This window comes from Millisia brevis NBRC 105863 (genome assembly GCF_001552615.1).
GTDB lineage: Bacteria > Actinomycetota > Actinomycetes > Mycobacteriales > Mycobacteriaceae > Millisia > Millisia brevis.
The window spans coordinates 288357-344917 of the sequence record NZ_BCRN01000004.1; the positions used below are offsets into that span (position 1 = coordinate 288357).

Below are 56561 nucleotides of genomic sequence, written 5' to 3' on the forward strand. Positions count from 1 at the left end.
CACGATGTCGCGGGGCGCGAGGTCCTTGATCGTCGGGGCGTAGCGCTCCATGAACCGCTCGCCCTCGGCGTTGCGCAGGATGCCGCCCTCGCCGCGCACCGCCTCGGAGATCAGGATGCCGAGGCCGGCCAGACCCGTCGGATGGAACTGGTGGAATTCCATGTCCTCGAGCGGCAGGCCCTTGCGGAAGACGATGCCCATGCCGTCACCGGTCAGGGTGTGCGCATTGGACGTCGTCTTGTACATGCGGCCCGAGCCGCCGGTGGCGAAGACGATCGACTTGGCATGGAAGATGTGGATCTCGCCGGTCGCCAGCTCGTAGGCGATCACCGCGTTGGCGTACGGGCCGTCCTCGGTCTCGACGATCGAGATGTCGAGGGCGTAGAACTCGTTGAAGAACTCGACATCGTGCTTGACGCAGTTCTGGTACAGCGTCTGCAAGATCATGTGACCGGTGCGGTCGGCCGCGTAGCAGGCTCGCCGGACCGGTGCCTTGCCGTGATCGCGAGTATGTCCGCCGAAGCGGCGCTGGTCGATCTTGCCCTCGGGCGTCCGGTTGAACGGCAGCCCCATCTTCTCGAGGTCGAGAACGGCGTCGATGGCCTCCTTGGCCATGATCTCGACCGCGTCCTGGTCGGCGAGGTAGTCGCCGCCCTTGACGGTGTCGAAGGTGTGCCACTCCCAGTTGTCTTCCTCGACGTTCGCGAGCGCCGCGCACATACCGCCCTGGGCCGCACCGGTGTGGCTGCGGGTGGGGTACACCTTGGTCAACACGGCCGTGCGGGCGCGAGGAGCTGCCTCGATCGCGGCGCGCATGCCGGCGCCACCGGCGCCGACGATCACGACGTCGTAACGATGTTCTTCCATGGAGGTCCTCGTTCCCGTCAGGAGGCCGTGATGTTCGGATCGAACGTGAAGATCACGTACGTGCCGGTGACGACGATCAGAATTATCGAGATCGCCAACAGAGTGTTGAGCCAGAACCGCGTCGAGTCCTTGCGGGCGTAGTCCGCGATGACCGTGCGCAGGCCGTTGCCGCCGTGCACCATCGCCAGCCAGAGCATCGCAAGATCCCAGATCTGCCAGAAGGGGCTCGCCCAGCGGCCCGCGACGAAGGCGAAGTTGATCCGGTGCACACCCGAGTCGAGCATCAGCATGATGAACAGGTGGCCGAGGACCAGAACGATCAGCGCCAGCCCGGACAGTCGCATGAACAGCCACGAGTAGAGCTCGAAGTTGCCGCCGCCGGCGCGCCGGGGCGCGCGCGGGTTGTCGAGGCCGGCCGGACGGTCGTAGGAGGTCGCCAGGACCTTCGCTTCGGAACTCATGTCAGTGCCCCACAAGCATGTTGTAGAAGATGCGGCCGGCGCCGGCGATGAACAGCACCAACCAGATGACCAGGACCGTCCACAGCATCTGACGCTGATAGCGCGGGCCCTGCGACCAGAAGTCGACCAGCATGATCCGTACGCCGTTGAGGGCGTGGAAGAGGACCGCGCCGACCAGGCCGATCTCGAAGAGGCCGATCAGCGGCGTCTTGTACGTGTCGATCACCTGGTCGTAGACGTTCGGATCGACACGTACCAGTGCGGTGTCGAGAACGTGTACGAAAAGGAAGAAGAAGATCATGACACCGGTCACGCGGTGCGCGACCCACGACCACATGCCGGGGTCGCCGCGATACAGCGACCGTGTCACCCCCCGTCCGGAGCTGGTGAGGGTACTGCTCATCGTGACTGCCTCCAGCATCGTTGATGGACGTGACGAGTGAACGGGCATCTGGAGTGCACATCGTTCAGCTCGAGCGCGTAACGCGAACCGGTCACGCAACTGTAATCCCTTGCCCCGGTCCGGAACCAATCAACTCCGTCGTACGTTTCGCACCAATTTGTGACAATTAGGTTTGCCTACCCGAATGAGAGGGAAAGGCTTCGGGCCGACGACATCGCTTGTCGGACGCGCCGGCCCGTCCGATGTCAGGATGGTGGCTATGACGGACATCGATTGGAACACCTTGCGGCAGACGGCATCCGAGGTGATGACACGGGCCTACGCGCCATATTCGGGATATCCGGTCGGTGCGGCCGCCCTAGTGGATTCGGGGCGGATTGTCTCCGGATGCAATGTGGAGAATGTCTCATACGGTTTGGCGCTTTGTGCCGAGTGCACGCTGGTCGGAAACCTGATCGCCACCGGGGGCGGCCGATTGCTGGCGCTGCTGTGCTGCGATGCGCGCGGCGAGACGATTCTCCCGTGCGGTCGCTGTCGGCAGGTGCTCTACGAACACGGCGGCGGCGAGATGCTGATCGACACCCCCGCCGGACCGATGACATTGGCCGCGCTGCTGCCGCTGGCCTTCGGCCCCGACGATCTCGACGCGGTCGTCCGGCCGGGCGCGCCGACCGGGGAGTAGGCGGGGTTGCGGTAGGTCGGTTTGTAGTGGGTGGAGGAGTTGGGCGGAGACTGATCGCGGGGCGGGTCGGGGAGCGGCCCGTGGGACGGGACGGGGGACGGGCGCGATGGTCGACGCCGTAATCGACGCGATAGCGGTCATCACCACCAAACGCGACGGCGGGACGCTGTCGGATCGACAGATCGACTGGATGGTCGACGGCTTCACCCGCGGAACGGTGTCCGACGAGCAGATGTCGGCCCTGGCGATGGCGATCCTGCTGCGGGGGATGGGGGCCGGGGAGATCGCGGCCTGGACCGAGGCGATGGTGCACTCGGGCCGCCGGGCGAGCTATCCGGGGTTGACGCGGCCGACGGTCGACAAGCATTCGACCGGGGGTGTCGGCGACAAGATCACGTTGGTCCTGACCCCGCTGGTCGCCGCCTGCGGTGCGGCGGTCCCACAACTGTCCGGACGGGGTCTGGGACATACCGGCGGCACGCTCGACAAGTTGGAAGCGATCCCCGGCTGGCGAGCCGATCTGACCGGCAACCGGATTCGGGAGAACCTGCTCGATCCGCGGGTGAGCGCGGTCATCTGTGCCGCGGGCGCCGACCTCGCCCCCGCCGACCGCAAGCTCTACGCCCTGCGGGATGTCACCGGAACGGTCGAATCGATCCCGATGATCGCCGCCTCGATCATGAGCAAGAAGATCGCCGAGGGCACCGCGGCGCTGGTGCTCGACGTCAAGGTCGGGTCCGGCGCCTTCCTGCCCGGCCTGGACTCGGCGCGCGAACTGGCCGCCACGATGATCGACCTCGGCCGAGCGGCGGGGGTGCGCACCAGCGCGCTGCTGACCGATATGGACCAGCCCCTCGGTCGCGCGGTCGGCAATGCCCTCGAGGTCGCCGAGGCGGTCGAGGTCCTCGCGGGCGGCGGCCCCACCGATGTGGTCGAACTGACGCTGGCGCTGGCCGACGAGATGCTGCTCGCGGCCGGCCTCGACCACGTCGACCCGCGCGACGTCCTGCGCGACGGGCGGGCGATGGACCGCTGGCGCGCGGTGATCGCCTCCGCCGACGGCGACCCGGATGCGCCGCTGCCGACGGCGCGTCACACGGAGGAGGTGCTCGCGCCCGAGGACGGCGTGCTGACCGCACTCGACGCCAAGCTGGTCGGCCTCGCCGCGGGGCGACTCGGCGCGGGTCGGGCGGCGCAGGGCGACCCGGTCTCGGCGGGTGCGGGGGTGGTCTGTCATATCGCACCGGGAGCCGCCGTGCGGCGCGGCCAACCGGTGGCGACGCTGTACGCCGACGACGCCGATCGGCTCCCGGCCGGACGGGTCACCTTCGCCGAGGCGATGCGCATCGGACCGCCCGGGCACGCGGCTCGCGTCGCCGGGCCGTTGATCATCGAGCGGATGGCCGCGGACGGCCCCTCGGCGTGAGCTCCGTCTCGGCCGCGGCGGGTCGCGTCGACGAATCCCGATGCCACTCATCGTCGCTGCGCGCGGATCGCTAGGGTCGCGTCATGAGTGCACATGTCTCGACGTCGACCGCGCCGACCTCGGGTGCCGGGTCGTCGATGAGTATCGACCGGTTGCGGGCCGCGCCGAAGGCGCTGCTGCACGATCACCTCGACGGCGGCCTGCGACCGACCACCATCATCGAACTGGCCGACGCCGCCGGTTACGACGCGCTGCCGTCGGACGATCCCACCGAGTTGGGCACCTGGTTTCGCACCGCGGCGGACAGCGGATCGCTGGAGCGCTACCTCGAGACCTTCGCCCACACGGTCGCGGTGATGCAGACCCCGGAGGCGCTCGAGCGGGTCGCCCGCGAATGCGTCCTCGACCTCGCCGAGGACGGTGTGGTCTACGCGGAGGTGCGCTATGCCCCCGAACTGCACATCGAGTCGGGCCTGTCGCTCGACCGGGTGGTCGAACACGTGCTCGCCGGGTTCCGGGCCGGGGTGGAGGAGGCCCGCGACCGGGGCCGCACGATCCGGGTCGGCTGCCTGCTGACCGCGATGCGCCATGCCGCCCGCTCCCGCGAGATCGCCGAACTTGCCGTCCGGCACCGCGATCTCGGAGTGGTCGGTTTCGACATCGCCGGCGCCGAGTCCGGTAACCCGCCCACCCGCCATCTCGACGCCTTCGAGCTGATGCGGTCGGAGCATGCGCGCTTCACGATCCACGCGGGCGAGGCCTTCGGCCTGCCGTCGATCCATGAGGCGCTCGCGTACTGCGGTGCCGATCGTCTCGGCCACGGTGTGCGCATCGTCGACGACATCACCCTCCGCGAGGACGGCGGCGCGGTGCTCGGACGGATCGCGACCAATGTGCGCGATCGCCGCATTCCGCTCGAACTGTGTCCGAGCTCGAACGTGCAGACCGGCGCGGTGGCCCGACTCTCCGAGCACCCCTTCGATCTGCTTGCGCGCCTGCGCTTCCGGGTGACGGTCAATACCGACAACCGGCTGATGAGCGATACCGACATGACCCGCGAGATGAGCCGTTTGGTCGAGACCTTCGGCTACGGCTGGGCGGATCTGCAGCGCTTCACCATCAATGCGCTCAAGTCGGCGTTCATCCCGTTCGACGAACGGCTCGATCTGATCGAGACGATGGTCAAGCCGCACTACGACCCGCTGATCGCCGAACAGGCCGTCGCGAGCGGCCACTGAGGACCGCGGCGTTCGGCGGGGGCCCAACCCCCGCCGAACGCTTCGATCTCCGGAAGTCCTAGCGGCTCACCGAGACACAGCGTCCGGAGGGCAGGTCGGCGCGATTCGCCGATAGCCAGGCCGCCATCGCGGTCAACATCGCCGTAGCGTCCTCGAATTCGCCGGAGGCCGGTAGCGCGGCCATCGTCACCGCGGCCCGTCCGGTGGGGGTGGTGACGATGCCGAGCTGGCGAACGAGATAGTTGCCGTACGCATCCGGGCCCCAGCCGCCCTTGGCGGCCGCGCCGTCGGCTGCCAGGCCCCAGCGGTGTTCCTCGGTGAGTTGGCGCATCTCGGCGATCACCCGGGCGCCCCCGGCCAGGCAGGGGAACCGGGCGGTGAACTCGACCTGGTCGACCAGCGACCACGTCAGGCCGCCGAACGAGTCGTCCCCCTGCTGGGCGTACTGCTCCGCCATCGGGGTGGTGTCGCCGGTCTCGGTCAGTAGGGCTTGAATCGTGGCGACCGAGGACATCGTGCCGGCGAGACCGTCCCACAGTCGGCGGGCGGCGTCGTTGTCCGACACGGTGATCGCCGCGGTGATGTCCGCATCGATCCCACCGTCGGTCGCCCGGACGGCGGCCACGGCGATCGGCACCTTCATCGTCGACCAGGCGTCGCCGGTCGACCAATCGCCGTAGGAGAGCACCCGACCGCCGCCGACCGGCGCGATCGCGATACCGACCGAGCCGTCGAAGGTCTCCTCCAGGCGGGCGAAACTCTCCCCGAGAACGGCGCTGTTGGTGAACGCGTTGATCCCGGACGTCGCGCTGTGCGCCGAAGCCACCGCGCCGTGCGCCGAAGCCACCGCGCTCTGCGCGGGAACCGCTTCACTCTGCGCGTCGGGAACCGCCAGACCCGCCGGCGCGATCGGGTTCGCGGCCCCCGCCCGTCCCGCCGAATCCCCGGCCGCGGAGACCGCCTCGATCGACATCGCCGCGGGTGCGGCCTCGTCGACCGGCAGGTCCAACCGTCCCGCAGCGATCAGGAGAAGAATCGAAACAATGGTCGCAGCCAATAGTCGGAGTGGTCGGATCGGCATGCGCCATCCCCGGAATACACCCATCGACGAGGCTCCTCGAGTCCGTAAATGTGACACGGATCGCCCATGAGGGTTGACTCGGTGACCGAATTCCAACCGATCGCCGGGATCCGAAGCGGATATGCATACCGTGCCATATCAATGGCACGGCGGCGACTCGGGGAATGCGTGTTGTCCGGTTCGAGACCGACCCTTTACCTAATCAACTCCGAAGGTCTCGCAGCGGCTGAGTGTGGTGATCAGCCCCGCCGCAAACGTCCCTCGAACTGGTGCTCGAGATCACGCCAGGCCTCCGCCTCCATGACGAACGGCGGGCGGTGTGGTGCTGCCGCGGCCGCGTCGCCGTCGAGCAGGTAGTTGATGTACCGCCCGAGGGGAACATTGGGGGCGAGCGCTTCCTCGACCGACTCGTCGCCGGCGTATTCGGCTGCATCGCTGAACAACTCGACGTTCAGGTCGAGCTGATCGAGGTCGACATCGTCCGGTCCGGCGCGCAGATCGTCCGCCGTGCCCGGCAGGACGTAGACATTGTCGTCGGCGACCTCGACCTCGAGCGAACCGTCGGTGGCCGCGGTCTGTACCGCGAGATAGGTGCTCAGGCCGGTGAGGTCGTGGTCGTGGTCGTCGGCCAGATAGCGGGCGAGGCCCCGCTCGTTTCCGAAGACCAGGATCGTGCCCTGTCGGCCGAGGAAGATCGGCGATTCGTCGACGTAGCAGCGCAGGGTGACGAAGGTGTTGTCGCCGGTGATGATCCTGATGGGATCGATTCCGACGGCCTCCCAGAAGGATTCGGTCTCATCGTCGAGATCGGTGTCGGTCTCGATCTCGTCGTCGTCCTCGGGCTCGTCGTCCTCGACAACGTCGGGGGCGTCCAATTCGGCCTGCGCCACCACCACGAGCTTGGCGTCGACATCCGGGGTGGAGACGACCGAATCGATCGCGTCGAGCACCGCGTCCCATCCGCTGCCGACGGCGGCGCCGATCTTCCGCCACAGGGTCGCGCCCTCGCGGCCGTAGAACGGGTCGAGCCCGTCGAATACCGCTGTGACACTGGGGTTGGAGGTGAAGAACTCCTCCACCGGCTCGAGGTCGCAGACCTCGCCGATCGTGCGGGCCATCTCCATCGCCTCGCGCAACCGGTCGATGCTCGCTTCGGTGGCGTCGGCCGCCACCAGCTCGAGTACGCCGACCAGGTCGTAGCGGTTCTCATCGGCGGGTTCCAGCTCGGACGCCGACAGCTCGCGCACGGTCGACCACTGCGGATGGTCGGACAGATCGTTATCGGCCCCGCCACGCACGAAGGCGGTCAGGTCGGCGACCGATTCGAAGCCGAACAGAGCGTCGTCCGCGCCGAGGAAGGCCTGCCACTCGTCGTCGTCCTCACGCCACAGAGGTGCCCACAGGGTCACCAGATTGCCGTCGGTCAATCCCAGCTCGATCGGCACGATATCCGCTGTCACGCGGGTGAGCCTATCCCGGGAAGCCGGCAGTCCGTCACGACCGCCGCAGGTCGTGGTCGAGGCCGTCGAGCACCGTCTCGCGGGAGGCCCGGGCGCGCTGTTCCGCGTCCGCCGCGGCGGCGACGATCGCGGCGCCGAGCCGGTCCGCGGACAGCCCGAGCAGCGACGGTGGCAGGCGTAGATCGACGATTCGGCCGCTGCCGTCGACCGTCGCGGCCGCCAGACCATCGGCCGACCGACCGGTATGGGAGGTGGTCGACAATTCGCGGGCCGCACGTTCGAGCGCTTCGAGTCGTTCCTTCGCTCGCACCACGGGGTCCTTTCGGTTCGGATCGGTCACAGGTCGCGCATCCAGGAACGATCCGACGGCGGTGTCGGGCGATCGGGGCGGTCCACGGGCGGGTGAATCCGGTCGACCACATCGGGCGTCATGCCGTAGTCGAGCAACTCCGACCGGCGGCGATCGACGGCATCGGCGTGTGCGGATTCGTAGAGGGAAAGGATCGCCGCCGCCAGTGATGCTCCGCCGTAGCGCAATTCGTCGCGATCGATGTGGACGGCGAGCAGGGTACCGGCGTCGTCGACCCGCACCCGCAAACTGCCGGAGCGGTTGCCGGCCACCGCGGAACTCATGTTGTCGGCCTGTAGAAGCCGTGGAAGGCCATGCCGCTGTTGGTGGTCCGGATGTCGCTGACCGACACCGGGTCACCCGCCTCGATCATCTGGCCGTTGCCGATCACCATCGCGACGTGTCCGTCCCAGACGGCGAGGTCGCCGGGTTGCAGGCCGTCCGCGGATACCGCGGTGCCGACGCTCTGCTCCTGGGCGAGGCGGGGGATGTCGATACCGGCTTCGCCGTAGGCCCACTGCGTCAGGCCGCTGCAGTCCAGGCCGCTGCCGGGCGTGGTTCCGCCCCATTGATAGGGGACGCCCTGTTGGGTCAGGGCGCTGCGCACCGCTTGGGCGGCCGCCTCGTTCGGTGCGGTGGCGGTGCTGCCGTCGGGCAGGGTGACGGTGACGGACCCGGGCCCCATCTCGGCCGAACCGGATGTCGATCCCGCCGAACCGGTGTCGACCGGCGACCCGGCGCCCGCTGTATCGACCCCCGGCAGCACCCCCGCGCCGGCGCCCCCGGCCGGCGACCCGACGCCGCCGCCGAGGGCCTCGGTGATCCCGGAGAACATTCGGGTACCGGTCGAGACGAGTTGTTCGGCCGCCTGCATCCCACCGGCCAACTGGGCGACCGGGTCCCCGCCGCCACCGGGTCGAGGTGGGGTCGGCGGCGGCTCGGTCAGCTGCACGACCTGCGCGGTCAACGTCGACAGCTCGGCCCGCAACTCGCCGACGATGGTGGTCGCCCGGCCGAGATGCTCGATCGCGAGGGTGATCAGGGCCGCCGGGCCCGCCGGAGTGGCCAGGGCGGGGGCCATCGCGGCCGCCGCCGACACGAACGAGGTGATCACCTCCGCGATTCGGGCGGCCGCCCGCCGCATCGCCTCGAGTCCCTGCCGGAGCACGGCGTCGAGTTGTTCGCCGTGTTCGGCCAGCATCGCCGCGGATCGCACCGCATCGGCGGCGGCGCTCGCCGCGGCATCGGCGGCTCCGCCGATCCACCCGGATCCGGAGCCGCCCCCGGCGGTGCCCGCGGCGGCCAGGACCTGACCGCCCGCCGACATCACCGCGGAGACCGCCGGGCCGAGCGTCGCGGGTGCCTCGGTCAGCGCGCGATCGACCATCGAGGCCGCCGTGCGCAACCCGTCACATCCGGCGGTCAGCAGGCGATCGTTCTGCTCGCCCTCCGGCAGCAGGCCGGTCCCACATTCCTCGAGCAGGTCGATCATCGGCCGGGTCAACGCGTCGATCACGGCAGCCCCGCCCCACGGATCGCGGAGTCGGCCGCGGTATCGGCGGCGGCGTATCCGGCGGCGGACGCGTCGACCTGCTCCGCGAAGGCCGTGTGCACCGCCCCCAACTCGGCGATCGCGGCGGAGAAGCGGGCTGCGGCGGCGGTGAAGCCGGCCGCGAAGTCCGCGCCGATCGGCCCGAATGCCGCCGCGACCACGGCCGCGTCGACCGTCGCCGCCCCGGCGCTCGCCACCAACTGCGCCGCCGCCGAGCGGTGCGCGCCGGCGACGGCCGCCAGCTCCGCCCCCGCTGCGGTGATCCCGGTGGTCATATCGATCGCCCCCTCCGCGTCCGGAACGCGGTCGCCGCGTCCGGACCTCCGCGATCGGTCGCCGCCGGCGGCGACCGATCTCTACCCGTCGTCGTTATAGGACGGGCGGTACGCACGCGCGGTTCCGTGCCGCGCCGATAATCCGCGAGCGGGTTAGTGTTTCCGACCATGCAGGTCGATGTGCTCGATCATCCGCTCGCCGCCGTGGCGTTGACCACACTGCGCGACGCGGACACCTCCAATGCGTCGTTCCGGCGGGTGCTGTCGCGATTGACCACCTATCTGCTCTACGAGGCATTGCGTACCGCGCCGATCGACGAGATCGTCGTGCACACCCCGGTCGGCGTCGCTCGCGGTGCGCGGTTGACGCGGCCGCCGCTGTTGGTGCCGGTGCTGCGGGCCGGCCTGGGCATGGTCGAGCAGGCCTCGGTGGTGCTGCCGGAGTCGCGGGTCGGGTTCATCGGCGTCGCGCGCGACGAGCAGACCCATCAGCCGGTTCCCTACCTGGCGTCGTTGCCCGACGAGTTGGCGGATCAGCCGGTCTTCCTGCTCGACCCGATGCTCGCCACCGGCGGATCGCTGTTGCACGCGCTGGAACTGTTGGTCAGTCGCGGCGCGGACAATATGACCGCCGTCTGCGTGGTCGCCGCCCCCGAGGGGGTGGCGGCGCTGGAGGAATCCGGCTATCCGGTGCGATTGGTGACCGCCGCGATCGACGAGCGGCTCAACGAGGACGCCTTCATCGTGCCCGGCCTCGGGGACGCGGGCGATCGGCAGTTCGGACCGCGCTGATACCGGCTGTCGGGTCGCTGCCGTCGAACCCGGCAGTCGAACCGGGCAGTTGAACCGGCGGTCGAACTCAGCCGTCGACCGGCAGAACGAATCCGGCGGTGGGCGGATCGATACGGGTCTTCTCGTCCGGAGCGCCGCGCAGGACCGAGTCGACGTAGGAGCGGACCACCTCCGGCATCGGCACGTCCCGGCCCGCCCGTTCGCTGAGGTACCACCGGTGTTCGAGGATCTGGTGGAAGATCTCCGCGGCCTGCAGTTTTCCGACCAGCTCGGGCGGGATCGCGGCCACGATCGGCTCGAAACGCTGGTCGAGCCACCGCACCGCTGCGATGTTCTCCGGTAGCTGCTTTCCGGTGCGCGAACGCATCTCCACCGCGAAGCGGTGGATGTCGTCGAGCATCCGACGCGCCTGGTTCTGCCCGGCGTGCAGCGCGGTCAACGCGAACAGGCGATCCTCGTGATAGCCGCTCTCGACCACCTTGGGGGACAGTCGCAGTCGCCGGGCGGAATCGTCGGCGGTCTGTACCTCGACCTCGTCGACGTCGAATCCGAGCTCGTGCAGGCGCTGGATGCGCTGTTCGACCCGCCACATGTCGTTGCTGTCGAACTCCTCGGAGCCGGTGACCTCGTTCCACAGCGTCCGATACCGGTCGGCGAGACCGCCGGCGATCTTCCACGGGTCGATCCCGGGGACCAGCTTGCCGCCCGCCTGCAGATCGAGCAGGCCGCCGGCCAGGTTCTCGAGGGCGATCTGCAGATCGGTCTCGCGTTGCCCCTTCGTCAGCGTCGGGTGCACCTCGCTGGTCTCGGTGTCGATCACGTACGCCTCCAGGGCGCCGGCGTCGCGGCGGAAGAGGGTATTCGACAGCGAACAGTCACCCCAGTAGAAGCCGGCCAGATGCAGCCGGACCAGCAATCCCACGAGCGCGTCGAGGACGCGGTCGCCGATATACGGGATGGTCAGGCCGTGCCCGGACAGCAGGCTGCGGTAGGGCAGCGAGTAGTCGAGATGGCGGGTGATGATCAGCCCTTCGCGGCTCTCCGACCGCTCGGTGACCGCCGCGACCACCTCGACCGTCGGCAGCGACTGCTCCACCAGCCACCGCAGCAATCGGTACTCGCGCTCGGCGAGTTTGTCCGGAAGTTCCTTCACCACATAGGAGGTGCGCCGGCCGCGGCCGCCGTTGTCGAGTTCGACGATCTTGACCACGTGTCGGTGCAGACCGAGGACGCGGCGTTGGTGCGGCAGTTCCCACTGTTCGAGCGGGATCGCGAACGGCAGCGTGGTGATGCACGGATGATCCGCGGGATTCGAGATCTGCAGCTTCACCGCGACGGTCCGATCCGTCGCACCTCTTCCGGAATAACGGCAGTGGTGATCACATCGGCGATGGTAGGCCCGCGACGGCGCGATGTGGTGGGAATCCGCCCGGACGTGCCCGCCACCTGCGGCGCAGTTCCGGCGAGGTCCTGCCTACCGCGCCGCCCCGGTGGAAACCCGCGGTATTCAACGGACCCGGCGGTACGAACGTATGCGGCGACGTCGGAGCCCCGACGGCCTATCCTGTGCGCATGGCCGACCTTCCGGAACCGGCGCAGCCGGACCACCTGCGGTTGCGGGTCAGCGACAGCGAGCGTCAGCGGGTCGCCGATCTGCTGAGCGTCGCGGTCGGCGACGGCCGGCTCAGCGTGCTCGAGTACGACGATCGGCTCAAGGACGTGTGGGCGGCCACCACCCGTTCGGATCTGGTGCCGCTGGTCCAGGATCTGGTGCCGACGCACGTCTGGCAGCAGAATCCCACGCCGGGCGCCGACCGGCCGGTCGCGGCGGCCACCGCGCTCGGGGCCAAGCGCAGCATCGCGATCATGAGCGGCTTCCGCCTGCACGGTAGCTGGAGCGTACCGGCGACCGTGCACGCCCTGGCGATCATGGGCGGCGGCGAAATCGACCTGCGCGAAGCGGTTTTCACCACGACAGAGGTGACGATCTCCGCCGTCGCGATCATGGGTGGCGTCCAGGTGATCGTGCCCCCGGAGGTCTCGGTCACCACGACCGGTATGGGCGTGATGGGCGGCTTCTCCCGCACCGATCACATCGCCGCCGACCCCGGCGCCCCGCACATCCGGGTCAGCGGCTTCGCGCTGATGGGCGGCGTCGAGGTCAAGGTCGCCGAGCTGGGCGCCGACCCCGACGACGACTGACCGCCGGACCGTTCCGCACCGGCCGGTCCGCCCTACAGCGTGGTGGCGACCTGCCGCCAGATCGCCAGGCGACGGGCGGCCTCGGCGCGCGCGGGCCCCGGGTCGTCGCCGACCACGGGAACGACCGCTTCGAGGTACGCCTTGAGGATCGGTTCGGTCCCCGACGGGCGCACCACCATCCGGATGCCGTCGCCGATCAGCTCGATCGCGTTGGTGCGCAAGGGTGGTGACGTCTCGGCCAGTGCCGGGTCGGCGTAGTCGCGCACCCGCACCGGTTCGTTCGCGATCGTGGTGGGCGGGTCGGCTCGCAACCGGTCGAGTACCGCGGCCGCCTGCGCCGGATCGTCGACCGGCCGGGTGACCCGGTCGACGGCGTGCACACCGTACCGGCGGGTGAGGTCGTCCAACAGATCGTCGACAGTCCTTCCGGTGGAACGCAAATCGGCGACCAGGTCGGCCACCATCACCGCGGCGGAGATGCCGTCCTTGTCGCGGACGGCCTCCGGATCCACGCAGTAGCCGATCGCCTCCTCGTAGGCGTAGAGCAGATTGTCGGCGGCGCGGGTGAGCCACTTGAACCCGGTCAGCGTGCGCACGCAGCGCACGTCCTTGGCGTCGGCGATGCGCCCCAACATCGTCGACGAGACGATCGTCGTGGCGACCACGGCGTCGACGGGAGCGTCGGCGAGCAGACGCGCCCCCAACAGAACCCCGACGTCGTCGCCGGACAGCATCCGCCAACCGTCGCGCCCGAGAATGCCCACCGCACACCGGTCGGCGTCGGGATCGAGTGCGATCGCCACGTCGGCGTCGACACGTTCGGCGAGGGCGAGCAGGCGGGCGGTGGTCGCCGGGTTCTCCGGATTGGGCGAGTCGACGGTGCGGAAGTCCGGGTCGGGGTCGAATTGTTCGGCGACCACGGCGATGTCGTCGAATCCGGCCGCCCGCAGGGCACGCAGGGCGATATCGCCGCCCACGCCGTGGGTCGGGGTCAGCGCGATGCGCAGCACCCGAGCGTCACCGCGCGGCAGCGACGCGACCCGGCGTATATAGGCGTCGATCACGCCGCGGTCGCCGCCGATCACCTGCCGACGCGGCAGGTCGCGCACCGAGGCAACCGCGGCGATGCGCCGCTCGATGTCGGCGTCGACCGGCGCGACGATCTGCGATCCGGAGTCGAGGTAGACCTTGTAGCCGTTGTCCCCGGCCGGATTGTGCGATGCGGTGATCACCACCCCGGCGATCGCTCCCAGACGGCGAACCGCGAAGGCCACCAGCGGAGTTGGCAGCGGTCCGGGCAGGGCCACCACGTCGAACCCCGCGCCCGCCAGGATCTCGGCGCAGGCGCGGGCGAAACGGCGGGAGCCGTGCCGGGCGTCGTGCCCGACCACGACGATCCCACCCGAATGGTGTTCGCGCAGATAGTCGGCCAGCCCGGCGGTCGCCGCGCAGACCACCGCCTCGTTCATGCCGTTGGGCCCGGCCCGCAGCGGCCCGCGCAGCCCGGCGGTGCCGAAGGTCAACCGGCCGCGGAAGCGCTCGGCCAATTCCTCGGGGTCCTGCTTGCGCAGATCGGTCAACTCCGCGCGGGTGGCCGGATCCGGATCGTCGGCGATCCAGGCGTCGACGACGGCCGGGTCGACGAGTTCGGATTCGGGGCCGGTCACAATCGGGAGATCAGCGTGGCGAGCAGCGAGCCCACCCGATCGGCCGCGGCGGCGCCGGCGGCCACCACGGCGCTGTGATCGATCGGGCCGTCGGTGACCCCGGCGGCGGCGTTGGTCACCATCGACACCGCGAACACCTCGAGCCCGAGGGCGCGGGCGGCGATCGTCTCGTGCACCGTCGACATCCCGACCAGATCGGCACCCAGGGTGCGCAGCATGCGGATCTCGGCGGGGGTCTCGAAGTGCGGCCCGGGCAGGCCCGCGTAGACCCCCTCGGTGAGGGTCGGATCGATCTGCCGGGCCAACTCCCGCAGCCGGGGGGAGTAGGCATCGACCAGGTCGACGAACTGCGGTCCGATCAACGGCGAGCGGGCGGTCAGATTGAGGTGGTCGCTGATCGCGACCGCCTGGCCGACCGTCATCTCGGGCAGCAGCCCACCGGCGGCGTTGGTCAACAGGACGTGGCGCACGCCTGCCGCGGCGACGGTCCGGATCGGATGTACGACGGTCGAGAGGTGGTGCCCCTCGTAGGGGTGGCTGCGGCCCATCAACACCAGGACGCGGTAGTCGCCGAGGCGGGTCGAGCGGATCTGTCCGGCGTGGCCGGAGACGCTCGGTCCGGCGAAGCCGGGCAGATCGGAGGTGGCCAGGGTGGCGATCGGGGTGCCGAACGCATCGGCGGCGTCTCCCCACCCGGTGCCCAGGACGACCGCCACATCATGGGCCTCGACCCCGGTGATGTCGGCGAGAACCGCGGCGGCTCGCTGCGCCGCCGCGGTCGGATCCTGCTCCGGCGTCGATTCGTCGACGGTGCCGGGCGTCGAAGCTGTCATGGCATCGCAGCATAGTGCCGTCGGGGTGGGCGGGGGACCGACGTCGCGGCACCTGTCGGCACCCCCGCTACGATCCGGCCATGCCCTCCCTCGAACGCAACGATCAGGTCTTCGTCCTGCATCTCGACGACAGCAATCCCGAGAATCGCTTCTCGCCGACCTGGCTCGACGAGGTCGGCGTCCTGCTCGACGAGGTGGAAGCCTCGACCGGTCCGGCCGGACTGGTCACCGTGGGGGGACCGAAGTTCTACTCGAACGGTCTCGATGTCGAACATCTGATGGCGCCGGGCACCGATATCGGCGCCTACCTCGACCGGGTGCACGCGCTCTATGCGCGCATCCTGGTGCTGCCGATGCCGACGGTCGCCGCGATCACCGGACACGCTTTCGGCGCCGGAGCGATGCTTGCGGTCATCCACGACGGTCGACTGATGCGCGCCGACCGCGGCTACTTCTGTCTGCCGGAGGTCGCCCTGGGGATGGCGTTCACCACCGGCATGAATGCCCTGCTGCTGGAACGGTTGCCGCGCACGGTGGCGATCGAGGCGATGACCACCGCCCGCCGCTTCGGTGGCAACGAGGCGGCCGAGCGGGGCATCGTCGAGGCCGCCGCACCGCTGGACGACCTGCTGCCCGCCGCGATCGAGCGGGCGGCGGGCAATGCCGGCAACCGGGGAGAGGTCCTCGGCCGGATCAAGCGCGACATCCACCGCCCGGTACTCGACGCGTTGGCCGTGGCGGCGCCCGCCACACTCTCCGGAACCTGACCGCGATGGCCGCCGGTGCGGATGCGAATCGGGTGATCGAGCGGGCGGTCGAGCGGGTGCTGCCCGAGGCGATTTCGCTCTCGCATACCTTGCACGCGAACCCGGAGACCGCGTTCGAGGAGTACGCCTCCGCCGCGCTGGTCGCGGACCTGCTCGCCGGACACGGTTTCGAGGTGACCCGCGGGATCGTCGGCGTCCCGACCGCTTTCGACGCCCGGATCGGCGACGGTGGCCCGACGATCGCGTTCTGCGCCGAGTACGACGCCCTGCCCGGTATCGGTCACGCCTGCGGGCACAACGTGATCGCCGCGACCTCGGCGGCGGCCGGTATCGCGCTGGCGGCCGTCGCGGCCGACCTGGACGTCACCGTTCGGGTGATCGGTACCCCGGCCGAGGAGAGCGGCGGCGGCAAGGTCGTTCTGCTCGAGCGGGGGGTCTTCGACGGTGTCGGGATGGCCGCGATGGTGCACCCGGCGCCGCGCGATGTCGTCGACGCCCGCTCGCTGGCCCTCGACGACATCGTGATCCGGCTCGGCGGCCTCGAGGCGCACGCCTCGGCCGCGCCCTATCTGGGCCGCAACGCGGCGGATGCGGCCACCCTGGGGCAGGTGGCGGTCGGTCTGCTGCGCCAACATCTGCTCCCGGACCAGCAGGTACACGGCATCGTCACCAACGGGGGCGTGGCCCCGAACATCATCCCCGCGTCCAGCGAACTGGCCTACTACCTGCGGGCCGGCGACCGGGAGAGCCTCGCGCAGCTGTGGTCCCGGATCGACGACTGCTATGCGGGCGCCGCCCGGGCCACCGGATGTACCCACGAGATCCACCGGGTCTGCCCGACGTATCACGAACTGACCGCCGACCCCTGGCTGGTCGAGAGCTACCGGACCGCGATCCTGGCGCGGGGCCGCTCGCCGCTGCCGCCGGACCGCGAACGGGTCGACACCTTCGGCAGCACCGATATGGGGAATATCACCAATGTGCTGCCGGGCATCCACCCGCTGATCGGGATCGACGCCGGCGGCGCCGTGCTGCACCAGCCGGCCTTCGCGGATGCCGTGGTGGGACCGTCGGCAAACGCCGCGATCGAGGACGGTGCGATCGCTCTGGCCGTCGTCGCGGCCGCGGCGGCGGCCGATCCCCGGCAGCGCGAGAAGCTGTTGCGCCCGGCGAGTCCCCGACCGGGTGACGGGTCGCGATAGCGGGGCGAGGATAATGGTCCGAATGCCCGGTGGCGCGTGTGCATGCCGCCGGTGCGCAGGGATCCCTCGGAAACTGGCAAGCAGGAGGCTCGATGAGTGCCGCCGACCGGTGGTTGGCCGACCACGGTGACGAACTGGTGCAGTGGCGTCGACACCTGCACATGCATCCGGAGTTGGCGCGCAACGAGGTCGCGACCGCGGCATTTGTCGTCGAGACGTTGAAGGCGGCCGGGCTCGATCCGCAGCCGTTGCCCGACAGCACCGGGGTGATCTGCGATCTCGGGCCGGACACTCCGCGCATCGCGCTGCGCGCCGATATGGACGCGCTGCCCCTGCAGGAGTTCACCGGGGCGTCGTACTCCTCGACCGTCGACGGGGTCGCCCACGCCTGCGGCCACGACGCGCATACCGCGATCCTGCTGGGAGCCGGCCACGCCCTCGCGCAGATGGACACCCTGCCGCACGGGGTGCGGCTGATCTTCCAACCGGCCGAGGAGGCGATGCCGGGCGGTTCGCTCGACGTGATCGCCCGCGGCGCCCTCGACGGGGTGCACAGCATCTTCGCGATGCACTGCGATCCGCATCTCGAGGTCGGCCACGTCGGGCTGCGCACCGGTGCGATCACCTCGGCCGCCGACTGGATCGAGGTGCGACTGCGCTCCTCCGGTGGCCACACCTCGCGGCCGCATCTGACCGCCGACCTGGTCTACGCGCTCGGCGTGGTCATCACCGGCCTGCCGGGACTGCTCAGCCGCCGGGTCGATCCGCGAACCGGCACCGTGATGGTGTGGGGCGCCGTGCACGCCGGCCAGGCGTCGAACGCGATTCCGCGCACCGGTGTGCTTACCGGAACGGTCCGCACCGGTGATCGGCAGACCTGGGTGGAACTCGAACCCCTGGTCCGCGAGCTGATCGCGCAGTTGCTGGCCCCGACCGGTGTCGAGGCCGATATCGACTACCGTCGCGGGGTGCCGCCGGTGATCAACGATGCCGCGGCGACCCGCCGATTCGAGAACGCCGTGATCGCGCAGGGCCCGACCGTGCTGGCCGATACCCCACAGTCGGGTGGCGGCGAGGACTTCTCCTGGTACCTCGAACACGTGCCCGGTGCGATGGGCCGGCTCGGGGTGTGGACGGGCAGCGGGCCCCAGTTGGACCTGCACCAGTCGAGTTTCGATATCGACGAGCGGGCACTCGCGGTCGGTGTGCGATCGCTGGTCAATCTGGCCGTGGGCGGCCCGCTCGAGGACTGAGCGGGCCGGCGGACCGCCGGGTCAGGGTTGGGTACCGGGCCCGACGTTGCGGCTGTTGCGGCCGAGCAGGTCCTGGACGTATTCGTGCGGGGCGCCGGCGATCTCGGCCGCCTCCGCCATCACGCCGAGATAGCGAGCCGAGGGCAGGCCGCCCTCGTAGGCGTCGAGGACGTACAGCCAGGCGAGTTCGGAGCCGCCCGCCTCCTTCGCCACCCGCAGCCGAATCTTGCGATGGATGCCGAGTTCCGAGCCCTCCCAGCTGTCGAGGCTGCGCTCGTCGTCCTCGGAGACGTCGTAGAGCACGACGAAGACGCGGCTGCCGGGCTCCTCGACGACGGTCGCGAGAGCACCCTCCCAGCCGATGTCGCCGCCCCCGAACGTCAGTCGCCAGCCCTCGAGCCAGCCGGTCCCGGCCAGCGGCGAGTGCGGGCAACGCTCCATCATCTGCTCCGGATGCATGTTCGATCCGTAGGCGGCGTAGATCGGCACGGCGGACAGCCTAGCCGCTCGCACGGGGTCGGCGCCGGGCCGAAGCCAATTTCGGTCATCGCCGGGGGCATCGGCCGGCTAGGCTTGGTGCGCGCACCGCACCCGGGCGACACCATCGAGGCCCGGGCGGCGATGCCGACATACCGGGTACGCGCCACAGCCCCGGCGCCGCGGGCGACACCCTTCGCCCCCGCCGGCGGGTACCCGGTCGGCTCACGAAGCGATCGAAGGAACGGGAGAACATGACGCGGATTGCAATCGTCGGCGGCGGGCCTGCGGGCTACGAGGCGGCCCATGTCGCCGCGCAGAACGGCGCCGAGGTCACCCTGATCGACTCCGACGGTCTCGGTGGTGCCTGCGTGCTGTGGGACTGCGTGCCGTCGAAGACGTTCATCGCCTCCACCGGTGTGCGCACCGATCTGCGCCGCGCCTACGACCTCGGTATCGACCTCGACCCCAGCAAGGCGTCGGTCTCGCTGCCACAGGTGCACCAGCGCGTGCGCGACCTCGCCGCCGCCCAGTCCGCCGATATCCGCGGCCGCCTCGAGGACGCCGGGGTCTCCGTGCTGGCCGGTCGCGCCGAACTGACCGGGGCGCGCACCACCACCGGCGGGCACACCCTGAAGGCGACGCTCAACGCCGGCCAGGTCCGCGAGATCGAGGCCGATGTCGTGCTGATCGCGTCCGGTGCGAGCCCGCGCGTGCTGCCGACCGCGCAGCCGGACGGCGAGCGCATCCTGACCTGGCGCCAGCTCTACGACCTCGACGAATTGCCCGAGCACCTCGTCGTTGTCGGTTCCGGTGTCACCGGTGCGGAGTTCGTCTCCGCCTATACCGAGCTCGGCGTCAAGGTGACCGTGGTGTCCAGCCGTGACCGGGTGCTGCCCGGCGAGGATGCCGACGCTGCCCTCGTCCTCGAGGACGCGCTCGCCGAGCGCGGCGTCACCCTGGTCAAGCACGCCCGCGCCGAGTCGGTCACCCGCACCGACAGCGGCGTCGAGGTCATCCTGGCCGACGGCCGCGTCGTCGAGGGCAGCCACGCGTTGATGACGGTCGGTTCGGTGCCCAATACCAGCGGTCTCGGCTTGGAGAACGTCGGTATCGAGACCGATCCGGGTGGCTATCTGCGCGTCGACCGGGTCTCGCGCACGCCGGTGCCGGGAATCTACGCGGCGGGCGACTGCACCGGCCTGCTGCCGCTGGCTTCCGTCGCCGCCATGCAGGGTCGTATCGCGATGTATCACGCTCTCGGGCAGGCGGTCTCGCCGATCAAGCTCAAGACCGTGTCCTCGGCGATCTTCACCCGCCCCGAGATCGCGACCGTCGGCATCAGCCAGGCGGCGATCGACGCGGGCCACGTGCCCGCGCGTACAGTGACGCTGCCGCTCAACACCAACGCCCGTTCGAAGATGATGGGCCTGCGCCGCGGTTTCGTGAAGATCTTCTGCCGCCCGCAGACCGGTGTGGTGATCGGCGGGGTCATCGTCGCCCCGAACGCGTCCGAGTTGATCCTGCCGATCGGCATGGCGGTGACCAAGTACCTGACCGTCGACGACCTGGCCGGCACCTTTTCGGTCTACCCCTCGCTGTCCGGGTCGATCACCGAGGCCGCCCGCATGCTGATGCAGCACGACGACCTGGACTGACCCGTCGATCAGGCCCAGTCGAAGGTGCGCTCGACCGCCTTGCCCCACTCGGCGTACATCGCGTCGCGGGTCTGTGCGTCCAGCTCCGGTTCCCAGGTCCTGTCCCGTGACCAGTTGCGGCGCACATCCTCCTGGGTCCACAGCCCGACCGCGATGCCCGCGGCATAGGCGGCGCCGAGCGCGGTGGTCTCCGGAACGGTCGGCCGGATGACCGGTACGCCGAGGATGTCGGCCTGGAACTGCATCAACAGGCTGTTGGCGACCATCCCGCCGTCGACCTTGAGGGTGTGCAATTCGACGCCGGAGTCGGCCTCCATCGCCTCGACGATCTCGCGGGTCTGAAAGGCGGTGGCCTCCAGGGCTGCCCGCGCGAGGTGACGCTTGTCGGCGAAGCGGGTCAGTCCGGCGATCACTCCACGCGCATCCGGCCGCCAGTGCGGGGCGAACAGACCGGAGAACGCGGGCACGATGTAGACCCCGCCGTTGTCGGGGACCGATGCGGCCAATTCCTCGATTTGGGAAGCGGATTCGATGATCCCGAGGTTGTCGCGCAACCACTGCACCAACGACCCGGTCACCGCGACCGAGCCCTCCAACGCGTAGACCGGGGCCTCGTCGCCGATGCGATAGCAGACCGTCGACAACAGCCCGTGGGTACTGCGCATCACCGAGGTGCCGGTATTGAGGAGCAGGAAATTGCCGGTGCCGTAGGTGTTCTTCGCCTCGCCCACCTCCAGGCACGCCTGCCCGAAGGTGGCGGCCTGCTGATCGCCCAGGATGCCGGCGATCCGCACCCCGGCGAGCGGCCCGCCGGCCGCGCCCACCCCGTGCACCTCGGCGCTGGAGGCGATCTCGGGCAGCAGCGCCTCCGGCACCCCGAAGTCCGCGCAGACGTCCGCGCGCCAGGCCAGGGTGTCGAGATCCATCAGCATGGTGCGCGACGCATTGGTGACGTCGGTGCGGTGCACGCCGCCCTCGACGCCGCCGGTGAGATTCCACAGCACCCAGCTGTCGATCGTGCCGAAGGCCAGCTCGCCGGCCTCGGCGCGGGCGCGGGCGCCGTCGACGTTCTCGAGCAGCCAGGCGATCTTGGGTCCGGCGAAGTACGTCGACAACGGCAGGCCGGTGATCTCGCGGTAGCGATCCGGGCCGATCTCGCCGCCGAGACGGACGCACAGGTCGGCGGTGCGGGTGTCCTGCCAGACGATCGCGTTGTGAATCGGTTCACCGGTCAGGACATCCCAGATCACCGTGGTCTCGCGCTGATTGGTGATGCCGATCGCGGCGAGGTCGGCGCCGGTCAGGTCGGCCTCCGCGAGCGCTTCTTCCACCACGATCAGGACGTTGTCCCTGATCTCGATCGGATCGTGCTCGACCCAGCCCGCGCGGGGGAAGATCTGCCGGTGCTCGCGCCGGCCGGTGGCGATCGGCCGGCCCGCCGTGTCGAAGATGATGCATCGGGTCGACGTCGTGCCCTGGTCGATCGCGGCCACGTACCGTCCGGCCGTATCCTCGCCGGCTGCCGTCATACCGTGTCCACCTCTCGGGAAACGTGTCGCCGGTCACGCCCGACGAATCTGCAGACCGATGGAACCACATCGGGCCGCCCACGGCGGTAGCCTCACCCGTATCCGTGCCTGTCGCACAAGGTTGGAGCCGATGAGTTCTGTGAGAACGGACGTGAGCGGGGAATCCGGCGTGAGCGGACCGACGGCAATACTGTCGGGGGCCGCGATCCTCGGCCCCGAGTACCGCCGCGAGGCCTGGGAACGGTTGGGCTCCGAATACTACGACCTGGTCGTCATCGGCGGCGGCGTCGTCGGGGCGGGGGCGGCGCTCGACGCGGCCACCCGTGGCCTCAAGGTCGCCCTCGTCGAGGCACGCGACCTGGCTTCCGGCACCTCGAGCCGGTCGTCGAAGATGTTCCACGGCGGGCTGCGTTACCTCGAGCAGCTCGAATTCGGCCTGGTCCGCGAGGCGTTGCACGAACGCGAACTGTCGATGTCGACGCTGGCCCCGCACCTGGTCAAGCCATTGCGGTTCCTGTTCCCACTGACCCACCGCGTCTGGGAGCGGCCCTACATCGCGGCCGGGATCTTCCTCTACGACCGTCTCGGTGGGGCCAAGTCGGTGCCCGCCCAGAAGCAGAAGACCAAGTCGGCGGCGCTGCGCATGGCGCCCGGCCTGCGCCGCGACTCGCTGATCGGCGGCATCCAGTACTACGACACCGTCGTCGACGACGCCCGTCACACGATGACCGTCGCGCGCACCGCCGCCCACTACGGCGCCGTCGTGCGCACCTCGACGCAGGTCGTCGGGTTCATCCGCGAGGCCGACCGGGTGTCCGGAGTACGGGTGCGCGACAGTGAATCCGCCGAGGTCACCGAGATCCGGGCCCACGCGGTCATCAACGCGACCGGGGTGTGGACCGACGAGATCCAGGCGTTGTCCCGCCAGCGTGGACGCTTCCGGGTGCGGGCGTCCAAGGGTGTACACATCGTGGTGCCGCGCGACCGCATCGTCAGCGAGGCCGCGATCATCCTGCGTACCGAGAAGTCGGTGCTGTTCATCATCCCGTGGGGTACCCACTGGATCATCGGCACCACCGATACCGACTGGAACCTCGACCTCGCCCATCCGGCGGCGACCCGCGCCGATATCGACTACATCCTCGAGCACGTCAACACCGTGCTGGCCACGCCGCTCGAGCACGAGGACATCGACGGCGTCTACGCCGGCCTGCGTCCGCTGCTGGCGGGGGAGAGCGATCAGACCTCGAAGCTCTCGCGCGAGCACGCCGTGGCGCGGGTGGCTCCCGGCCTGATCGCGATCGCGGGCGGCAAGTACACCACCTACCGGGTGATGGCCAAGGACGCCGTCGACGCCGCCGCCGAGCAGGACATCCCCGGGCGGGTGGCCGATTCGGTGACCGAGCGCGTCCCGCTGATGGGTGCCGACGGCTACTTCGCCCTGGTCAACCAGACCACCGCCTACGGCGAGCAGCACGGGCTGCACCCCTACCGGGTGACCCACCTGCTCGACCGGTACGGCTCGCTGATCGACGAGGTCCTCGCGCTGGCCGAGGGACGGCCCGAGCTGCTCGAACCGATCACCGATGCGCCGTCGTATCTGCAGGTGGAGGCGGTGTATGCCGCCGCGGCGGAGGGAGCGTTGCACCTCGAGGACATCCTCGCCCGGCGCACCCGCATCTCGATCGAGTACCCGCACCGCGGCGTGGCCTGCGCCGAGCAGGTCGCCCGCCTGGTCGCCCCGATCCTCGGGTGGGACGAGGAAGCGATCGACCGCGAGGTATCGACCTATACCGCTCGGGTCGAAGCGGAGATCCTGTCCCAGGCGCGACCGGACGATGCCTCGGCCGACGCGCTGCGCGCCGCCGCCCCCGAGGCGCGGCAGGAGATCCTGGAACCGGTACCCAACTCCCGCTGACCCCGCACCACTGGTTGGTCATTCGCCGCCCACCGGGCCGCCACCGCAGCGCCCGATCATCGGCAAGGGTGCCGAACGGGACCGGCATCGGGGTGGGGGTGGATCCGGAGGCACTTCGCCGTTGGTCTGCGTGGCTCGATGACCCGGGCATCCACATCGGGGCGCTGCGGTCGATCGCGGTTCCGCCCGACGGCAGCAGCGGTTTTCCCGGCACCGACCCGGGCGCTGCGCTCGACGGTGCCCTTGATGCCACGCGCGGAGCCCTTCACATATTCTCCGAGCGACCGGCGGAAATGTCGACTGCCGCAAAGGGCACAGCCGAGGACTATGTCGTCACCGACGACGAATTCGCTCGCCGCCTGGCTGGGATGGACGGTCTGCGGTGAGCGGCGCCGTTCACTACGCAGAGTCCATAATCGGCCGGGCCATGAGCGATGTAAGTCTCGAGACCGGAACCTATACGGCCGGCAGGGCCGCCGGCTACTCCCTGGAAGCAGGTGCTCAGGCGGTCGACAAGTGGAATGCAGCCGATGCTCCGAGGAATGGATCCAAGGGGTCTCGGGTGGCCGGTGGCAATTGGGTCAACAGCTACATCAACTGTCTGCCTCGGTGTCGGTGGATCGAATTCGACGCGCCGATCTTCTCCGATGACCATGCGAGGGCGTCGAATTCCGCCGCTCCGCAGACGCCGGGGCATGTCGCTGCCCTCGGGCGGACGATCAGTCCTGAACCGCCTTCGCTACGGTGACGAACCGGGTCAAGGCGAGGCTGTCCGCGGGTTCCCCGTCCTGTAGCAGGCGAAGCGCCCGCATGACCGCCCGGACGAGAGTCCATGCCCGGGAACGGTCCTCGTCCAAACCGGCGGAATCGGTCAGAACGAAGAGCCGGTGCCGAATCACCTCGCGGGCGTGGTGGCCCATTCGATCCCACCGACTCCACAACATGGGAGCGACGTCGTAGTGCGGATCACCCCGCAGCGGGGACGGCCCGATGGCGAGCCACGGTGACCGTTGAGCGGTCAAGACCTTGCCGTAGTGCAGATTGCCGTGCAGGGTCACCTCGCCGTCCGGCGCGTCGACCAGGGTGGGAAGTTGAGCGATCGCCTGTTCCACCAGTCGCCGGGGGATCGGGGCGTTGCGCGGCAGCGCTTGCAGGTCCGCCGTCCACCGCGGTGCCAGATGAGACAGCGCGTCCAACTGCGGCAACGCCGGACGATGCAGCCGCGAATACAAGCCGGCGATCACCGCGCAGGCCTGATCGTCGGGAACCGTCGTCAGGTCGCCGCCGGTCAGTCGCTCCACCACCAGCGCCCGCCGACGGGGATCGGCTCGCAACAACCGAACGGCGCCGTCACCGTTCCACTGCCGCAACACCAGGTGCTCGCCGGCATTGTGTTGTTCGGGCGGCGCGATCTTCAGGACAGCGGGCCGTCCATCGGCTCGAACGGGCACCACCAGCGAGCGGTGGCCGTCGATCGGGTCCCCGTCGACCCGAAGGTGCCATTCGGAGATCAGGTCGTCGGCGGTGGCGGTGTTCACGAGCGTCGCACGCGCAGTGCGGCTTCGATCTCCGCATGCGGCAACGCGTACGAGGTGTGCCCATCGCGTCCGACCATGTCGTCCGCCGCGACAAGGACATTGGCCACCGCTTCCTCCGCCGCCTGCACCACCGCCCGGTAGATCGGGTCGATGTCCCCCCAGGGCAGGAAGTCGAGTCGGTCCAGGGGCGATTCTCGCCGTCCGCCCATATCGGAGCGCAGCGCCCCGGCATTGGCCGTCGAGAACCCCAGGAAGATGTCGCCGGAGAAGTGGCTGCCGGACGTCCCGGTACGGGCCAGGCCCAGCGGGATTCGTCGAGCCAGGGCGGCGCACTGCTGTGGCAGCAAGGGAGCGTCGGTCGCGGCGACGCCGATCACCGAACCCGCGCCGGGGGCCACAGCGGTGCGGCCGTCGTCCGCCTCGAGCCACGGCTCGGTCGCGATCGGACAGGGCACGGCGGTCCGTCGACCGAAGGGGAACCCGCCGAGCACCAATTCCTCGCGGGCGCCGAAGTTCGCCTGGAGGTAGACCCCGACGGTGTATCGGGCCCCGCGAATCTCGACCGTCCGCGACGAGGTGCCCACCCCGCCCTTGAACTCGTAGCAGTTCATTCCGGTGCCGCCGCCGACACTGCCTTCGGCGACCGGGCCGGGGGCGGCGGCGTCGAGTGCCTGCTCCGCGACATCCGGGGTGACGTGTCCGCCGTTGATGTCGTTGAGGTAGCCGTCCCAGGTTTCGCCGACAACCGGCAGCATCCAGCGGTTGGCCGCCGGCGGGACGGTGCGCTGCATCCAGCGATCGGCGCCGGTATGGCAGGCGCCGACCGCATGCGAATTGGTCAGCAGAATCGGCGTCTGGAATTGTCCCGATTCGTCGATCCAGGTGCGCCCGGTCAGCTCGCCGTTGCCGTTGAGCGAGAACGTACCCGCCGCGCACGGCACCGAAACGGCTTCCCGGCCGCGCGGCAGGATCGCGGTCACGCCGGTGCGGACCGGTCCGCTACCCACGGTCAGCGGGCCGTCGCCGGAGATCAGGGTGACGTGTCCGACCTCGACGCCGGGGACGTCGGTGATCGCATTGAGGGCGCCGGTCGTGCCCTCGAACTCCAGGCCGAGACCTCTGGCGCGAACCGGACGGGCCGGAGGGTTCACTCGTCGGGATCGATGATCGTGGCCGTCGAGTTCTCCCGGTCCAGTCGGGCCTGCCGAACGGCGTCGCGCAATTCGAACCCGTCGGTGACCAACTCGCCGATCTCCTTGGCCACGCCCGCGACCGCGCCGGTGATGATGGTGGCGATGGTGCCGACCCGCTTGGCCGTCGACTCGACCATTTCCTGGGCGACGTCCTTGTAGCTCTCGATGCGATCGACCATGAAAACCAGGATAGCCCGATCACCCGGGTGGGGAAGCGGGACGGATGTGCCCGACGTCAGGACGCCGCCGACAGTCGTTCCGGCCGGTGGTCGGTCCACCGCTCGGCCACCACGGAGCGCAGCGCGCGCAGCACCACCCGGATATTCGGATCGCGCTGCCGACCCTCGCGGATCGTCGCACTGAGAGTGCGGGTACCGAACGTCAGATCGGGCACCACGAACTGCCGGTGGTGCGCAGCGACCGTACCGAGCGGCACGATCGCCGCGGCGACCTGCGTGGCGGCGACGTCGCACAGATGCTGGGCGCCGAAGACCCGGTAGCCGATATCGGGGGTGAATCCGGCTCGCTCGGCCACCAACATCAGCGCGCGCGCCAGACCGGAGTCCTCGGGTCCGGTGACCCACGGGTGATCGCCGAGGGCGGCCGGTCCGCGGGCCTGAATCATCGCGTGCAGCCTCGGCGGTGCCATCAGGACAAGCGACTCGACCAACAACTCCTCGGCGACCAATCCGGGGCGCGATTCCTCGGCGTCGAAGTGATAGCTGCAGGTGACGGCCAGATCGACGTCACCCTGCCGCAGCAGGCGCAGCGCCGTCTCCACCCCTCCGGGCAGGACGGTCGACTGGTGCACCTTGACCGTCAGGTCGGGCTCGGTGCGATTGAGCAGTTCGATCATCGGGGCGACCAACATCGGAATGCCCATGTTGAAGGAGGTGATCGTGACCGTTCCGGTTGTGCTGTCCCGGGTTTCGGCGACAGCGGTCAACGCGTCGTCGAGGGCGCCGAGGACCTTCTTGGAATGCTCGACCAGGACCTTGCCGCTGGCGGTCAGTCCCAGCGTGCGGCCGGTGCGGCGGAACAGGACGGCGCCGACCTCCGTTTCGAGGACACGAAGCTGTTGGGATACAGCGGAACTGGTGATTCCCCGCCGGTTGGCCACCGCTGCCACCGTGCCGAGTTCGGCGAGGTCGCCCAGTAGCAGCATGCGTCGCAGGTCGACCATCACGCACCCGGCCGATGGCGTGCAATCGGTTGCGGCGCAACCGTGATGACGGACGTGGACATGATGGTGACCTCGATCGGGTAGCGACGGTGATCCGGTGCGGTCGACGCCCGAATGTCGGACGTCGGTGGACTACTGGGAATTCGGGAGTGTTGGAATGCGCGGAACGCGGGTGGGACGGATCAGCAACACCGGCGGGCGCCGGCGTCATGCCTGCGCGCTGTGTGGATCGAGGGGCCCATGGCCGATGAATCTACCCGCCGTCGTCGACGGGCGCCGTCCCGACGGGGAGCGGTTGTGCCTGGTCACCGGCGAATCGGCAGGTGCCCCGGGGGGCGAGCGACACCAACCGTCGGGACACCGATCCATTCATCTCGGCGACGAACTCCCTTGATGACCAGCGCAAGCCGACGTCGGGCGCCCGGTCGCCGCACCCGGGCCGGAGGCGACCCGAATCGTCCGGATCGACCGGAACGATTCGGTGACGGTAAAGGAATCACCCTGACTGCAACAAGGGGTCTTTACTCACCCCAATCGGTGGAGACCAGGGACGCCGACGACCGGCACGTCACGACTCGCGGGAGTCCTGACGTGCCGGTCGGGGAAGAGGGATACTCGGTGTTCGCGAGACGCCGCGTTTGCGACGCGGCGGCTCGGGATGCCGGGTTCAGGAGGCTGCAGCCACCGGCACCACCTCGACCACCAGATCGACGTCGTCCTTCGTCCAGGAATTGGGCAGGGACAGCTTGGCGATCTTGGTCCACGTCGAGAGCAGCTGCTTGTGCAGCGGACCGGTGTTGTACGGCAGGCCGTATCGCTCGCAGATCTCGCGGACCTCCGGCGCCATCTCCGGGTAGCGGCTCGCCGGCAGGTCGGGGAACAGGTGGTGCTCGATCTGGTGCGAGAGGTTGCCGCTCATGATGTGGAACAACGGGCTGCCGTCGATGTTCGCCGAGCCGAGCATCTGTCGCAGGTACCAGCGTCCCCGAGTCTCGTTCTCGCACTCCTCCTTGGTGAAGGTCTGGGTGCCGCTGGGGAAGTGGCCGCAGAAGATGATCGAGTACGTCCAGAGGTTGCGCACCAGATTGGCCGCCGCGTTGCCGGCCAGCGTCGACAGGAACAGCGGTCCGGTCAGCGCCGGGAAGATGATGTAGTCCTTGAGGACCTGCTTGCGGGCCTTGCGCCACATCCCGCCCACCAGTCCGCGCACATCGTGCCAGCGCCGCTTGCCGGCCACCACGTTCTCGATCTCCAGATCGTGGAGCATCACGCCCCACTCGAAGAGCACCATCAGAGCGGTCGCGTAGGCGACATTGCCCAGATAGTAGGGGTGCCAGTTCTGGTCGCGATCCATCCGCAGGATGCCGTAGCCGATGTCGCGATCCTCGCCGAGGATATTGGTGAACGTGTGGTGCAGGTAGTTGTGGCTGTGCCGCCACTGGTCGGCCGGGCACACGGTGTCCCATTCGAAATCGCGAGAGTTGTACCCGGCCTCCCGCATCCAGTCGTACTGACCGTGCATCACGTTGTGGCCGATTTCCATGTTGTCCAGGATCTTCGAGGCCGACAGCGCCCCGACGGCGGCGATCCAGACCGGTGGCAGGAAGCCCAGGTACATCAAGGCTCGACCGGAGATCTCCAGGCCGCGCTGAATCCGCACGATCCGGTACAGGTATTCGCGGTCCTTGTCGCCCAGATCGGCCACGATGCGGGCGCGCAGCGCGTCGAGGTCGCGGCCCAGCGCCTCGACCTGCTCCTCCGTGAGTATCAGTCGTGGGATGTCCGTGTCGTCGGTGGCGGCAGGCTTTTCCAGGGTGTTGATGCTCATGTCATACCTCGATGTCGGTAGTGGAGGGCCGGCTCAGACGTCGATGTCGACGTCGCCGACCGGCGCGTTGATGCAGAGCTGAATAGTGGTGTCGGACTCGGTGTCGACCGCGCCGGTCCGCAGATTGCGAACGGCTCCCGACCGTTTGATGCTGTTGCAGGAGAAGCAGATCCCCATCCGGCAGCCGGATTCCGGTGTCAGGCCGGATGCTTCGGCCTGTTCGAGCAGGCTGCGGCCGTCGTTGTCGACGGATGTGCCCGAGCGCAGGAAGGTGACAGTGCCGCCGGTCGCATCGCCCGGATCGGCGGCGAAGGTCGGCGCGAGGAAGGCCTCGCGGTGCAGCGGCTGCGTCCACCCGGCCGCTCGGTGATGGTCCTCGACCGCGTCCATCAGTGCCGCCGGTCCGCAGACGAAGAACTGCGCGTCGTCGATCCCGTCGATGGCGTCGAGATGTGCGGCGGCGAAGTGTCCGCCGCCGGGGGTGCGGGTGTAGATCAGGCGCAGGTCGAGCTGCGGATGCCGGCTCGCCAACGCCCGAAGCTCGTCGTACCCGCTGACATCCCGGGAGCTGCGCGCATAGTGCAGGAAGGTGATCGGGCCGGTATGACCGGACGCCAGTGCGGTGCGCAACATTGAGAGAACAGGTGTAATCCCACTGCCACCGCTGATCAGGACCAGCGACGTCGGGAGCCGGTCCGGCAGGACAAATTCGCCGCTCGCCGCGGAGAGCGATACGACCGTACCGACGCGGGCATGTGCGTGCAGGTGCTCGGAGACCAGTCCGCCGGGCTGGGCGGTGACGATAAGCTCGATCGGCTCGCGGGGGCTGCCCGCGGCGTTCGCCGGGGAGAAGCAGCGGGTCTGACGGACGCCGTCGATGACCACTCCCAACTGGATAAACTGGCCGGCCACATGGCCCTTCCAGGTGCCGGACGGGACGAGAACCAGGCGTACCCGCCGCGGGATCGAGCGGTCGACCTCGACGACCCGGGCCCGCGACTCGCCGCGTACCAACATCGGGTCGAGCAGTTCGAGGTAGCGATCGAGCGGGTGCGGCGTCAGTGCCGCCGTGAGCAGGGGGCGGGCGAGTGTCGTGACTCGGAAGCCCATGGTGACTCCATCCCGTTGTAGTGAACGAGTGTGCACTGAAAGTGTGCCACAGGAGTCGAAGTATCCGTCAAGGGCGAGTTACAGTGATTCGGGCCACGATCGTCCCGACGGGTGAGCCATTCCCGTCGGAAGGCGTCCTACACTCGGTCTGTGACCAGAACGCGGACGCCCTCGGCAGCGCGCGGTGGCGGCGCTGAACAGGGCGAATCCCGCCAGGACCGCAAACTGCGCACCCGGCAGGCGTTGGTGGATACGACGATGGCCCTCGCCGCGGAGCGGGGATTTGCCGCGGTCAGTCTGCGGGAGGTCGCGAGAGGTGCGGGCATCGTGCCCACCGCCTTCTATCGGCACTTCGAGTCGATGGAAGACCTCGGCGCGACCGTTGTCGGTGATGTGATCGCCGTGCTGCGCGCCGCCCTGCGGAGCGAGGGGAATCGTGCGGTGGACGCCCGGTCGGTGGTTGAGGTGGTGCCGGATCTGCTCGTTCGGGTCCGCAGCGACGAGGCGCCGTTCCGCTTCCTCGTTCGTGAGATACACGGCGGGGTTCCGGAGATCCGCGATGCCATCGATCGCGAATTGCGGGTGATGGAAAAGGAACTGGCGATCGACCTGTCACGCCTGCCGCAGTCGGCGAACTGGAGCGCCCGGGAGCTCGAGACCGCTGCGGAGTTGGTGGTCGCGATCGTCATGGCCGCGTTGGGGCAACTGCTCGACGGCGATCGCGACGACTCCGAGGTGGTCCAGCGGGCCGAGCGGCAATTGAGCATGCTGTTGGTCGCGGAACGCTGACGGCGGCTCCTCAGCGGACCGGGGTACCCGCCCGGCCGACCGGTGCGCGCAGGCGCATGCCACGTGGACTTGCCACGAACCCGGCCGCGGTCAGGATCTCGGCGGGCGGGGACCCGAAAACCGATTCGCCGTCCGCTCGTTCGATCAGCAGGCCGGGTGCCCTCCCACCGTGGACCGCCGCGACCAACGCCTCGGCGGCAGCGGCCATGCGGGCGGGGTCGGTCGTGAAGGTCAGCATCGACTTTCCGCCCCGCTCCACGAACAGGACCGGTTCGCCGCCGACCAGTACCACCAGTGCGCCCGCCTTGCGCCCGGGGCGGTGGCCTTCCCGTTCCGGCCACGGCAGCGCCGCACCGTACGGGTTGGCCGGGTCGGTCGCCGCCAGGACCAGGGCGGTGCCCTCGGTCTCCGCCTCGGCGCGCAGCCGATCGACGGTATCGGCGGTGGCGAATTGTGCGCCGCCGAGACCGTCGACGAAGTAGCCCCGCCGGGCGCGGCCGTTGTCCTCGAAACCGGTCAACACGGTGTACATCGCCGAGAACCCGCCCGGCACCGCTTCGGCGGCCACGGCGCCGCGGGTCACCACACCGTGCCGGTCGAGCAGCGTGTCGGCGAGCGTATGGGCGCGCACCGTCGGATCGGTATCCGGCACCGGGGTCAACGTCCACCGGCCCGCTACTCGCGGATCGGCCGACCGGCCGGCCGCGAGCAGGGGGCGGCGCATCGCCGACCGGGTGGGCCGGCGCACCCGGGCCGAGGGAGCGGCCCGTCGACTCGAACCACCCAAGCCGGCGCGCAGGGGTGCGAGCGTGTCATTGGTGACCAAGCCCGCCCACACCAGATCCCACAGCGCGCGCGTCGTTTCGGTTGTATCGGCCGGACGCCCGGTACGCGTGGAGAGCTCCTCGATCAGCTGACCGAAGAAGTAGGCGCCGCCCGAGGCGAGGACCTCCAGGATGGTCCGCTGGATCTCATCCGGGGCGACGTCCGGTCGCAGGGGAACGGTGACGTCGGCCAGGTCGGCTGGATGCAGGCTGACCCACCCGTCGCCGCCACTGATCGCGCCGCTGCCCACCCAGACGACCTCCCCGCCGGCGGTCAACTCGTCGAGCATCGTCGGGCGGTAGTCGCGCACCCGGGCGGGCAGCACCATCGTCTCCCACGCCGACGCCGGGATCGGCGCGCCCGCAAGCTGTTCGATGACGGTCAACACCCCGTCCACCCCGGTCAGCTCGCCGATACCGTCGGCGCCGATGTGCTGGCGCCGCGGGAGGAAACGCCCGAGGGCGGCGGGGGAGACCGGCTCGACATCCTTGCGGGCGGCCGCCAGCGACCGGCGCCGCAGCATGCGCAGCACCTCGACGTCACACCATTCCGATCCCGCGCCGCCGGGAGTGAATTCCCCTTCGACCACACGGTTGTCGGCTGCCAACCGACCGAGCACCTCGCGCACCACCGCCGGACCGACGGCGAACCGATCGGCGACCTCGGCGGTGGTGAACGGGCCGCGGGTGCGCGCGAACCGGGACAGCAGATCGCCGACCGGATCGGCGACCTCCTCGGTGAACGCGGTGGGAATGCCGGGCGGCAACGGGATGCCGAGCCCGTCGCGCAGACGCGCGGCATCCTCGATCGCCGCGAACCAGGTGGTCTCGCCGTGTCGGACCGGGATGACCCGGCGGGCGGCGATCAGTTGGTCGATCAGGGCGGTCGCGTCGACATCCGCGGTGCGCGCGGCGATCTCGGCCTCGTCGAGCGGGCCGAGGATGCGCAGCAGGTCGGCGACCGCCTCGACCGTGCTCACCCGCCGATCCGGTGCGAGACGCTGCAATTGGGCGGTGGTGGTCGCGATGACGTCCGCGTCGAGCAACTCCCGCAGTTCGACCCGGCCGAGCAGCTGGGCGAGCAAGGTCGAGTCCAGGGACAGGGCTGCCGCGCGGCGCTCGGCGAGCGGGCTGTCGCCCTCGTAGAGGAATTCGCCGACGTAGGCGAACAGCAGCGATGCCGCGAACGGGGACGGCGTCGCGGTCTCGACCTCGACCACCCGGATGCGGCGATCGGACAGCTGCCGGTGCAGGTCGGTCAGACCGGGCAGGTCGTAGACGTCCTGGAGACATTCGCGGGCCGTCTCGAGCAGGATCGGGAACTCCGGGTAGCGCCGGGCGACGTCGAGCAGCTGGGCGGAACGCCGGCGCTGCTGCCAGAGCGGGGCGCGCCGCCCGGGGTCGCGGCGCGGCAGCAGCAAGGCGCGGGCCGCGCATTCCCGGAACCGGGACGCGAACAGCGCCGATCCACCGATCCGCTCGGTGACCACATCGGCGATCTCCTCCGGATCGAAGACGAACAGGTCGACGCCGGGCGGTTCGTCGGAGGTGTCCGGCAACCGCACGATGATGCCGTCGTCGGAGGCGGTCGGCTGGGCGTCCACCCCGTAGAGCGCTTCGAGCCGCGCGCCGATCGCGAGGGCCCACGGCGCGTGGACGGCGCGGCCGTAGGGTGAGAGCAGCACCAGCCGCCAGTCGCCGAGCTCGTCGCGGAACCGTTCCAGGACCAGGGTGCGGTCGGTCGGCACCTTGCCGGTGGCGGCGCGCTGCTCCTCGAGCAGGGCGACCAGATTGTCGACCGCCCAGGCGTCGAGCCCGTCGCGCCGCGCGCGTTCCCGCAGGACTTCCGAATCGGTACCGGCGCGCACGTACTCGCCGATCGCCCGACCCAACTCGGCGGGCCGGCCGGGGCCGTCGCCGTGCCAGAACGGCAGCCGGCCCGGGAGGCCGTAGGCCGGGGAGACCAGCACCCTGTCGTGGGTGATCTCCTCGATCCGCCAGCTGGTCGCCCCCAGGGCGAAGACGTCGCCGGTGCGCGACTCGTAGACCATCTCCTCGTCGAGTTCGCCGATGCGCGAGGGCTTGTCGCCCACCATCCACACGGTGAACAGCCCGCGGTCGGGGATCGCGCCGCCGGAGGTGACCGCCAACCGCTGGGCGCCGGGGCGGCCGGTCAGCGTGCCGGCGTCCCGATCCCACACCACCCGGGGGCGCAGCTCGGCGAAGTCGCTCGACGGGTAGCGGCCGGAGAGCAGGTCGAGCGTCGCCAGATAGGCGGACTCGGGCAGGTCGGAATAGCTGCCCGTGGAGCGGACCGTCTCGAACCACTCTCCGACATCGATCGGTTCGAGCGCGCAGGCGGCCACGGTGTGCTGCGCCAACACATCGAGCGGGTTCGCCGGGATGCGCAACTGCTCGATCGCGCCGCTCGCCATCCGCTCGACGGTGACCGCGCAGTGCAGCACGTCGGTGCGGTGTTTGGGGAACAGCACCCCCTCGGACACCTCGCCGACGCTGTGCCCGGCCCGGCCGATCCGTTGCAGCCCACCGGCGACCGACGGCGGCGCCTCGACCTGGATCACCAGATCGACCGCCCCCATGTCGATACCGAGCTCGAGGCTGCTGGTCGCGACCACACACCGCAGCCGACCGGCTTTGAGGTCATCCTCGATGCCGGCGCGCTGCTCCTTGCTGACGCTGCCGTGATGGGCGCGCGCCAACAATGGCGGTGCCCCGTGGGACGCCGCCGAGGGCAGCCCGATCAGCGACGGCGGGCCGTGGTCGACCAGAACCGGCTCGCCCACCCGCGCGGCGTGGATCTCGTTGAGCCGGGCGGTCAACCGCTCCGCCAGACCGCGCGAATTCGCGAATACGATCGTCGAGGAATGCGCCTCGATCAAGTCGACGACCTGCTCCTCGACGTGCGGCCAGATCGAACCGGGCCGCGGCGCCGAGGGACCGTCCGGGTCGTCGGTATCCGAATCGCCGAGCGCGGTCATATCGGCGACCGGCACGCGCACGCTCAGATCGAAGCGCTTCTCGGACGGCGGTTTGACGATCCGCACCGGCGCCGATCCGGCCAGGAAGCGGGCGACCTCCTCGGGTGGACGGACCGTCGCCGACAGCCCGATCCGTTGGACCGGCTTGTCGACCAACCGATCGAGCCGAGCGAGGCTGAGCGCGAGATGCGATCCGCGCTTGCTCCCGGCGATCGCGTGGATCTCGTCGACGATCACCGTGTCGACCGAACGCAGCGTCTCGCGGGCCGAGGAGGTCAGCATCAGGAAGAGCGACTCGGGCGTGGTGATCAGGATCGACGGCGGCCGGCGGATCAGGGCACGGCGGTCGGCGGACGGGGTGTCGCCGGAGCGCACCCCCACCGATACCTCGGCCGGGGTGAGCCCCTCGGCGGCCGAGGTGCGGGCGATGCCGGCCAGCGGCGCCCGCAGGTTGCGCTCGACGTCCACCGCCAGCGCCTTGAGCGGCGAGATGTAGAGCACCCGGGTGCCCGGCTGCGCCTCCGGTGGGTCGGTGGGTGCGGGACGCCCGGAGGCCCGCTCGGCGGCGGGGAAGAGCAGCCGGTCGATCGCCCAGAGGAACGCCGAGAGGGTCTTGCCGGAGCCGGTCGGAGCCACCACCAGCGTGTGATGCCCCGAGGAGATCGCGTCCCAGGAGCCCACCTGGGCGGCGGTGGGCCCGGCGAACGACCCCGTGAACCAGCGGCGCGTCGGACCGGAGAACCGGCCGAGTACCGCCGCCGCGTCGTTCGCGGGAGTCGTGTCGCTCATCCGATCATTCTGCCCGCGACCACCGACAGGTTCCGGTCCGGACGTCGGACGCATACATATCGGACCGAGCGGACTGCCCGGCCCGTCGGTACGGTACCGACATATGTCGCTCGCTCGAGCTCGACGTCCCGCCGCGGTCATCCGCGTCCTCGCCCTCGCGGGCATCGTTGTCGCAGGCGGGGTCGCGGGTGCGCCCGGGATCGCCGCCGCCCAGCCGGATATCGCCCAGCCCGGTATCGCCCGGCCCGGTTCGGGCGCCGTGGTTGTCGGGCCCGGTACCGGCTACGTCACCCTCGGTCCGCCGGGGGTGGGGACGACCTGTTCGTTCGGTGCGGTGGGCATGGACGATGCCGGTCGGCTGATCGGAGTGACCGCCGGACACTGCATCGCCCGCCCCGGCCTGGCCGTCGTGCCGGCCGCCGCCCCGTGGGTGGCGCCGATCGGGGTGACCGGCCCCCGCAGCGGAGCGGACTTCGGGGTCATCGAACTCGATCCGACCCGGGTGGCCCCGACCGCATCCCTCGGCGGGGTGACCGTCACCGCACTCGGAACCGCGGCGCCCGGCGACCCGGTCTGCAAGATCGGGCAGGGCACCGCGACCACCTGCGGCATCGTTCGGGAGGTGCGCTCCAACGGCGATCCGGTCTCCGATGCGCTGGCACTCTGGGGTGATTCCGGTGGCCCGTTGGTGCGCGGGACCGACCTGCTGGGCATCGTCAGCAGACCGGCCAGCGCACCGGGCGGCCCCACGATCTACACGGCGGTCCTGCCGAACCTCGCCGACCTCGCTCCCGGCGACCCCGGCCACGGCTTCGTGCCGGTGTCCTGAGCCTCGATTCGGCTGCCGGCTCCTCGCCGCCCGACAGCCTGTGGGCGGAGGTACACGTCCGCCGGGGACCTACACGTCGCCGCCGTCGAGCTTCGCCTGACCGCGGCCCCGCAGGAACTTGAAGCCGGGGATACCGACCACCGCTCGGCGCAGGTCCTCGGTGACCAGCAGCAATTCGTGCAGTTCGGGGGCGACCGTCTCCATCGTCGCCAGGATCGGCAGGAGGGCCTCGGCGCTGCGCTCGAGATCGGGCAACCGATCGAGCATGCCCATCAGGGCCCGCACCTCCTCGTCGGAGAGGGAGTCGGCGACCGTCTCGGCGTGGGGGAGCAGCTTCTGGGCGATCGGCTCGATCTCGGCGATCAGGGCGGCGGCCGAGTCGACGACACTGTTGGTCCGCTCGACGATCACGTCGGCCCGGCTCGCGATCACGTCGACCCGGGCGGTGACCCGGGCGGCCGCCTCCATGATCTCCGTCGTGGCCAGGAGGATCTGCTGGACACCGCCGACGAGTTGCTCGACCGTCGACAACAGGGCTGCGAGCCGATTCGGTGCGGCCACCAGAAATGTTGCGGTGCGGACCGACCAGTCCAGAGTTCCGCGTACGGCGGATACCACCGACCCGCCGGGAATGGGAACGTGCACGATCGCTGTGCTCACCTTCACATCTCTACCAGGACAATCGATATCATTCCGGTCGATCGTCCAAGAATATGTCGACGTTGCCGAATAGACACCATTGTGCAAGTTCGCTCCCCGGCGAAGCGGTGCGAGTAATTGCTAGCCTTCGCAGGTGGACGGTCTCGACGATATCGATCGCCTGTTGGTCGACGAACTGATTCGGGACGGCCGCGCGACGCTCGCGGTACTCGCGGAGAAGGCCGGTCTGTCCGTTTCCGCGGTTCAGGCCAGGGTGCGCCGCCTCGAGTCGAGGGGTGTGATCAGGGGGTATACCGCTCGGGTCGACTACGAAGCCCTCGGCCGGATGATGTCTGCATTTGTGGCGATAACGCCCTTCGATCCCGCAGCCGACGACGACGCCCCCGCGCGGCTGGCGCATATTCCGGAGATTTACTCCTGCCATTCCGTCGCGGGGGAGGACAGCTATCTGCTGCTGGTGCGAGTCGCGTCGCCGCGCGATCTCGAGCGGCTCCTCCAGGAAATCCGGGTCACCGCGAATGTCGCCACCCGCAGCACGATCATCCTGCAGACGTTCTACGACCGGGACCGCTAACCGGAAACGACGAAACGGGGGCGCCGCGATCGCGGCGCCCCCGTTCGTGCGTGAAATCGATCAGAGGATCTCGGTGAGCACCGCGCCCTGGGTGACCGCCGAACCGGGCTCCACCGACAGGCCGGTGACCGTACCCGACTTGTGCGCGTTGACCGGGTTCTCCATCTTCATCGCCTCGAGCACCGCGATCAGATCGCCCTCGGCGACCTCCTGGCCCTCGGTCACCGCGACCTTGACCACGGTGCCCTGCATCGGGGCGGTCACCGCATCGCCGGAAGCGGCCTTGGAGCCCGCGCCACCGCGGGTACGCGGCTTCGGCTTGCGACGGATCGCTCCGGACGCGGCCGGGGCGGCGGCGAGATCACCGGGCACCGACACCTCGACCCGGCGGCCGCCGACCTCGACGACGACGGTGCGCCGCGGCTGCTGCTCGTCCTCGTCGTCGACGACACCGGGAGCGGTGAACGGCTCGACGGTGTTGTCCCACTCGGTCTCGATCCAGCGGGTGTGCACGTCGAAGCCGGTGCCGTCACCGATGAATGCCGGATCGTCGAGCACCCTGCGGTGGAACGGGATCACCGTCGCGAGGCCCTCGACCACCATCTCGTCGAGTGCGCGACGCGACCGCGCCAGCGCCTCCTCGCGGGTGGCGCCGGTGACGATCAGCTTGGCGAGCATCGAGTCGAACTGTCCGCCGATGACCGAGCCGCTCTCGACGCCGGAGTCGACGCGGACGCCGGGGCCTTCCGGGGCCTTGAACACGGTGACCGGGCCGGGGGCCGGCAGGAAGCCGCGGCCGGCGTCCTCACCGTTGATGCGGAACTCGAAGGAGTGGCCGCGCGGGGCCGGATCCTCGGAGATCTCGAGCTTGTCGCCGTTGGCGATGCGGAACTGCTGGAGCACCAGGTCGATACCCGAGGTCTCCTCGGTGACCGGATGCTCCACCTGCAGGCGGGTGTTGACCTCGAGGAACGAGACCAGGCCGTCCTGGCCCACCAGGTACTCGACGGTCCCGGCGCCGTAGTAGCCGGCCTCCTGACAGATCGCCTTGGCGCTCGAGTGGATGCGCTCGCGCTGCTCGTCGGTCAGGAACGGGGCCGGAGCCTCCTCGACCAGCTTCTGGAAGCGGCGCTGCAGCGAGCAGTCGCGGGTGCCGGCGACGATGACGTTGCCGTGCTGATCGGCGATCACCTGGGCCTCGACGTGGCGCGGCTTGTCCAGGTAACGCTCGACGAAGCACTCACCACGACCGAAGGCGGCGACCGCCTCGCGGGTGGCGGACTCGAACAGCTCCGGGATCTCCTCGCGGGTGCGGGCGACCTTCATACCGCGACCGCCGCCGCCGAAGGCCGCCTTGATGGCGATCGGCAGGCCGTGCTCGTCGACGAAGTCCAGGATCTCCCGGGCGTCCTTGACCGGGTCGGCCGTGCCGGGCACCGAGGGAGCCTTGGCGCGGGCGGCGATGTGGCGGGCGGTCACCTTGTCGCCGAGGTCGCGAATCGACTGCGGCGACGGGCCGATCCAGATCAGGCCGGCGTCGATGACCGCCTGCGCGAACTCCGCGTTCTCCGACAGGAAGCCGTAGCCCGGGTGGATCGCGTCGGCGCCGGACTTGCGGGCCGCGTCCAGGATCTTGTCGATCACCAGGTAGGACTCGGCGGAGGTCTGACCACCGAGCGCGAAGGCCTCGTCGGCGAGGCGAACGAAGGGCGCGTCGGCGTCGGGTTCGGCGTACACCGCCACCGATCCGTACCCGGCATCCCGGGCGGCGCGTATCACCCGCACCGCGATTTCGCCTCGATTGGCGACGAGCACCTTCGAGATGCGGGCGGCGGCATGTGTTGCCACGGATCCTCCTGACATGCGATGCGTATCTGCTGGTCGCACACGACGAAGGGTGCTCCGTGCGTGCGAGTCTCCTTTCGGAGTCTAGGCATCGCTGTGCGGCGACATGCAGATACCCGGTGGGTATCGGCGATCTCACAGTGCCGGTGGCACCGGTCGTTCGGCGCGACGACGCCTCCGGGTCAGCTGGTCAACCGCACCTTGATGCGAGCGAGCATCGCCGACATTCCACGCATACGCAGCGGGCTGACCACCTCGTCGAGGCCCAGCCGGTCGATGAACGCGTCCGGTACGGCCAGGATCTCCGCGCGCGAGATGCCGTCGAGACCCTGCTGAAGGATCGCCGCGAAGCCGCGGGTGGTCGGTGCCTCCGGCGGCGCGCTGAAGTGCAACCGCACGTGCTCCGGATCGGCCGCGTCGACCGAAAGGAACAGCGGCGATTGGCATTCCGGGACCGGTTCCATCGCCGACTGCTCGAGTTCCGCCGGCAGCGGTGCGAGCTCGCGGCCGAACTCGATCAGCATCGTGGTGCGGTCGCGCGGACCGACCGCCTCGAAGTCGTCGACGATCTCGGCCAGGGCCGCCGGCAGCGCGGTCTCCGGCGGCCGGCCGTCGGCCGAATCGCTCACAGGGAGCCGGGTTCCTCGCCCTTGACGATCGGGGCCCGCACCGCATTGCCCCACTCGGTCCACGAGCCGTCGTAGTTGCGCACGTTCTCGAAGCCCAGCAGATGCGTCAACACGAACCAGGTATGCGAGGAGCGCTCGCCGATACGGCAATACGCGGTCACCGGGGCGTTGGGATCGAGATCGCCGTAGATCACGTCGAGCTCGGCGCGCTTGCGGAAGCGCGCGTCCGGGGCGGCCGCCTTGGCCCACGGGATCGAGATCGCGGTCGGGATGTGGCCACCGCGCAGGGCGCCCTCCTGGGGGTACTCCGGCATGTGGGTCCGCTCGCCGGTGTACTCCGGGACCGAACGCACGTCGACCAGCGCGGTCTTGCCGAGCTCGTCGATCACCCGCTCCTTGAAGGCGCGGATGACCGAGTCGTCTCGCTCGACGACCGGATAATCGGTCGGGCCGGGCTCCGGGTAGTCGAAGTCGGTCTCCCGGTTCTCCGCCATCCAGGCATCCCGTCCACCGTCGAGCAGGCGCACGTCCGGGTGGCCGAAGAGGGTGAACACCCACAGGGCGTAGGCGGCCCACCAGTTGTTCTTGTCGCCGTAGATGACCACGGTGTCGGTGCGGGCGATGCCCTTGCGGTTCATCAGATCGGCGAAGGACTCACCGTCGATGTAGTCGCGGTCGACCGGGTCGTTCAGGTCGAGATGCCAGTCGATCTTCACCGCACCGGGGATATGTCCGACGTCGTAGAGCAACACATCCTCGTCGGATTCGACCACGCGCAACCCGGGGGTGCCGAGATGCGCCGAGAGCCATTCGGTGGACACCAGTCGTTCGGGATGCGCAAACTCTGCAAATGCAGGGTTGGAATCAATCTCGACGGGCAACGTCTGCTCCTGTCCGGTTGGGCCTGCACGATGACGAAATGACCGATAGGACACGAGATGTTGTGGAATCGGTCCGTTATCCACCAGGGAAAAGTACTGGGTGTAAGCTCTCGAGCGGTGTAGCAACCGGTGACAAGTTGGTCACCGTTGGCCACCATGTTGTCACGGGTATGCGATCACCGTAGGCGGTGGTAGCTGCGCCGGGTCCCGTGCCCGGTCACCGGGCCGGGTGCTCCGGCGCTTCGTCGGGGGGAGCATCGGCGTACGCGCGCCCGGTGACCCCGGCCGACCGCGACCCGGGCCCGCCGTGCTCAGTCCCCGGTCGGGTTGGCCGCCCACAGCGCGGCGATGTCGACGCCGACGGCCGCGAGCAGACGCCGAACCAGCGGCAGCCCGATGCCGATGACCGATGACGGATCGCCGTCGATCCCGTCGATGAACCAGCCGCTGCGGCCGTCGAGAGTGAACGAGCCCGCGACCGCCAGCGGCTCCCCGGACGCGATATAGGCGTCGAGCTCGCGCGCGGTCGGGGACCCGAAATGCACCACGGTCGAAGAGTGGTCGACCGCCTCCGCGGTCACCGCTGCGTCCACGACGACCACCACCGCGTGACCGGTGAGCAGTCGGCCGGAGTTGCCGGACATCGACCGCCACTGGGCGTGCGCGGCCGCCGCGTCCACGGGCTTGCTGACCAGGGCGCCGCCGATCGCCAGCATCGAGTCGCACCCGATCACCACCGCCGTCGACGGCAGGTCGGGGTCCGAGCCGATCGCCTCGGCGATGCTCAGCGCCTTGGCCCGCGCGAGTGCCTCGACGACCGTCGCGTCGTCGGCGTCCGCCGGCAGCGCCGCGGCGACGGCGTCCTCGTCGACTCCGGATACCCGGACGATCGGCTCGACGCCCGCCGCTCGCAGCACCGCCAACCGCGCCGGCGATGCCGACGCGAGGATCAGGCGCACGGAACGCTTCCGTGCGGGATCACCACGAGCGGCGCAGGCTCTCCGCGGCCGGGGAGACCAACCGGCTCGGGCGATGCTGATCGGTCGGCAGACCCCAGGCGCTGCGCACCGCGGAGGTCGTCGACTCGGGAGCCGACCGCAGACCGGAGAACAGCACCACCAGGGTGGCGATGTCCTCGTCGGTCGGGTTCCCGGAGACCACACGCAGGAACGGCGGCTCCGGCTTGGTCGCGTCGTCGGCGCTCATGATCCCTTCCGAATTCTCGGCGTTCGCGGAGCTCACAGCGTTGTCGGTGTTCGCGGAGCTCACAGGGGAATGTTCCCGTGCTTCTTCGGCGGCACATCGACAGCCTTGCGTTCCAGCAACGACAGCGCGGCCACGATCTGCCCGCGGGTATGGCTCGGCGGTACCACCGCGTCGACGTAGCCGCGCTCCGCCGCCACGTACGGGTTCACCAGGGTGTCCTCGTACTCGTTCTGCAGCTCGACGCGCAGGGCGTCGATGTCCTCGCCGTCCTTGGCCGCCGTCTTGAGCCGATCCCGGTAGACGAAGCCCACCGCGCCGGAGGCGCCCATGACCGCGATCTGCGCGGTCGGCCAGGCGAGGTTCAGATCGGCGCCCATGTGCTTGGAACCCATGACGTCGTAGGCGCCGCCGTAGGCCTTGCGGGTGATCACGGTGATCTTGCCGACCGTGGCCTCGCCGTAGGCGTAGAGCAGCTTGGCGCCGCGCCGGATGATGCCGTTGTACTCCTGGCCGGTACCGGGCAGGAAGCCCGGCACGTCGACCAGCGTCAGCACCGGGACGTTGAACGCGTCGCAGGTGCGCACGAAGCGCGCGGCCTTCTCGGAGGCGTCGATGTCCAGGCAGCCGGCGAAGTGCATCGGCTGATTGGCCACGATGCCGACGCTGCGCCCGTCGATGCGGCCGAAGCCGACGATGATGTTGCGGGCGCGGTTCTCCTGGACCTCGAGGAATTCGTCGTCGTCGAGCAGGCGGCGGATCACCTCGTGCATGTCGTACGGGGTATTCGGCGAGTCCGGGATGATCGAGTCGAGCTCGAGATCCTCCGGCGTCAACGACTCCTCGATCGACCCGACGATCGGATCCGACGGCTCGAGACGCGGCGGCGCGGTCCGGTTGTTGCTCGGCAGGTAGGACAGCAGATCGCGGACGTAGTCGAGCGCATCCTGCTCACCGGAGGCGACGTAGTGCGCCACGCCGGATTTCTCCATGTGGGTCTGCGCGCCGCCGAGGTCCTCCATCGTGACCTCTTCGCCGGTGACCGTTTTGATGACGTCCGGGCCGGTGACGAACATCTGGCTGGTGCCGTCGACCATCACGACGAAGTCGGTTAGCGCGGGGGAGTAGACGTGTCCGCCGGCCGCGGGGCCCATGATCAGCGAGATCTGCGGGACGACGCCGGATGCGCGCACATTGCGGTGGAAGATCTCGCCGTACAGGCCGAGCGAGACGACGCCCTCCTGAATACGGGCGCCGGCGCCCTCGTTGATGCCGATCAGCGGCTTGCCGGTGCGCACCGCCAGGTCCATGACCTTGACGATCTTCTCGCCGTAGACCTCGCCGAGGGAGCCGCCGAAGACGGTGGCGTCCTGGGAGAAGACGCAGACCTCGCGGCCGTCGATCGTGCCGTAGCCGGTGACGACACCGTCGCCGGTCGGACGCTTGTCGGCGAGGCCGAAGTTCTTCGAGCGGTGCCGGGCGAGCGCGTCGAGCTCGACGAACGATCCCTCGTCGAGCAGGGCGAGAACCCGCTCACGCGCGGTGAGCTTGCCCTTGGCATGAACGCGGTCCGCGGCCTCCGGGCCGGACGGCTGCGCGGCATCGGCAAGCCGGTTGCGCAGGTCGGCGATCTTGCCCGCGGTGGTGTGAATGTCTGGTGCCGCGGCGTCGGCAGCCGAGGAATCCTGCACGCTGGTCATGCCGTCACTGTATAGGCCGGCCATATGCTGGCCGGCATGGATGGAGCAACAACCGCCCGAACGCCGTTGCAGATCACACGGTTGCGGGAGGGTTTGACCGCCGGTTCGGCGGCGCGCTGGTCGCGGGTGGACGTCGTCGAGGAGACCGGATCGACCAACGCCGATCTGCTGGCCGGCGCGGCCGACCTGCCCGATCGGACGGTGCTGCTCGCGGAGTATCAGGTCCGCGGCCGCGGCCGTCACAACCGGTCCTTCGTCGCCCCGCCGCGCAGTCAGGTCGCCGTCTCGACGCTGATCGATCTCGGCGGGATCGATCCGGCCGGTTTGGGGTGGTTGCCGCTGCTCACCGGGGTGGTGGTGACCGATACGGTGCGTGCGCTCGGCGTCGACGCCCGCCTGAAATGGCCCAACGACGTGCTGGTCGAGGGCCGCAAGATCGCCGGCATCCTGGTCGAGGTCGCGCCCGGCGGTCGTGCCGTGATCGGCGTCGGCCTCAATGTGCACCTGTCCGAGGAGGAATTGCCCGTCCCCACCGCGACATCGCTCGACCTGGTCGGCGCCGGAATCGATCGGGCCGGTCTCGATCGTGCAGGCGTCGATGGCACCGCTGTCGATCGCACCGAGGTGGCCATCGACTATCTGCGCCGGCTCGCCGATCGGATCGACGCCTGGCGCGACGACGCGCGGGCGGGCGCCGATGTGGCCGCCGACTATCGGCTGCGCTGCTCCACGATCGGCCTGCGGGTGCGCGTCGAACTGCCCGGCGACGAGGAACTGATCGGGACCGCCCGCGACGTCGACCGATACGGGCGGCTGCTCGTCGTCGACGATCGTGGCGTCGATACCGCGGTCTCGGCCGGCGACGTCACCCACGTCCGACCGGTCTGAGCCGCGGCGAATCGGTCCTGTGGGCGCGGCGAATCCGGACCGTCGTGGCATCATCGATGACGATGCGCCGGTGGCGGATCTCGTGCTCCGGCTATCGGAAGGGAAGCGACCATGGCGTTCCCCGATGACGGCCTGGCCCCGGACGAGGAACTGCTCGTCCATCGCCACCCGCATTGGAAGACGCTGGTCGGACCGACCGCCTATCTGCTGATCGTCACCTTCGTCTGCTCCTTCCTGTACGGACTGGTCCAGGCCCGTCTGAGCGGCTCCACCGGAGGCGCCTTCGGGTGGGTGGTGTTGGCGATCTGGCTGGGCCTGCTCGGCTGGCTGGCGGTATGGCCGGTGATCAGCTGGCGGTTCACCCACTTCGTGGTCACCGACCGACGGGTGATGTTCCGGCACGGTGTGTTCACCACGCAGGGCATCGACATCCCGCTCGGGCGCATCAGCAACGTGCAGTTCTTCCACGATTTCATCGACCGCCTCCTGGGCACCGGGAAGCTGACGATCACCTCGGCCGCCCAGGATCCGCTCGAATTCGACAACATTCCGAACGTCGAGCGCGTCCACAATCTGCTGTACCTGCAGGTGTTCGACGCCATGCAACTCGAGGACGACGCCCTGGAGGACGTCGAGTCCAAGGACAAGTAGTTACGAATCGAGTTGTCAATCGGTCCGACTGCCGGCGGACCGCCGTACTCTCTCACTGTGAGCGCGGTATTGCTGGCCGAAGACGACGAGGCGATCGCGGCTCCGCTTGCGCGGGCGTTGGGCCGAGAGGGCTATCGGGTCACCGTCGCGGCAAACGGACCGGACGCGGTGGACGCGGCGTTGACCGGCGACTACAACCTACTGATTCTCGATCTCGGGCTGCCCGGCATGGACGGCCTGGAGGTCTGCCGACTGGTGCGGCGTGACGCCTCCGATGTGGCCGTGTTGATCCTGACCGCCCGCACCGACGAGGTCGACTTCGTGGTCGGACTCGACGCCGGCGCCGACGACTACGTCGGTAAACCCTTCCGGTTGGCCGAGTTGATGGCCCGCGTCCGCGCGCTGCTGCGCCGCCGCGGCGGCCTGGACGACTCGGCGATCGAGATCGCCAACGTGCGGCTCGAGCCCGCCGCCCGCCGGGTGCTGATCGACGGCAGCGAGGTGATCCTGGCCAACAAGGAATACGAGCTGCTGAAGTTCCTGATGGATCGCGCCGGACAGGTGGTCGCGCGCGAGGACATCATGCGTGCGGTCTGGGGTGACGTCGAACTGCGCGGCTCGAAGACCCTCGATATGCACATGTCCTGGTTGCGCCGAAAGATCGGCGACGAGGGCTCGGTCGCCGAGCGGCGTATCGCGACCGTCCGTGGGGTCGGCTTCCGCTTCAACGCCGGCTGACCCGGGTGCGTCGCCGGATTCTGTGGTCGCTGCTCGCGGTGGTGCTCTGCACCGCGGTGATGCTGGGCGTGCCGTTGGCCTATACCGCCTGGATGTGGGTGGAGAACATCACCCGCGACGATATGCGTCGGCGCCTCGATCAGATCGCGACCGAGGTGATCGCCCAGGAGGGGCCGCAGGGCTTCGTCATCGGGGACCTGGACCTGTCCGCGATCCGTCTCGCGGTGCCCCCCGACGCCCGCCTGCTGGTCGAGTACCCGGTCGCGGGGGAGCAGATGCGCACCGCCGAGGTCGGCCCCGACTCGGTGCCGTCACCGCTGATCGAAGAGATTCAGATGGGGCGATCGGGCACGCTGGTGTTGGCGATGCCGACCGACCGCCTCGACGCGAGCCGACTGCAGGTGGTGGTGGCCGTGTCGGCGACGGTCGCGGCGTCGGCGGCGGTGGCGACCCTGGTGGCCGGCATCACCTCGCGGCGCCTGGCCGAGCCGATGCGCCGGCTCGCCGGGCGCGCCGAGCGACTCAGCGACGGCGACTTCCGCGTCGACTCCACCGAATACGACATCGCCGAACTCGACCGGATCTCGCGCACCCTCAATCGCGCGGCCGCCGAGGTGGTCGACCGACTCCAACGCGAGCATGCCCTGGTCGCCGACGTCTCCCATCAACTGCGCAGCCGCCTGACCGCGATCCGACTGCGCCTCGACGAGCTGGTCGACTACCCGGATCCGGCGGTGGTCGACGAGGCGAACGAGGCGATATCCCAGGTCGACCGGCTGTCGTCCGCGATCGACGAGCTGCTGCACGCATCGCGGTCCGACGGGGCCGCCCACGCGATCGAGATCCCGCTGGTCGGCGAACTCGAGGCGATCCTGGTCGACTGGCGCGACCAGTTCCGCCGGGCCGGTCGCGAGCTGACCCTGGAGGCGGAGGAGGAGATCTCCGCGCGGGTCACCGGGTCGCGGCTGCGGGAGTCGATCGGAGTGCTCGTCCACAACGCGCTCGTCCATGGCGGCGGGAACTGTGTGGTCTCGCTGCGGTCGATCTCGTCGCAGGTCCTCGGCCGTCCCGAGCGGACCGCGTGCATCGAGGTCGCCGATCAGGGGCCGGGGATCGCCGAGGAGTTGGCCCCGCACATCTTCGACCGGGGGGTGTCCGGTGCGGGGTCGACCGGTGTCGGTCTGGCCCTGGCGCGCGCCCTGATCGAGGCGGACGGCGGCCGCATCAAGTTGCGGCGCTTCCAGCCGCCGATCTTCGCGGTCTTCCTGCCGATCGAGTCGGGCCGGGACCGTGCGGACGACACCGGGGTGCGGGCGGCGATCGACGCCGAACCCCGCTGACGGGGTCGAAGCGCGCCGGCGGCCGGTGAATCAGGGGCGGCCCGCGGTCGGCTCGGGTGTCTCCGTGCCGGCGAGAGCCGGGGCGGTCTCCCGGAGATCCTCGGGGAATGCGAATCGCCGCAGCGCCCAGAACCGGAAGGCCATCTGCGCCAGGTTGCCGATGATGTAGTTGAGAACGAAGTCCATCAACACCAGGGCGGTGCGGCTGTCGAGCTCGGCGCGGACGTTCAGCAGGTTGTTGGCCACCCACATCGGCGTCGCCGCGATCAGCACACCGATACCGCTGATTCCGAAGAACAGCAGTGCCTCGTGGTGCATGCGGCGGCCGCCGCGGTTTTTGAACGACCAGCCCCGATTGAGCAGGTAGCTGAGGATGGTCGCCATGACGCCCGAGATGATCTTGGCGATCGTCGGCTTCTGCTCCATGACCGTGAGGGCCAACGAGTAGAAGATGACCAGATCGAATACCATCGTGGTCGCTCCGACGATTGCAAATTTGAGCAATTCGGAGTGCCTGATGACGATCTCACGCAACGGTCGAGGCAGGGCCTCGACGACGGTCTGGACAAGTGGCACGGCTTACCAGACTACTCGAGCTGTCGTCCGAGTCGACTTTCGGCACGCTGCAGCGGGCCGCGCCCGGCAGGACATGACACGATACCCAGCGTGACCGCACCCTCGCAGCGCTCCGTCCACCACCGGGCCCTCCCGGTGGTGGCCATGGTCGGCGGCGGCCAATTGGCCCGGATGACCCATCAGGCCGCGGTGGCCCTCGGACAGACCCTCCGTGTCCTCGCCGCCGACGCGGGTGACCCGGCGGCCCTGGTCAGCCCGAACGTCGTCCTCGGTTCCCACGACGATCTCGACGCGCTGCGGCGCGTCGCCGAGGGCGCCACCGCGCTGACCTTCGACCACGAACACGTACCGACCGAGTACCTGCGGACGCTGGTCACCGAGGGAGTGGCGGTCCACCCGCCGCCGGAGGCGCTGATCTTCGCGCAGGACAAGGCGGCGATGCGCCGCCGGCTCGCCGAACTCGGCTACCCGGTGCCGCCGTTCGCCGTGGTCGCGACGGTCGACGAGGTGCGGCAGTTCGTCGCCGAGCACGGTCCGGCGGTGCTCAAGACCACCCGCGGCGGATACGACGGCCGCGGCGTCTGGTTCATCGAGCCGCCCACCGACGACGATGTCGACTTCGACGCCCGGGTCTCGGAGATCCTCGCGAGCGGTGTCGACATCCTGATCGAGCAGCGCGTGCCGATGGTGCGCGAGCTGTCGGCGATGGTGGCGCGCTCGCCCTACGGCCAGGGTGCGGCGTGGCCGGTGGTCGAGACGGTGCAGCGCAACGGCCAGTGCGCGGTGGTCCTCGCGCCCGCCCCCGGGCTGTCCGAGGAACGGTCGCGGGCCGCCCAGGAGATGGCGTTGGGCCTGGCGCAGATCCTCGGCACGGTCGGGGTGATGGCGGTCGAGATGTTCGAGACCGTCGACGGGCTGGTGATCAACGAACTGGCGATGCGCCCGCACAACTCGGGGCATTGGTCGATGAACGGCTGCGTCACCTCCCAGTTCGAGCAGCACGTCCGGGCGGTCGTCGACTATCCGCTCGGCGCGACGACCGCGACCGCGCCGGTGACCGTCATGGCCAATGTGCTCGGCGCGCCCGAGACGCCGACGATGTCGATGGACGAGCGGGTCCACCACCTGATGGCGCGCTTCCCGGATGCGCACGTGCATCTCTACGGCAAGGGCGAACGCAAGGACCGCAAGATCGGCCACGTGAACATCGTCGGACCGGCGACCTCGAGCCCGAACGACCCGGCCTCGGTCGCGGCGATCCGCGAGAAGGCCGAACTCGCGGCGCACTGGTTGTCCCACGGCGAATGGACCGACGGATGGAAGCCGGAATGACCACCCCCGAAGCAGCACAACCCGCCCCGCCCGTCGGCATCATCATGGGCAGCGATTCCGACTGGCCGACGATGGAACCGGCCGCCGAGGCGCTGGCCGAGTTCGGTCTGCGCTTCGAGGTCGGCGTCGTCTCGGCGCACCGCACCCCCGACCGGATGCTCGACTACGCCCGCACCGCGGCCGACCGCGGGGTGCGGGTGATCATCGCCGGAGCCGGGGGAGCCGCCCACCTGCCGGGCATGGTCGCCGCCGCCACCCCGCTGCCGGTGATCGGCGTGCCGGTGCCGCTGAAGTATCTCGACGGGATGGACTCGCTGCTGTCGATCGTCCAGATGCCGGCCGGGGTGCCGGTGGCGACGGTGTCGATCGGCGGCGGCCGCAACGCCGGACTGCTCGCCGTGCGCATCCTCGGCGCCTCGGACGCCGGCTTGCGCACCCGCATGGTGCGTTTCCAGGAGGACCTGGAGCGGCTGGTCGAGCAGAAGGACGATGCGCTGCGCCGGAAACTGCTCGGCTAGCGGAACGGTGGGTGCGATGAAGGCGCGGGTCGGGCGGCTGCGGACCGCCGCGCGCGGCAAGACATCGGTCGTGGTGGTGACCGCGGTGGCCCTGCTCTGGGGGCGGATCTGCGGCGGCCGGGGGTCCTGGAACCCGGAGTACCGGCTCTACGTCTGCGCCGGGATGCGCGCCGGCTTCGCCCGCGGCGGCACCTGCGTCGGCGGGGTCTTCCTCACCGGCACGGCCGAACCGCGCGATCGGTTGCTGAGGCACGAGGCCGTACACGCGGATCAGTGGGCACGCCACGGCGTGACCTTCCCGTTCCGGTACCTGCGCGAGGAGATGCGCAACCCCGGCGTGAAGAACCGCTTCGAGGTGGCCGCCGGTCTCGAGGACGGCGGCTACGTCAAGCGCGGCGGAACGGTCCCCGAACCCGCCCCGAAGCGCCGACCGAAGAGCCGGCCGGCGACCGATCCGAATGCGAACGGCCACCGACCGGCAGCGGACTAGTTTTCGGCCCTAGTTGCCGTCGAAGGTGGCCGAGCGTCGACCCAGGAAGGCCGACAGCGCCTCGGTGTGATCGGCGGTGTGATGGGACAGCGCCTGCAGGGCCGCGGACAGCTCGAGCAGGGTGTCCAGGTCGACCCGCTGCCCCTCGCGCAGCAGCCGCTTGGTCATCCGCAGCGCGTTCGGCGGATTGACCGCCACCCGGTCGGCCAACTCCCGCGCGGCGGTCAGCAGGTTCTCCGGTTCGACGACCCGCGAGACCATGCCCCATTCCAGGGCGGTCGCGGCGTCGACCCGATCACCGGTGAAGGACATCTCCGCGGCCCGGGCCGCGCCGATCGCCCGCGGCAGCAGCCACGCGCCGCCGTCGCCGGGGATGATGCCGAGCTTGACGAACGACTCCGCGAAGAAGGCGGTCGACGAGGCGATCCGCATATCGCACATCATCGCCAGATCGCAGCCCGCGCCGACCGCCGGACCGTTGACCGCGGCGATGATCGGCACCTCACAGTGGTAGATCGCCTTCGGGATGCGCTGGATGCCGGTGCGGTACCCCTCGCGCAGCTTGTGCGGCGCGCCGCCGAACATGCCGGCCCGATCGGCCATGTCCTTGACGTTGCCGCCGGCGGAGAAGGCGCTGCCCGCGCCGGTCAGGATCACGACGCGGGTGTCGATATCGGCGTTGGCTTCCGCGGCCAGATCGACCAGCCGCGCGATGACGTCGGCATCCGAGATCGGGTTGCGCTGGTCGGGGAGGTTGAGCGTCCAGGTGACGACGTTGCCGTCCTTGCTGCTGATAACCGCATCGGATGGGGAAACAGCATCGGCCGCCATCGGGGCTCCTTCACATCGGGTGGGGTCGGCCGGCGGGGTGCCACCGGCCGCCTCACCCTACAAAGCCGAGCCCACCGGTTGGGGTGAACGGACGGGTTGGGTGCCCGTCCGGACGGGCTCGGTCAGGCCTGCGGCCCCTTGGCCCGGGCGGCGTCGACCGACTGCAGGGCCTCGCGCAGTTCGGCGAGCCAGTCCTCTTCGTGCTGACCGACCAGGCGCACGCACCACGCCAGCGCGTCGGAGCGGGAACGGGCGACCCCGGCGTCGACCAGGGTGTCCAGGACGCGGCGCTGCGGCTGGCGCAGTCGCGTCATCACCGGAGCGGAGACGTGCGTCCACAGCTCGCCGTACTCGCCGACCCGCACACCCCACGACACCTTGCGCTCGAACCGTGCCTGCGCCTCCCGGGCGATCGCCATGCGCGCCTCGCGGGTGTCCTCCCGGAAGCCGCGGGACCGCCCGGCGCGCTTCTCGTCCAGCTCTGCCTCGCTCTCCTCGCGCCCCTCGGCGCGTTCGACGTCGCCGGGGGAGAGCACCACGACGATCTCCTCCCGATCGACGGTGACCTCCGGCTCGCCGGCGCCGGACCACTCGGCGGGCAGCCGACCTCCGAACCATCCCTGAACCTTCTCGTTTGTAATCATGATTACAACGTTACACCGCAGGTCGGGGTATGTCCGCTGCATTGGATCGCGATCAGGTCCGGGATGATTCGGCCCTTGCTTCTATTGCGTTTCTTGAAATAGGATGTTTCGCATTGTGAGAAACGTAGCTTCGGGAGAAAGCCAACTGATCGAGCGCGCTCTCCGGAGCATTGCCGATCTGCTTCCCGAGTCGTGGTCGGTGCGGGAGCGCCCGGCGGATGCGGGTGGCGGTTCGACGGAACTGATCGACCTGGTCACTCCGGACGGCGAGGTCCGCATCACGTTCGACGTCGAAGCGGTGCGATCGGGTTCCGTCCCGACCGGGTATCTGATGAGCGCATTGCGCGAATCGGTGCGACAAGCCCCCCGTCCGCTGTTGTTCGTAACGGACTATCTCGGGCCGACACTGCGGCGTGCGTTGATCGACGCCCGCGTCAGCTTCGCCGACGGGACCGGGTGGGTTCACCTCGCGGCCGAGGATCCCCTCGTCCTGATCACCGGCGAGGGAGCCTCGCGGTCACCGCGCTCCGGGCGTTCCGCCGCGATCGTGCGCATGAACGGAGTCGCCGTGGGGCGGATCATCCGTCAGTTGGCGGTCGCGACTCCACCCATCGGCGTCCGCGCCCTTGCCGACCGTGCCGCGGTGTCTCCGGGGTCGGTCTCCAAGTTGCTGGCAACCCTGGCCGCCGAGGGCATCGTCGATCGTGACGAACGCGGCGGGGTGGCGGTGGTACGTCGCCGGGAACTCGTGCAGCGGTGGACGCGTGACTACGCCTTTGCCCGGACCAACGTCGACGTCGGGTACTACATCGCCCCACGCGGACTCGACAGGACCCTGGCTCGCCTGCAGGCGGCGTCGCTGCCTGCCGTCCTGACCGGATCGGCCGCGGCACGCCGCCTTCTTCCCGATGGTGTGGTGTCCGTCGTCCCACTTCGTTTGCTGGCGCTCTACACCGATCAGCCGCGGGCCATGGCGGCCGAGCTCGGCTTGATCGACGCGGACCCGGCGACCGCCAACGTCGTCCTGGCCGTTCCCGCCGACCGGGAGATCCTTGCCGCGGCGGATGGTGGCCCGACGCCGGCGCCGGCGGCGATCGTCCTCGCCGACCTGCTGACCCTGCCCAACCGATCCGATGCGGAGGCAGAGCAACTCATCGATGTTCTTGCGCGTGACGACGAGGGGTGGGGGGACCGGCCATGAACGACACGACACCCGAGTACATCGCCGCCCGGCGTGACCGCTGAGGCCATCAAGATCGGTGAGCGCCTCGCGCAGGTCGACAGGCAGCCGGACAGGCTCAAGGAGAAGGATGCGCTCGACGCCTTTCGGCTGCTCCAGGCCATCGAGACCGCCGATCTCGTCCGCGGTTTCGAGGTCCATCGGCAAGACGAGCATGCCGCCCCGGTGACGATCGAGGCCATCGAGGTCTATCGAGCCCACGCTTCCACGCCCGACGGACGCATCGCTAGACTGGCCGCCGATGCCGCCCGAGGCGACATGTCGGTCGCTCCGGCCTGCGCCGCCCTGGTCACCGATCTGCTTGCGGCCCTGCTTCTGTCGCGGCCGACAGAGGCGCCGGCCGGGTAGGGTTCGGCGAATGCCCGCCTTCCTCACCTTTGTCCTGTTGGGCTGGCGGCGCGGATCGGCCTACCCGGCGGCGACGGCCGCCGGGGCGTTCACCAATACGGTGTTCGGGTTCATCAAGGCGGCGATCACGATGGGCGCCGTCGCCGCGGCCGGGGGGACGCTGGCGGGATACGACGCCCTCGACGCCGCCACCTACGCCTGGCTGACCCAGGCGCTGATCGCGCCGGTCTACGTCTTCGTCTGGTCGGACTTCGCCGAGCGCATCCGCACCGGCGACGTCGCCGTCGACCTGGCGCGGCCGGTCGACCCCCAACTCCACTTCCTGGGGATGGACCTGGGGCGGGCGGCCTTCGCGTTGGTACCGCGCGGCGCCCCTCCGCTGCTGGTGGGCGCGGTGGTGACCGGTCTGGCGTTGCCCGCCGAGGTGTTGCCGTATCTGCTCGGCATCGTCAGCCTGGTTCTCGCTGTCGTGGTCTCGTTCGCGGCGCGGTGGTTGCTCAACCTCGCGGCGGTGTGGATGACCGAGATTCGCGGCCCGCTGACCCTGTACATGGTCGCGAGCAACATCTTGTGCGGACTGGTGGTGCCGGTCCACTGGTTCCCCGACTGGTTGGCGATGCTCGCCCGGGCGACCCCGTTCCCGTCGATGCTGCAGGCGCCGGTCGATGTCATCACCGGCCGGGTGACCGGCCTCGACGCCGTCGCGGTGCTCGGCGTGCAGGCGGGCTGGGCGGTGACGCTGCTGGTCGCCGGGCGACTGGTATGGAGACGGGTGGTCAACCGATTGGTGGTGCAGGGTGGCTGATTCCGCGCTCGCGCCCTATGTCGCCGTCCTGCGTTCACGCGTGCGCTCCCAGACGGTGTACCGCCGCTCCTTCGCCCTGGAGGTGGTCGGTTCCGTCGGTGTCGGCATCATCGACCTCGCCGAGCTCTACGTGCTGTTCACCGCGGTCGACTCGCTCGGTGGACTGCGACTGCCCGCCGCGCTGCTGGTATTCGCGATGGCCGCCTTCGCCTTCGGGGTGGCGGACATGGTGATCGGTCACGTCGATCGGACACCTATGTACATCCGCACCGGCGTCCTCGACGCGTTGTTGCTGCGACCGATGCCGGTGCTCGCCCAACTGGCGACCAGCGACCTGCAACTGCGCCGCCTCGGCAGGATCGGCGTGGCGACGATCGCCCTGGCGGTCGCCGTCCATCTGACCGATCTGTCGCCCGACCCGGCGACGATCGCCATGGTGGCGGTCACCCTGATCAGCGGGTCGGTGATCTTCGGGGCGCTCTTCGTCTGCGCGGCGGCGCTGCAGTTCTGGTTGGTCGATGCCGCCGAGGTGGTCAACTCGTTCACCTACGGGGCGAACTACGTCTCCTCGTACTCCGGTGCGCTGCTGACCCTTCCGATGCGCGCCTTCGTCACCTTCGTCATTCCGGCGATGTTCGTCGCCTATCTGCCGACCCTGGCCCTGCTCGGCCTGCCGGGACCGGCGGGTACCCCCGCCTGGTTGGGCTATCTGTCACCGATCGCCGCCGTCGCGGCCTGCTGTATGGCCGGGCTGCTCTGGCGTCTGGGCCTTCGCCACTACACGGGAACCGGATCATGACCGCCATCATCGACACGCGAAACCTCACCCGCACCTTCACCATTCGCGGCGCCGGGCTGCGCCGGGCCCGACGCACCGTCGAGGCGGTGGTCGACCTGTCGGTGACCGTCACCGCCGGCAGCGCGGTCGGCTACATCGGGGCTAACGTTGCCGGCAAGTCGACCACCATCAAGATGCTCTGCGGAATCCTCAGCCCGACATCGGGATCGGTGCGCACCTGCGGCTTGGAGCCGCACCGGCGGCGCCGGGATCTCGCCCGCCGCATCGGCGTGGTCTTCGGGCAGCGCAGCCAACTCTGGTGGGACCTGCCGCTGATCGAATCGTTCGAGGCGCTCGCCGCGATCCACCGGCTCGCCCCCGCGGCCGCCGATCGGCGGCGCACCGAGTTGATCGACCGGCTCGACCTCGGCGACTTCCTCGACACCCCGGTCCGGCAACTGAGCCTCGGGCAGCGGATGCGCGGGGAGGTGGCCGCGGCCCTGCTGCACCGGCCGGAGCTGGTGATCCTCGACGAGCCGACGATCGGCCTCGACGTGCTCAGCAAGGAGCACCTGCGCCGCTTCCTGATCGAGCAGCGCCGCGAGCACGGCACCACGCTGCTGCTGACCACCCACGACATGGACGACGTCGACCGCCTCACCGACCGGGTTCTCGTGGTCGATCACGGCCGGCTGATCTTCGACGGCACCCTGCCC

General features: G+C 69.7%; 57 protein-coding genes (2 of these 57 cut by a window edge). 26 read left to right on the top strand and 31 right to left on the bottom strand.

Translation table 11 applies throughout. The features are described from left to right. The 3 genes in view from sdhA to sdhC are tightly spaced (at most 17 nt apart) and all read right to left on the bottom strand, a layout consistent with a single transcriptional unit that may run on beyond the window. Positions 1-867: the 5' portion of a succinate dehydrogenase flavoprotein subunit gene (gene sdhA / locus MB1_RS07865; RefSeq protein WP_066905420.1), read on the bottom strand. Its footprint begins 885 nt before the window's first position; only the first 867 of its 1752 coding nucleotides appear in the window; it begins with the start codon at positions 865-867; its stop codon lies off the left edge, out of view. A gap of 17 nt (positions 868-884) precedes the next feature. Beyond that, the gene (locus tag MB1_RS07870) at positions 885-1328 is read right to left on the bottom strand and encodes a succinate dehydrogenase hydrophobic membrane anchor subunit (protein WP_066905422.1); all 444 of its coding nucleotides are present in this window, start codon (positions 1326-1328) and stop codon (positions 885-887) included. A 1-nt stretch (position 1329) separates the two neighbouring features. Further along, positions 1330-1731, bottom strand: coding sequence for a succinate dehydrogenase, cytochrome b556 subunit (gene sdhC, locus MB1_RS07875; protein WP_084351161.1), 402 nt, complete (start codon positions 1729-1731; stop codon positions 1330-1332). Between the two features lie 259 nt (positions 1732-1990). Between sdhC and MB1_RS07880 the strand changes: the two genes are divergently transcribed. The 3 genes from MB1_RS07880 (at position 1991) to MB1_RS07890 (ending at position 5077) form a co-directional block, all read left to right on the top strand. After that, positions 1991-2413: a cytidine deaminase gene (locus MB1_RS07880; protein ID WP_066905424.1), complete on the top strand. Its 423-nt coding sequence runs from the start codon at positions 1991-1993 to the stop codon at positions 2411-2413. A 106-nt stretch (positions 2414-2519) separates the two neighbouring features. Then, positions 2520-3839: a thymidine phosphorylase gene (locus tag MB1_RS07885; protein ID WP_066905426.1), complete on the top strand. Its 1320-nt coding sequence runs from the start codon at positions 2520-2522 to the stop codon at positions 3837-3839. Positions 3840-3976: 137 nt separating this feature from the next. Continuing rightward, on the top strand, positions 3977-5077 hold the full coding sequence (locus MB1_RS07890; RefSeq protein WP_245650100.1) for an adenosine deaminase: 1101 nt from the start codon (positions 3977-3979) through the stop codon (positions 5075-5077). Between the two features lie 58 nt (positions 5078-5135). On the opposite strand, the gene MB1_RS07895 is transcribed toward MB1_RS07890, so the two are convergent. The 6 genes from MB1_RS07895 to MB1_RS07920 all read right to left on the bottom strand — a co-directional run bounded on the left by MB1_RS07895 (position 5136) and on the right by MB1_RS07920 (position 9794). After that, positions 5136-6158: a serine hydrolase gene (locus tag MB1_RS07895; protein WP_157083948.1), complete on the bottom strand. Its 1023-nt coding sequence runs from the start codon at positions 6156-6158 to the stop codon at positions 5136-5138. Positions 6159-6397: 239 nt separating this feature from the next. Beyond that, the gene (locus tag MB1_RS07900; protein WP_066905432.1) at positions 6398-7618 is read right to left on the bottom strand and encodes a SatS C-terminal domain-containing protein; all 1221 of its coding nucleotides are present in this window, start codon (positions 7616-7618) and stop codon (positions 6398-6400) included. 34 nt (positions 7619-7652) lie between these two features. Then, positions 7653-7928 (bottom strand): YbaB/EbfC family nucleoid-associated protein, encoded by a 276-nt coding sequence (locus MB1_RS25990; protein WP_169801620.1) that lies wholly within the window; start codon positions 7926-7928, stop codon positions 7653-7655. A gap of 26 nt (positions 7929-7954) precedes the next feature. After that, positions 7955-8251 carry a hypothetical protein gene (locus tag MB1_RS25995; protein WP_066905436.1) on the bottom strand — a complete coding sequence of 99 codons (297 nt, stop codon included), beginning with the start codon at positions 8249-8251 and terminating at the stop codon, positions 7955-7957. Then, positions 8248-9483, bottom strand: a complete 1236-nt coding sequence (locus tag MB1_RS07915) for a C40 family peptidase (protein ID WP_066905438.1) — start codon at positions 9481-9483, stop codon at positions 8248-8250. Before MB1_RS07915 ends, MB1_RS25995 begins: the two co-directional genes overlap by 4 nt. Further along, positions 9480-9794, bottom strand: coding sequence for a type VII secretion target (locus MB1_RS07920; RefSeq protein WP_066905440.1), 315 nt, complete (start codon positions 9792-9794; stop codon positions 9480-9482). The genes MB1_RS07915 and MB1_RS07920 overlap by 4 nt, the downstream gene beginning before the upstream one ends. A 168-nt stretch (positions 9795-9962) precedes the next feature. Here MB1_RS07920 and upp point away from each other — a divergent pair, with 168 nt between their 5' ends. After that, complete coding sequence (upp, locus tag MB1_RS07925) at positions 9963-10586, top strand: uracil phosphoribosyltransferase (protein ID WP_066905675.1); 624 nt, start codon at positions 9963-9965, stop codon at positions 10584-10586. 67 nt (positions 10587-10653) lie between these two features. On the opposite strand, the gene MB1_RS07930 is transcribed toward upp, so the two are convergent. Further along, the gene (locus MB1_RS07930; protein ID WP_066905442.1) at positions 10654-11916 is read right to left on the bottom strand and encodes a DUF4032 domain-containing protein; all 1263 of its coding nucleotides are present in this window, start codon (positions 11914-11916) and stop codon (positions 10654-10656) included. Between the two features lie 242 nt (positions 11917-12158). On the opposite strand from MB1_RS07930, the gene MB1_RS07935 reads away from it, so the two are divergent. Continuing rightward, the gene (locus MB1_RS07935; RefSeq protein WP_066905444.1) at positions 12159-12788 is read left to right on the top strand and encodes a DUF1707 SHOCT-like domain-containing protein; all 630 of its coding nucleotides are present in this window, start codon (positions 12159-12161) and stop codon (positions 12786-12788) included. Between the two features lie 32 nt (positions 12789-12820). Here the strand turns inward: MB1_RS07935 and MB1_RS07940 are convergent, their stop codons facing one another. Together MB1_RS07940 and MB1_RS07945 are read right to left on the bottom strand one after the other, a co-directional pair. Beyond that, positions 12821-14455 (bottom strand): phospho-sugar mutase, encoded by a 1635-nt coding sequence (locus MB1_RS07940; RefSeq protein ID WP_066905446.1) that lies wholly within the window; start codon positions 14453-14455, stop codon positions 12821-12823. Further along, positions 14452-15288 carry a purine-nucleoside phosphorylase gene (locus tag MB1_RS07945; protein WP_066905448.1) on the bottom strand — a complete coding sequence of 279 codons (837 nt, stop codon included), beginning with the start codon at positions 15286-15288 and terminating at the stop codon, positions 14452-14454. The genes MB1_RS07940 and MB1_RS07945 overlap by 4 nt, the downstream gene beginning before the upstream one ends. Before the next feature lie 80 nt (positions 15289-15368). Here MB1_RS07945 and MB1_RS07950 point away from each other — a divergent pair, with 80 nt between their 5' ends. The 3 genes from MB1_RS07950 to MB1_RS07960 all read left to right on the top strand — a co-directional run bounded on the left by MB1_RS07950 (position 15369) and on the right by MB1_RS07960 (position 18510). Then, positions 15369-16055: an enoyl-CoA hydratase/isomerase family protein gene (locus tag MB1_RS07950; protein ID WP_066905450.1), complete on the top strand. Its 687-nt coding sequence runs from the start codon at positions 15369-15371 to the stop codon at positions 16053-16055. Positions 16056-16060: 5 nt separating this feature from the next. Continuing rightward, positions 16061-17257, top strand: a complete 1197-nt coding sequence (locus tag MB1_RS07955) for an amidohydrolase (protein ID WP_066905452.1) — start codon at positions 16061-16063, stop codon at positions 17255-17257. Positions 17258-17349: 92 nt separating this feature from the next. Then, positions 17350-18510: a M20 family metallopeptidase gene (locus tag MB1_RS07960; RefSeq protein ID WP_066905454.1), complete on the top strand. Its 1161-nt coding sequence runs from the start codon at positions 17350-17352 to the stop codon at positions 18508-18510. Between the two features lie 21 nt (positions 18511-18531). Here the strand turns inward: MB1_RS07960 and MB1_RS07965 are convergent, their stop codons facing one another. Continuing rightward, positions 18532-18999 carry a gamma-glutamylcyclotransferase family protein gene (locus MB1_RS07965; protein WP_066905456.1) on the bottom strand — a complete coding sequence of 156 codons (468 nt, stop codon included), beginning with the start codon at positions 18997-18999 and terminating at the stop codon, positions 18532-18534. Between the two features lie 242 nt (positions 19000-19241). Between MB1_RS07965 and MB1_RS07970 the strand changes: the two genes are divergently transcribed. Then, positions 19242-20645 carry an NAD(P)H-quinone dehydrogenase gene (locus tag MB1_RS07970; protein ID WP_066905458.1) on the top strand — a complete coding sequence of 468 codons (1404 nt, stop codon included), beginning with the start codon at positions 19242-19244 and terminating at the stop codon, positions 20643-20645. Positions 20646-20653: 8 nt separating this feature from the next. On the opposite strand, the gene glpK is transcribed toward MB1_RS07970, so the two are convergent. Further along, on the bottom strand, positions 20654-22174 hold the full coding sequence (gene glpK, locus MB1_RS07975) for a glycerol kinase GlpK (RefSeq protein WP_066905460.1): 1521 nt from the start codon (positions 22172-22174) through the stop codon (positions 20654-20656). Positions 22175-22304: 130 nt separating this feature from the next. On the opposite strand from glpK, the gene MB1_RS07980 reads away from it, so the two are divergent. Together MB1_RS07980 and MB1_RS07985 are read left to right on the top strand one after the other, a co-directional pair. After that, positions 22305-24092: a glycerol-3-phosphate dehydrogenase/oxidase gene (locus MB1_RS07980; protein ID WP_084351165.1), complete on the top strand. Its 1788-nt coding sequence runs from the start codon at positions 22305-22307 to the stop codon at positions 24090-24092. 68 nt (positions 24093-24160) lie between these two features. Further along, positions 24161-24478 (top strand): hypothetical protein, encoded by a 318-nt coding sequence (locus MB1_RS07985; protein ID WP_066905462.1) that lies wholly within the window; start codon positions 24161-24163, stop codon positions 24476-24478. A gap of 333 nt (positions 24479-24811) precedes the next feature. On the opposite strand, the gene MB1_RS07990 is transcribed toward MB1_RS07985, so the two are convergent. The 6 genes from MB1_RS07990 to MB1_RS08015 all read right to left on the bottom strand — a co-directional run bounded on the left by MB1_RS07990 (position 24812) and on the right by MB1_RS08015 (position 30944). Next, a complete protein-coding gene (locus MB1_RS07990; RefSeq protein WP_066905464.1) occupies positions 24812-25630 on the bottom strand; it encodes an aminoglycoside phosphotransferase family protein in 819 nt (272 codons plus the stop codon). Next, a complete protein-coding gene (locus tag MB1_RS07995; protein WP_066905467.1) occupies positions 25627-26781 on the bottom strand; it encodes a DmpA family aminopeptidase in 1155 nt (384 codons plus the stop codon). The genes MB1_RS07990 and MB1_RS07995 overlap by 4 nt, the downstream gene beginning before the upstream one ends. Then, positions 26778-27002: a hypothetical protein gene (locus MB1_RS08000; protein WP_066905469.1), complete on the bottom strand. Its 225-nt coding sequence runs from the start codon at positions 27000-27002 to the stop codon at positions 26778-26780. Before MB1_RS08000 ends, MB1_RS07995 begins: the two co-directional genes overlap by 4 nt. 56 nt (positions 27003-27058) lie before the next feature. Further along, the gene (locus MB1_RS08005; RefSeq protein ID WP_066905471.1) at positions 27059-28006 is read right to left on the bottom strand and encodes a LysR family transcriptional regulator; all 948 of its coding nucleotides are present in this window, start codon (positions 28004-28006) and stop codon (positions 27059-27061) included. A gap of 667 nt (positions 28007-28673) precedes the next feature. Continuing rightward, positions 28674-29834, bottom strand: coding sequence for a fatty acid desaturase family protein (locus tag MB1_RS08010; RefSeq protein ID WP_066905473.1), 1161 nt, complete (start codon positions 29832-29834; stop codon positions 28674-28676). Between the two features lie 33 nt (positions 29835-29867). Next, positions 29868-30944: a ferredoxin reductase gene (locus MB1_RS08015; protein ID WP_066905475.1), complete on the bottom strand. Its 1077-nt coding sequence runs from the start codon at positions 30942-30944 to the stop codon at positions 29868-29870. 150 nt (positions 30945-31094) lie between these two features. Here MB1_RS08015 and MB1_RS08020 point away from each other — a divergent pair, with 150 nt between their 5' ends. Continuing rightward, a complete protein-coding gene (locus tag MB1_RS08020) occupies positions 31095-31733 on the top strand; it encodes a TetR family transcriptional regulator (RefSeq protein ID WP_066905477.1) in 639 nt (212 codons plus the stop codon). Positions 31734-31743: 10 nt separating this feature from the next. Here the strand turns inward: MB1_RS08020 and MB1_RS08025 are convergent, their stop codons facing one another. After that, a complete protein-coding gene (locus MB1_RS08025; RefSeq protein ID WP_066905478.1) occupies positions 31744-36345 on the bottom strand; it encodes an ATP-dependent helicase in 4602 nt (1533 codons plus the stop codon). Between the two features lie 103 nt (positions 36346-36448). Between MB1_RS08025 and MB1_RS08030 the strand changes: the two genes are divergently transcribed. After that, on the top strand, positions 36449-37174 hold the full coding sequence (locus MB1_RS08030) for a chymotrypsin family serine protease (protein ID WP_066905480.1): 726 nt from the start codon (positions 36449-36451) through the stop codon (positions 37172-37174). Between the two features lie 69 nt (positions 37175-37243). Here the strand turns inward: MB1_RS08030 and MB1_RS08035 are convergent, their stop codons facing one another. Continuing rightward, positions 37244-37834, bottom strand: a complete 591-nt coding sequence (locus MB1_RS08035) for a ribulose-1,5-bisphosphate carboxylase/oxygenase large subunit (protein WP_157083949.1) — start codon at positions 37832-37834, stop codon at positions 37244-37246. A gap of 133 nt (positions 37835-37967) precedes the next feature. On the opposite strand from MB1_RS08035, the gene MB1_RS08040 reads away from it, so the two are divergent. Then, positions 37968-38408, top strand: coding sequence for an Lrp/AsnC family transcriptional regulator (locus tag MB1_RS08040; RefSeq protein WP_066905484.1), 441 nt, complete (start codon positions 37968-37970; stop codon positions 38406-38408). A gap of 60 nt (positions 38409-38468) precedes the next feature. Here the strand turns inward: MB1_RS08040 and MB1_RS08045 are convergent, their stop codons facing one another. The 6 genes from MB1_RS08045 to MB1_RS08070 form a co-directional block, all read right to left on the bottom strand. After that, positions 38469-40256 (bottom strand): acetyl/propionyl/methylcrotonyl-CoA carboxylase subunit alpha, encoded by a 1788-nt coding sequence (locus tag MB1_RS08045; RefSeq protein WP_066905486.1) that lies wholly within the window; start codon positions 40254-40256, stop codon positions 38469-38471. A gap of 179 nt (positions 40257-40435) precedes the next feature. After that, positions 40436-40882 carry a SufE family protein gene (locus MB1_RS08050; protein WP_066905487.1) on the bottom strand — a complete coding sequence of 149 codons (447 nt, stop codon included), beginning with the start codon at positions 40880-40882 and terminating at the stop codon, positions 40436-40438. Then, on the bottom strand, positions 40879-41763 hold the full coding sequence (locus tag MB1_RS08055; protein ID WP_066905490.1) for a sulfurtransferase: 885 nt from the start codon (positions 41761-41763) through the stop codon (positions 40879-40881). Before MB1_RS08055 ends, MB1_RS08050 begins: the two co-directional genes overlap by 4 nt. 311 nt (positions 41764-42074) lie before the next feature. Beyond that, positions 42075-42722 carry a Maf family protein gene (locus MB1_RS08060; RefSeq protein ID WP_066905492.1) on the bottom strand — a complete coding sequence of 216 codons (648 nt, stop codon included), beginning with the start codon at positions 42720-42722 and terminating at the stop codon, positions 42075-42077. 19 nt (positions 42723-42741) lie between these two features. Beyond that, a complete protein-coding gene (locus MB1_RS08065) occupies positions 42742-42969 on the bottom strand; it encodes an acyl-CoA carboxylase subunit epsilon (RefSeq protein WP_066905678.1) in 228 nt (75 codons plus the stop codon). Between the two features lie 59 nt (positions 42970-43028). Further along, a complete protein-coding gene (locus MB1_RS08070; RefSeq protein ID WP_066905680.1) occupies positions 43029-44666 on the bottom strand; it encodes an acyl-CoA carboxylase subunit beta in 1638 nt (545 codons plus the stop codon). Positions 44667-44702: 36 nt separating this feature from the next. On the opposite strand from MB1_RS08070, the gene MB1_RS08075 reads away from it, so the two are divergent. The 4 genes from MB1_RS08075 (at position 44703) to MB1_RS08090 (ending at position 48283) form a co-directional block, all read left to right on the top strand. Beyond that, positions 44703-45554 carry a biotin--[acetyl-CoA-carboxylase] ligase gene (locus MB1_RS08075; RefSeq protein WP_157083950.1) on the top strand — a complete coding sequence of 284 codons (852 nt, stop codon included), beginning with the start codon at positions 44703-44705 and terminating at the stop codon, positions 45552-45554. A gap of 111 nt (positions 45555-45665) precedes the next feature. Further along, the gene (locus tag MB1_RS08080) at positions 45666-46205 is read left to right on the top strand and encodes a PH domain-containing protein (RefSeq protein ID WP_066905495.1); all 540 of its coding nucleotides are present in this window, start codon (positions 45666-45668) and stop codon (positions 46203-46205) included. A 57-nt stretch (positions 46206-46262) separates the two neighbouring features. Beyond that, on the top strand, positions 46263-46943 hold the full coding sequence (locus MB1_RS08085; RefSeq protein WP_066905497.1) for a response regulator transcription factor: 681 nt from the start codon (positions 46263-46265) through the stop codon (positions 46941-46943). Positions 46944-46948: 5 nt separating this feature from the next. Continuing rightward, entirely contained in the window at positions 46949-48283 is a 1335-nt protein-coding gene (locus MB1_RS08090; protein ID WP_066905499.1) for a sensor histidine kinase, read from the top strand. Between the two features lie 30 nt (positions 48284-48313). On the opposite strand, the gene MB1_RS08095 is transcribed toward MB1_RS08090, so the two are convergent. Next, positions 48314-48859 (bottom strand): GtrA family protein, encoded by a 546-nt coding sequence (locus MB1_RS08095; RefSeq protein WP_066905682.1) that lies wholly within the window; start codon positions 48857-48859, stop codon positions 48314-48316. A gap of 144 nt (positions 48860-49003) precedes the next feature. Between MB1_RS08095 and MB1_RS08100 the strand changes: the two genes are divergently transcribed. Genes MB1_RS08100 through MB1_RS08110 form a run of 3 tightly spaced genes read left to right on the top strand, consistent with a single transcriptional unit; the run spans position 49004 to position 51199 of the window. Then, positions 49004-50191: a 5-(carboxyamino)imidazole ribonucleotide synthase gene (locus MB1_RS08100; protein ID WP_245650102.1), complete on the top strand. Its 1188-nt coding sequence runs from the start codon at positions 49004-49006 to the stop codon at positions 50189-50191. Continuing rightward, positions 50188-50709, top strand: a complete 522-nt coding sequence (gene purE, locus MB1_RS08105; protein WP_066905501.1) for a 5-(carboxyamino)imidazole ribonucleotide mutase — start codon at positions 50188-50190, stop codon at positions 50707-50709. Before MB1_RS08100 ends, purE begins: the two co-directional genes overlap by 4 nt. A gap of 16 nt (positions 50710-50725) precedes the next feature. After that, entirely contained in the window at positions 50726-51199 is a 474-nt protein-coding gene (locus MB1_RS08110; RefSeq protein WP_369406851.1) for a hypothetical protein, read from the top strand. Positions 51200-51208: 9 nt separating this feature from the next. Here the strand turns inward: MB1_RS08110 and MB1_RS08115 are convergent, their stop codons facing one another. Further along, entirely contained in the window at positions 51209-52030 is an 822-nt protein-coding gene (locus MB1_RS08115) for a crotonase/enoyl-CoA hydratase family protein (RefSeq protein WP_066905503.1), read from the bottom strand. 122 nt (positions 52031-52152) lie between these two features. Next, positions 52153-52674: an ATP-binding transcription factor AbmR gene (gene abmR / locus MB1_RS08120; protein ID WP_066905505.1), complete on the bottom strand. Its 522-nt coding sequence runs from the start codon at positions 52672-52674 to the stop codon at positions 52153-52155. A gap of 115 nt (positions 52675-52789) precedes the next feature. On the opposite strand from abmR, the gene MB1_RS08125 reads away from it, so the two are divergent. The 5 genes in view from MB1_RS08125 to MB1_RS08145 are tightly spaced (at most 33 nt apart) and all read left to right on the top strand, a layout consistent with a single transcriptional unit that may run on beyond the window. Beyond that, positions 52790-53875 (top strand): helix-turn-helix domain-containing protein, encoded by a 1086-nt coding sequence (locus tag MB1_RS08125; protein WP_218000202.1) that lies wholly within the window; start codon positions 52790-52792, stop codon positions 53873-53875. Positions 53876-53908: 33 nt separating this feature from the next. Continuing rightward, on the top strand, positions 53909-54262 hold the full coding sequence (locus MB1_RS08130) for a hypothetical protein (RefSeq protein WP_066905507.1): 354 nt from the start codon (positions 53909-53911) through the stop codon (positions 54260-54262). Positions 54263-54272: 10 nt separating this feature from the next. Beyond that, positions 54273-55067 (top strand): ABC transporter permease, encoded by a 795-nt coding sequence (locus MB1_RS08135; protein ID WP_066905509.1) that lies wholly within the window; start codon positions 54273-54275, stop codon positions 55065-55067. Further along, positions 55060-55866 carry an ABC transporter permease gene (locus tag MB1_RS08140; RefSeq protein ID WP_066905511.1) on the top strand — a complete coding sequence of 269 codons (807 nt, stop codon included), beginning with the start codon at positions 55060-55062 and terminating at the stop codon, positions 55864-55866. The genes MB1_RS08135 and MB1_RS08140 overlap by 8 nt, the downstream gene beginning before the upstream one ends. After that, a protein-coding gene (locus tag MB1_RS08145) for an ABC transporter ATP-binding protein (protein WP_084351169.1) crosses the window boundary here: on the top strand, positions 55863-56561 show its 5' portion. It continues 351 nt past the right edge of the window; only the first 699 of its 1050 coding nucleotides appear in the window; it begins with the start codon at positions 55863-55865; the stop codon falls past the right edge of the window. The genes MB1_RS08140 and MB1_RS08145 overlap by 4 nt, the downstream gene beginning before the upstream one ends.

Coding starts and splice junctions, on each gene's coding strand:
- MB1_RS07870 (WP_066905422.1), bottom strand. CDS start 1,328: ATGAGTTCCGAAGCGAAGGTCCTGGCGACCTCCTACGACCGTCCGGCC.
- sdhC (WP_084351161.1), bottom strand. CDS start 1,731: ATGAGCAGTACCCTCACCAGCTCCGGACGGGGGGTGACACGGTCGCTG.
- MB1_RS07880 (WP_066905424.1), top strand. CDS start 1,991: ATGACGGACATCGATTGGAACACCTTGCGGCAGACGGCATCCGAGGTG.
- MB1_RS07885 (WP_066905426.1), top strand. CDS start 2,520: ATGGTCGACGCCGTAATCGACGCGATAGCGGTCATCACCACCAAACGC.
- MB1_RS07890 (WP_245650100.1), top strand. CDS start 3,977: ATGAGTATCGACCGGTTGCGGGCCGCGCCGAAGGCGCTGCTGCACGAT.
- MB1_RS07895 (WP_157083948.1), bottom strand. CDS start 6,158: ATGCCGATCCGACCACTCCGACTATTGGCTGCGACCATTGTTTCGATT.
- MB1_RS25995 (WP_066905436.1), bottom strand. CDS start 8,251: ATGAGTTCCGCGGTGGCCGGCAACCGCTCCGGCAGTTTGCGGGTGCGG.
- MB1_RS07920 (WP_066905440.1), bottom strand. CDS start 9,794: ATGACCACCGGGATCACCGCAGCGGGGGCGGAGCTGGCGGCCGTCGCC.
- upp (WP_066905675.1), top strand. CDS start 9,963: ATGCAGGTCGATGTGCTCGATCATCCGCTCGCCGCCGTGGCGTTGACC.
- MB1_RS07935 (WP_066905444.1), top strand. CDS start 12,159: ATGGCCGACCTTCCGGAACCGGCGCAGCCGGACCACCTGCGGTTGCGG.
- MB1_RS07945 (WP_066905448.1), bottom strand. CDS start 15,288: ATGACAGCTTCGACGCCCGGCACCGTCGACGAATCGACGCCGGAGCAG.
- MB1_RS07950 (WP_066905450.1), top strand. CDS start 15,369: ATGCCCTCCCTCGAACGCAACGATCAGGTCTTCGTCCTGCATCTCGAC.
- MB1_RS07955 (WP_066905452.1), top strand. CDS start 16,061: ATGGCCGCCGGTGCGGATGCGAATCGGGTGATCGAGCGGGCGGTCGAG.
- MB1_RS07960 (WP_066905454.1), top strand. CDS start 17,350: ATGAGTGCCGCCGACCGGTGGTTGGCCGACCACGGTGACGAACTGGTG.
- MB1_RS07970 (WP_066905458.1), top strand. CDS start 19,242: ATGACGCGGATTGCAATCGTCGGCGGCGGGCCTGCGGGCTACGAGGCG.
- glpK (WP_066905460.1), bottom strand. CDS start 22,174: ATGACGGCAGCCGGCGAGGATACGGCCGGACGGTACGTGGCCGCGATC.
- MB1_RS07980 (WP_084351165.1), top strand. CDS start 22,305: ATGAGTTCTGTGAGAACGGACGTGAGCGGGGAATCCGGCGTGAGCGGA.
- MB1_RS08000 (WP_066905469.1), bottom strand. CDS start 27,002: ATGGTCGATCGCATCGAGAGCTACAAGGACGTCGCCCAGGAAATGGTC.
- MB1_RS08005 (WP_066905471.1), bottom strand. CDS start 28,006: ATGGTCGACCTGCGACGCATGCTGCTACTGGGCGACCTCGCCGAACTC.
- MB1_RS08010 (WP_066905473.1), bottom strand. CDS start 29,834: ATGAGCATCAACACCCTGGAAAAGCCTGCCGCCACCGACGACACGGAC.
- MB1_RS08015 (WP_066905475.1), bottom strand. CDS start 30,944: ATGGGCTTCCGAGTCACGACACTCGCCCGCCCCCTGCTCACGGCGGCA.
- MB1_RS08025 (WP_066905478.1), bottom strand. CDS start 36,345: ATGAGCGACACGACTCCCGCGAACGACGCGGCGGCGGTACTCGGCCGG.
- MB1_RS08030 (WP_066905480.1), top strand. CDS start 36,449: ATGTCGCTCGCTCGAGCTCGACGTCCCGCCGCGGTCATCCGCGTCCTC.
- MB1_RS08065 (WP_066905678.1), bottom strand. CDS start 42,969: ATGAGCGCCGACGACGCGACCAAGCCGGAGCCGCCGTTCCTGCGTGTG.
- MB1_RS08070 (WP_066905680.1), bottom strand. CDS start 44,666: ATGACCAGCGTGCAGGATTCCTCGGCTGCCGACGCCGCGGCACCAGAC.
- MB1_RS08075 (WP_157083950.1), top strand. CDS start 44,703: ATGGATGGAGCAACAACCGCCCGAACGCCGTTGCAGATCACACGGTTG.
- MB1_RS08080 (WP_066905495.1), top strand. CDS start 45,666: ATGGCGTTCCCCGATGACGGCCTGGCCCCGGACGAGGAACTGCTCGTC.
- MB1_RS08100 (WP_245650102.1), top strand. CDS start 49,004: ATGGTCGGCGGCGGCCAATTGGCCCGGATGACCCATCAGGCCGCGGTG.
- purE (WP_066905501.1), top strand. CDS start 50,188: ATGACCACCCCCGAAGCAGCACAACCCGCCCCGCCCGTCGGCATCATC.
- MB1_RS08110 (WP_369406851.1), top strand. CDS start 50,726: ATGAAGGCGCGGGTCGGGCGGCTGCGGACCGCCGCGCGCGGCAAGACA.
- MB1_RS08115 (WP_066905503.1), bottom strand. CDS start 52,030: ATGGCGGCCGATGCTGTTTCCCCATCCGATGCGGTTATCAGCAGCAAG.
- abmR (WP_066905505.1), bottom strand. CDS start 52,674: ATGATTACAAACGAGAAGGTTCAGGGATGGTTCGGAGGTCGGCTGCCC.
- MB1_RS08135 (WP_066905509.1), top strand. CDS start 54,273: ATGCCCGCCTTCCTCACCTTTGTCCTGTTGGGCTGGCGGCGCGGATCG.